At 71.0% G+C, this 57671-nt stretch carries 49 protein-coding genes and 3 tRNA genes (1 of these 52 only partly in view); 30 read left to right on the forward strand and 22 right to left on the reverse strand.

All coding sequences use genetic code 11. The features are described 5' to 3' along the window. A protein-coding gene (locus ABIA33_RS28130; protein WP_370085446.1) for an N-6 DNA methylase crosses the window boundary here: on the reverse strand, positions 1–1281 show its 5' portion. 834 nt of this gene lie to the left of the window's left edge; only the first 1281 of its 2115 coding nucleotides appear in the window; its start codon is at positions 1279–1281; its stop codon lies off the left edge, out of view. A 150-nt stretch (positions 1282–1431) separates the two neighbouring features. Here ABIA33_RS28130 and ABIA33_RS28135 point away from each other — a divergent pair, with 150 nt between their 5' ends. Both ABIA33_RS28135 and ABIA33_RS28140 read left to right on the forward strand, forming a co-directional pair. Then, the gene (locus ABIA33_RS28135; protein WP_370085447.1) at positions 1432–2187 is read left to right on the forward strand and encodes a hypothetical protein; all 756 of its coding nucleotides are present in this window, start codon (positions 1432–1434) and stop codon (positions 2185–2187) included. A 219-nt stretch (positions 2188–2406) separates the two neighbouring features. Next, a complete protein-coding gene (locus tag ABIA33_RS28140; protein ID WP_370085448.1) occupies positions 2407–3573 on the forward strand; it encodes a pyridoxal phosphate-dependent aminotransferase in 1167 nt (388 codons plus the stop codon). Positions 3574–3600: 27 nt separating this feature from the next. Here the strand turns inward: ABIA33_RS28140 and ABIA33_RS28145 are convergent, their stop codons facing one another. From ABIA33_RS28145 to ABIA33_RS28165, 5 genes are all read right to left on the reverse strand, one after another. Continuing rightward, positions 3601–4503 carry a hypothetical protein gene (locus ABIA33_RS28145; protein ID WP_370085449.1) on the reverse strand — a complete coding sequence of 301 codons (903 nt, stop codon included), beginning with the start codon at positions 4501–4503 and terminating at the stop codon, positions 3601–3603. After that, positions 4500–4778: a hypothetical protein gene (locus ABIA33_RS28150; RefSeq protein ID WP_370085450.1), complete on the reverse strand. Its 279-nt coding sequence runs from the start codon at positions 4776–4778 to the stop codon at positions 4500–4502. Before ABIA33_RS28150 ends, ABIA33_RS28145 begins: the two co-directional genes overlap by 4 nt. A 328-nt stretch (positions 4779–5106) precedes the next feature. Further along, the gene (locus ABIA33_RS28155) at positions 5107–6000 is read right to left on the reverse strand and encodes a hypothetical protein (protein WP_370085451.1); all 894 of its coding nucleotides are present in this window, start codon (positions 5998–6000) and stop codon (positions 5107–5109) included. A 134-nt stretch (positions 6001–6134) separates the two neighbouring features. Then, entirely contained in the window at positions 6135–7130 is a 996-nt protein-coding gene (locus tag ABIA33_RS28160; protein WP_370085452.1) for a hypothetical protein, read from the reverse strand. Beyond that, a complete protein-coding gene (locus ABIA33_RS28165) occupies positions 7127–10579 on the reverse strand; it encodes a DNA polymerase III subunit alpha (RefSeq protein WP_370085453.1) in 3453 nt (1150 codons plus the stop codon). The genes ABIA33_RS28160 and ABIA33_RS28165 overlap by 4 nt, the downstream gene beginning before the upstream one ends. A 641-nt stretch (positions 10580–11220) precedes the next feature. Between ABIA33_RS28165 and ABIA33_RS28170 the strand changes: the two genes are divergently transcribed. From ABIA33_RS28170 to pyrE, 5 genes are all read left to right on the forward strand, one after another. Next, positions 11221–11727 carry a DUF2617 family protein gene (locus tag ABIA33_RS28170; RefSeq protein ID WP_370085454.1) on the forward strand — a complete coding sequence of 169 codons (507 nt, stop codon included), beginning with the start codon at positions 11221–11223 and terminating at the stop codon, positions 11725–11727. Between the two features lie 140 nt (positions 11728–11867). Next, positions 11868–13700 carry a spermidine synthase gene (locus tag ABIA33_RS28175; RefSeq protein WP_370085455.1) on the forward strand — a complete coding sequence of 611 codons (1833 nt, stop codon included), beginning with the start codon at positions 11868–11870 and terminating at the stop codon, positions 13698–13700. 114 nt (positions 13701–13814) lie between these two features. After that, complete coding sequence (locus ABIA33_RS28180; RefSeq protein WP_370085456.1) at positions 13815–14822, forward strand: CoxG family protein; 1008 nt, start codon at positions 13815–13817, stop codon at positions 14820–14822. 100 nt (positions 14823–14922) lie between these two features. Continuing rightward, the gene (locus tag ABIA33_RS28185; RefSeq protein ID WP_370085457.1) at positions 14923–15786 is read left to right on the forward strand and encodes an aldose 1-epimerase; all 864 of its coding nucleotides are present in this window, start codon (positions 14923–14925) and stop codon (positions 15784–15786) included. A gap of 32 nt (positions 15787–15818) precedes the next feature. Continuing rightward, positions 15819–16355: an orotate phosphoribosyltransferase gene (gene pyrE, locus ABIA33_RS28190; RefSeq protein WP_370085458.1), complete on the forward strand. Its 537-nt coding sequence runs from the start codon at positions 15819–15821 to the stop codon at positions 16353–16355. 59 nt (positions 16356–16414) lie between these two features. On the opposite strand, the gene ABIA33_RS28195 is transcribed toward pyrE, so the two are convergent. Both ABIA33_RS28195 and ABIA33_RS28200 read right to left on the reverse strand, forming a co-directional pair. Further along, positions 16415–17134: a DedA family protein gene (locus ABIA33_RS28195; RefSeq protein ID WP_370085501.1), complete on the reverse strand. Its 720-nt coding sequence runs from the start codon at positions 17132–17134 to the stop codon at positions 16415–16417. Between the two features lie 31 nt (positions 17135–17165). Next, positions 17166–18209, reverse strand: coding sequence for a hypothetical protein (locus tag ABIA33_RS28200; RefSeq protein ID WP_370085459.1), 1044 nt, complete (start codon positions 18207–18209; stop codon positions 17166–17168). Positions 18210–18456: 247 nt separating this feature from the next. Here ABIA33_RS28200 and fbaA point away from each other — a divergent pair, with 247 nt between their 5' ends. After that, positions 18457–19479 carry a class II fructose-bisphosphate aldolase gene (gene fbaA / locus ABIA33_RS28205; RefSeq protein ID WP_370085460.1) on the forward strand — a complete coding sequence of 341 codons (1023 nt, stop codon included), beginning with the start codon at positions 18457–18459 and terminating at the stop codon, positions 19477–19479. A gap of 123 nt (positions 19480–19602) precedes the next feature. Here fbaA and ABIA33_RS28210 read toward each other — a convergent pair whose 3' ends face one another. Continuing rightward, positions 19603–20022, reverse strand: coding sequence for a DUF3151 domain-containing protein (locus ABIA33_RS28210; RefSeq protein ID WP_370085461.1), 420 nt, complete (start codon positions 20020–20022; stop codon positions 19603–19605). 250 nt (positions 20023–20272) lie between these two features. Between ABIA33_RS28210 and ABIA33_RS28215 the strand changes: the two genes are divergently transcribed. Then, on the forward strand, positions 20273–21481 hold the full coding sequence (locus ABIA33_RS28215) for a cytochrome P450 (RefSeq protein WP_370085462.1): 1209 nt from the start codon (positions 20273–20275) through the stop codon (positions 21479–21481). A gap of 7 nt (positions 21482–21488) precedes the next feature. Here the strand turns inward: ABIA33_RS28215 and ABIA33_RS28220 are convergent, their stop codons facing one another. After that, entirely contained in the window at positions 21489–22574 is a 1086-nt protein-coding gene (locus ABIA33_RS28220) for a diacylglycerol kinase family protein (protein ID WP_370085463.1), read from the reverse strand. 133 nt (positions 22575–22707) lie between these two features. Between ABIA33_RS28220 and ABIA33_RS28225 the strand changes: the two genes are divergently transcribed. The 6 genes from ABIA33_RS28225 to ABIA33_RS28250 all read left to right on the forward strand — a co-directional run bounded on the left by ABIA33_RS28225 (position 22708) and on the right by ABIA33_RS28250 (position 28367). Then, a complete protein-coding gene (locus tag ABIA33_RS28225; RefSeq protein WP_370085464.1) occupies positions 22708–23994 on the forward strand; it encodes an adenylosuccinate synthase in 1287 nt (428 codons plus the stop codon). A 171-nt stretch (positions 23995–24165) separates the two neighbouring features. Further along, positions 24166–24762 (forward strand): GNAT family N-acetyltransferase, encoded by a 597-nt coding sequence (locus ABIA33_RS28230; RefSeq protein WP_370085465.1) that lies wholly within the window; start codon positions 24166–24168, stop codon positions 24760–24762. A 4-nt stretch (positions 24763–24766) separates the two neighbouring features. After that, the gene (locus tag ABIA33_RS28235) at positions 24767–25231 is read left to right on the forward strand and encodes an N-acetyltransferase family protein (protein WP_370085466.1); all 465 of its coding nucleotides are present in this window, start codon (positions 24767–24769) and stop codon (positions 25229–25231) included. Positions 25232–25336: 105 nt separating this feature from the next. Continuing rightward, positions 25337–26698, forward strand: coding sequence for an aspartate aminotransferase family protein (locus tag ABIA33_RS28240; protein WP_370085467.1), 1362 nt, complete (start codon positions 25337–25339; stop codon positions 26696–26698). 138 nt (positions 26699–26836) lie between these two features. Next, positions 26837–27616, forward strand: coding sequence for a GntR family transcriptional regulator (locus ABIA33_RS28245; protein WP_370085468.1), 780 nt, complete (start codon positions 26837–26839; stop codon positions 27614–27616). 103 nt (positions 27617–27719) lie between these two features. Beyond that, positions 27720–28367 carry a hypothetical protein gene (locus ABIA33_RS28250; RefSeq protein WP_370085469.1) on the forward strand — a complete coding sequence of 216 codons (648 nt, stop codon included), beginning with the start codon at positions 27720–27722 and terminating at the stop codon, positions 28365–28367. Between the two features lie 136 nt (positions 28368–28503). On the opposite strand, the gene ABIA33_RS28255 is transcribed toward ABIA33_RS28250, so the two are convergent. After that, the gene (locus tag ABIA33_RS28255; RefSeq protein ID WP_370085470.1) at positions 28504–29301 is read right to left on the reverse strand and encodes an SLATT domain-containing protein; all 798 of its coding nucleotides are present in this window, start codon (positions 29299–29301) and stop codon (positions 28504–28506) included. Between the two features lie 356 nt (positions 29302–29657). On the opposite strand from ABIA33_RS28255, the gene purD reads away from it, so the two are divergent. From purD to ABIA33_RS28275, 4 genes are all read left to right on the forward strand, one after another. Then, on the forward strand, positions 29658–30899 hold the full coding sequence (purD, locus tag ABIA33_RS28260) for a phosphoribosylamine--glycine ligase (RefSeq protein ID WP_370085471.1): 1242 nt from the start codon (positions 29658–29660) through the stop codon (positions 30897–30899). 349 nt (positions 30900–31248) lie between these two features. After that, the gene (locus ABIA33_RS28265) at positions 31249–32904 is read left to right on the forward strand and encodes a hypothetical protein (RefSeq protein ID WP_370085472.1); all 1656 of its coding nucleotides are present in this window, start codon (positions 31249–31251) and stop codon (positions 32902–32904) included. A 251-nt stretch (positions 32905–33155) separates the two neighbouring features. After that, positions 33156–34694: a N,N-dimethylformamidase beta subunit family domain-containing protein gene (locus ABIA33_RS28270; RefSeq protein WP_370085473.1), complete on the forward strand. Its 1539-nt coding sequence runs from the start codon at positions 33156–33158 to the stop codon at positions 34692–34694. Between the two features lie 150 nt (positions 34695–34844). Continuing rightward, positions 34845–35768: a phosphoribosylaminoimidazolesuccinocarboxamide synthase gene (locus ABIA33_RS28275; RefSeq protein WP_370085474.1), complete on the forward strand. Its 924-nt coding sequence runs from the start codon at positions 34845–34847 to the stop codon at positions 35766–35768. 127 nt (positions 35769–35895) lie between these two features. Here ABIA33_RS28275 and ABIA33_RS28280 read toward each other — a convergent pair. The 3 genes from ABIA33_RS28280 to ABIA33_RS28290 all read right to left on the reverse strand — a co-directional run bounded on the left by ABIA33_RS28280 (position 35896) and on the right by ABIA33_RS28290 (position 36663). Next, positions 35896–35971: transfer RNA gene (locus ABIA33_RS28280), tRNA-Gly, on the reverse strand. 113 nt (positions 35972–36084) lie between these two features. Continuing rightward, a tRNA-Gly gene (locus tag ABIA33_RS28285) sits at positions 36085–36156 on the reverse strand. Positions 36157–36345: 189 nt separating this feature from the next. Next, on the reverse strand, positions 36346–36663 hold the full coding sequence (locus ABIA33_RS28290) for an Lsr2 family protein (protein ID WP_370085475.1): 318 nt from the start codon (positions 36661–36663) through the stop codon (positions 36346–36348). 503 nt (positions 36664–37166) lie between these two features. Between ABIA33_RS28290 and purS the strand changes: the two genes are divergently transcribed. The 4 genes from purS to ABIA33_RS28310 all read left to right on the forward strand — a co-directional run bounded on the left by purS (position 37167) and on the right by ABIA33_RS28310 (position 41458). Then, positions 37167–37418: a phosphoribosylformylglycinamidine synthase subunit PurS gene (purS, locus tag ABIA33_RS28295; RefSeq protein WP_370085476.1), complete on the forward strand. Its 252-nt coding sequence runs from the start codon at positions 37167–37169 to the stop codon at positions 37416–37418. Further along, positions 37415–38092, forward strand: coding sequence for a phosphoribosylformylglycinamidine synthase subunit PurQ (gene purQ, locus ABIA33_RS28300; protein ID WP_370085477.1), 678 nt, complete (start codon positions 37415–37417; stop codon positions 38090–38092). Before purS ends, purQ begins: the two co-directional genes overlap by 4 nt. Next, positions 38092–40371, forward strand: coding sequence for a phosphoribosylformylglycinamidine synthase subunit PurL (gene purL, locus ABIA33_RS28305; RefSeq protein WP_370085478.1), 2280 nt, complete (start codon positions 38092–38094; stop codon positions 40369–40371). The genes purQ and purL overlap by 1 nt, the downstream gene beginning before the upstream one ends. 208 nt (positions 40372–40579) lie before the next feature. Beyond that, positions 40580–41458, forward strand: a complete 879-nt coding sequence (locus ABIA33_RS28310; RefSeq protein WP_370085479.1) for an RNA polymerase sigma-70 factor — start codon at positions 40580–40582, stop codon at positions 41456–41458. On the opposite strand, the gene ABIA33_RS28315 is transcribed toward ABIA33_RS28310, so the two are convergent. Then, entirely contained in the window at positions 41445–42308 is an 864-nt protein-coding gene (locus tag ABIA33_RS28315; protein WP_370085502.1) for a DMT family transporter, read from the reverse strand. The two genes, ABIA33_RS28310 and ABIA33_RS28315, sit on opposite strands and share 14 nt — an antisense overlap. Before the next feature lie 141 nt (positions 42309–42449). On the opposite strand from ABIA33_RS28315, the gene ABIA33_RS28320 reads away from it, so the two are divergent. The 3 genes from ABIA33_RS28320 to purM all read left to right on the forward strand — a co-directional run bounded on the left by ABIA33_RS28320 (position 42450) and on the right by purM (position 46166). Further along, positions 42450–43301: a sterol carrier family protein gene (locus tag ABIA33_RS28320; protein WP_370085480.1), complete on the forward strand. Its 852-nt coding sequence runs from the start codon at positions 42450–42452 to the stop codon at positions 43299–43301. Positions 43302–43401: 100 nt separating this feature from the next. Beyond that, positions 43402–44985: an amidophosphoribosyltransferase gene (gene purF, locus ABIA33_RS28325; protein ID WP_370085481.1), complete on the forward strand. Its 1584-nt coding sequence runs from the start codon at positions 43402–43404 to the stop codon at positions 44983–44985. 89 nt (positions 44986–45074) lie between these two features. Then, on the forward strand, positions 45075–46166 hold the full coding sequence (purM, locus tag ABIA33_RS28330) for a phosphoribosylformylglycinamidine cyclo-ligase (RefSeq protein ID WP_370085482.1): 1092 nt from the start codon (positions 45075–45077) through the stop codon (positions 46164–46166). A gap of 181 nt (positions 46167–46347) precedes the next feature. Here purM and ABIA33_RS28335 read toward each other — a convergent pair whose 3' ends face one another. Both ABIA33_RS28335 and ABIA33_RS28340 read right to left on the reverse strand, forming a co-directional pair. Then, positions 46348–46599, reverse strand: coding sequence for a DUF3073 domain-containing protein (locus ABIA33_RS28335; RefSeq protein WP_370085483.1), 252 nt, complete (start codon positions 46597–46599; stop codon positions 46348–46350). A 355-nt stretch (positions 46600–46954) separates the two neighbouring features. Next, positions 46955–48088: a Glu/Leu/Phe/Val dehydrogenase dimerization domain-containing protein gene (locus tag ABIA33_RS28340; protein WP_370085484.1), complete on the reverse strand. Its 1134-nt coding sequence runs from the start codon at positions 48086–48088 to the stop codon at positions 46955–46957. Between the two features lie 165 nt (positions 48089–48253). On the opposite strand from ABIA33_RS28340, the gene ABIA33_RS28345 reads away from it, so the two are divergent. Together ABIA33_RS28345 and bldC are read left to right on the forward strand one after the other, a co-directional pair. Next, positions 48254–49168 (forward strand): hypothetical protein, encoded by a 915-nt coding sequence (locus ABIA33_RS28345; RefSeq protein ID WP_370085485.1) that lies wholly within the window; start codon positions 48254–48256, stop codon positions 49166–49168. A gap of 728 nt (positions 49169–49896) precedes the next feature. Beyond that, positions 49897–50103, forward strand: a complete 207-nt coding sequence (bldC, locus tag ABIA33_RS28350) for a developmental transcriptional regulator BldC (protein ID WP_003949541.1) — start codon at positions 49897–49899, stop codon at positions 50101–50103. A 402-nt stretch (positions 50104–50505) separates the two neighbouring features. Here the strand turns inward: bldC and ABIA33_RS28355 are convergent. From ABIA33_RS28355 to ABIA33_RS28370, 4 genes are all read right to left on the reverse strand, one after another. Continuing rightward, positions 50506–50579 (reverse strand) — tRNA-Asp (locus tag ABIA33_RS28355). Positions 50580–50723: 144 nt separating this feature from the next. After that, positions 50724–51455 carry a VIT family protein gene (locus ABIA33_RS28360; protein ID WP_370085487.1) on the reverse strand — a complete coding sequence of 244 codons (732 nt, stop codon included), beginning with the start codon at positions 51453–51455 and terminating at the stop codon, positions 50724–50726. 116 nt (positions 51456–51571) lie between these two features. Further along, positions 51572–52057, reverse strand: a complete 486-nt coding sequence (locus ABIA33_RS28365; RefSeq protein WP_370085488.1) for a hypothetical protein — start codon at positions 52055–52057, stop codon at positions 51572–51574. 323 nt (positions 52058–52380) lie between these two features. After that, positions 52381–52557 (reverse strand): hypothetical protein, encoded by a 177-nt coding sequence (locus tag ABIA33_RS28370; RefSeq protein WP_370085489.1) that lies wholly within the window; start codon positions 52555–52557, stop codon positions 52381–52383. Between the two features lie 266 nt (positions 52558–52823). Here ABIA33_RS28370 and thrS point away from each other — a divergent pair, with 266 nt between their 5' ends. Continuing rightward, positions 52824–54143 (forward strand): threonine--tRNA ligase, encoded by a 1320-nt coding sequence (gene thrS / locus ABIA33_RS28375; RefSeq protein WP_370085503.1) that lies wholly within the window; start codon positions 52824–52826, stop codon positions 54141–54143. Here thrS and ABIA33_RS28380 read toward each other — a convergent pair. Beyond that, positions 54130–54900, reverse strand: a complete 771-nt coding sequence (locus tag ABIA33_RS28380; protein ID WP_370085490.1) for a (2Fe-2S)-binding protein — start codon at positions 54898–54900, stop codon at positions 54130–54132. The two genes, thrS and ABIA33_RS28380, sit on opposite strands and share 14 nt — an antisense overlap. Positions 54901–55667: 767 nt before the next feature. Here ABIA33_RS28380 and ABIA33_RS28385 point away from each other — a divergent pair. Further along, positions 55668–57644: a putative Ig domain-containing protein gene (locus ABIA33_RS28385; protein ID WP_370085491.1), complete on the forward strand. Its 1977-nt coding sequence runs from the start codon at positions 55668–55670 to the stop codon at positions 57642–57644. Positions 57645–57671 lie beyond the last annotated feature (27 nt).

Consider the following 57671-nt stretch of genomic DNA (forward strand, 5'->3'; position numbering starts at 1 on the left):
GGCCCCGTCCTGGTCGAAGGCGCGCCACGCCTCGAGCACCGCCGTGCGGACGGCCTGCCACGGCAGCTTCTCGCCGCCGCCCAGGTCGCCCGCGTCCACCAGGAGGAGCTGCTGCGGCGGGGGCGAGCCTGCGCCGGGGCGGCGCAGCACCCACAGGTGCAGCGGGATGCCGAACGGCGGCGCCGCTCCGGCGGGCAGGGCGATCACTGCGCGCAGTGCCCCACGGCGCAGCAGGTCGGCCCGGATCCGGCGTCCGGAGCGGCGGGAGGCCGCGGCGGGCGGCATCAGCAGGACGACGCTGCCGCCTTCCCGCGCGTGTGCCAGCGCGTGCTGGACCCAGGCGAGTTCGGATTCGGTGCGCGGCGGGAACCCGTATTCCCAGCGGGCGTCGTAGGCGAGCTCGTCGTGGCCCCAGGCGCGTTCGTTGAACGGCGGGTGGCACAGCACCGCGTCCGCGCCGAGCCCGGGGAACGCGTCCGCGCGCAGGCTGTCGCCGACCCGGACCCGGACCGGCCCGTCCGTGTGCAGGGCGAGGCGCAGGGCGGTCAGCGCGGCGAGGTCCGGATCCAGCTCCTGGCCGGACACCGCCGCCGAGGGCCCGGCGGCGCGCAGCAGCCCACCGAAGCCGCACGCCGGGTCGAGCACCCTGCCTGCCGGGCCCGCGAGTTCGGCCATGAGTTCCGCTGGTTCGGCCGGCGTCAGCGTGTACTGGCGTGCACCTGACTCCATATGACGGCTCATCAGGAACTCGAACGCCTGGCGCGGGCCGAGGCCGCCGCCGAGTTCGGCGCCGCCGCGCAGCAGTGGCAGGCATGCTGACGCCTCGTCCGCCGTTGGAACCGGCACCGGGTGGTCGTCGCCCAGCCGTTCCCGCAGCACGTCGGCGAGCGCGTCGGGCAGACCGGACGCAAGGTTCTGATCGGTCGCGGAGGCCAGGCCCGCCCACACCGTCGGCCGGTCGCGGACCAGCAGCAGCACGGCTCCGATCCGGCGCAGCGCCGCGGCAGCTCCGGCCGGGTCCTGTTCGACCTGCTGCCAGACCCGTTCCCGCAGCGGGACACGGGTCAGTTTTCCCTGGTCGCGCAGCCATTGTTCGGTCTCGCCGAGGTCAAAGGTGGGGCTGGTGTCCGTGCCGCCGACAGGCTTGGGGAAGTCCGCGTGCCGGCGGCGCCAGTTGCTGACGGCGGCGCGCCCGACTCCCGCGAGCCGCGCAATCCCGCCCGCCGTGACCTCTGTCCTGTGCTCAGGTGTCCTGCGCTCCGGTGTCCTGCGCTCCGGCACTGTGCGGGCCCCTTCTGTGGCGGCTGGACGGCGAGAGGCTGATCATACACGCCGCTTCACGGATAGAATTTGTGTTGACGCGGTTCACAAGCAATGGTCTCATTGTCCTGCCGATCACAAGCACCAGCCCGGAAGGGGCACCTCCCCCGCATGTCTCAGCACCTTCACCGGACCCTCCTGGCGGCGGTCTGCGCCACCGCAGTCCTCGGCCTCGCCGCCTGCTCCTCCGCCACGCAGACATCCGCCGTGCCGGCCGCGTCCGGTGCGGCCTCGGACGCCCCGTCAGCGACCACCGCGACCACGCCTGCGGCCCAGGCCGACCCCAACGCCGGAGTGTCCACGGGGACGAAGCTCGCCTCCCTGCTGCTCCCCTCCGGGGCGGTCCCGAAGTCACTCAAGGCGGACCCGAGCGGGTCGCAGAACAGCGGCGACGTGTTCATCGAGCCCTCCACGGCCGCGGTCTCCACCGCGAAGGCGTGCGACGCCCTCGGAGCCACGAACTGGATCACCGCTGCGGGGATCGGCAGCGGCTCCTTCGCCGGGAACGACTTCACCGACAGCTACAGCAACATGTTCGCGCAGCAGATCGACGCCTTCCGGGGCAGCGACGCGCACACGGTCATAGCCCACCTGAAGCACGTCTTCGCGGAGTGCGCCACCTTCAAGCTCGTCCAGAGCGGTACGGCCTACACGGCGAAGCTCACGACGAAGAGCATTCCCGGACTGGGGGACGAGGCGGTGCAGGCGGTCATCACGTCGAAGTCCTTCAGCGGAGGGACCACGCTGGTCGCGGCCCGGGTCGGGAACCGGGTGGTGACGACCCTCTACAACGACCAGAACACCACCGGCTCCGAGGGTGTGACGCTGACCAGGCACCTGGTCAAGAACGTCGCGGCGGCGGGCTGAGCGGAACCGCTCGGATCGGGCGCCCCAGACCGGACACCGGCCGTCGGGGGACGGCACGGCGTCCCGCCCGGCGCTCCCCCTTGCGGCCTGGGGAGCGCCGGGCGCACCACGCCGGAGCCCCGCCCCGGGGCCGCTCCGGGCCGCCCCAGCGACGCGACCCGGGGCGCGAATCCTCTAGTCTGCGGTTCGGGACACCGCAGTCGAAGGAGACGTGGGCGCATGAGTGCGAGGCCGCTGCTGAACCGCCGTCTGGACGGGATGGGGACCACTATCTTCGCGGAGATGTCGGCGCTGGCCATCGCGACCGGGTCGATCAACCTCGGGCAGGGCTTCCCCGACACCGACGGACCAGCCGAGATCGCCGAGGCGGCGGTCCGCGCCATCCGCGCGGGGCACGGCAACCAGTACCCGCCGGGGCCCGGAATCCCCGAGCTGCGCGCCGCCGTCGCCGAACACCAGCAGCGCTTCTACGGCCTCGCCTACGACCCCGACCGCGAGGTCCTCGTCACCGCGGGCGCGACCGAGGCCATCGCCGCCTCCCTGCTCGCGCTGCTCGAACCCGGCGACGAGGTCATCGCGTTCGAGCCGTTCTACGACTCCTACGCCGCCTGCATCGCCATGGCGGGAGCCACCCGCGTCCCGCTCACGCTCCGCGCGCCCGACTTCCGGCCCGACCTGGACGCCCTGCGCGCCGCGATCACCCCGCGCACCCGGCTGCTGCTGCTCAACTCGCCCCACAACCCCACCGGCATGGTCCTCTCACCCGAGGAACTGGGCATCATCGCCGAACTCGCCTGCGAGCGCGACCTCCTGGTGGTCACCGACGAGGTCTACGAGCACCTGGTCTTCGACGGTGCCCACCACCCCATCGCCGCCCTGCCCGGCATGCGCGAGCGCACCGTCTCCATCTCCTCCGCAGGCAAGACCTTCTCCTTCACCGGCTGGAAGGTCGGCTGGGTGACCGCCTCCGCCGAGCTCGTCGCGGCCGTCCGCACCGCCAAGCAGTACCTGACCTACGTCAGCTCAGGCCCGTTCCAGTACGCCATCGCCGAGGCCCTGCGCCTGCCCGACAGCTACTTCACCACCCTGCGCACCGACCTGCTCCGCAAACGCGACCTGCTCGCCGACGGCCTGCGCGCCGCCGGGTTCGAGGTCTTCACCCCGCAGGGCACCTACTTCATCACCACCGACATCGCCCCCTTCGGCGAGAAGGACGGCTACGCCTTCTGCCGCGCCCTCCCCGAACGCTGCGGCGTCGTCGCCGTCCCCAACTCCGTCTTCTACGACGACCCCGACGCCGGCCGCACCCAGGTCCGCTTCACCTTCTGCAAGAGGGACGACGTACTCCAAGGTGCCAGCACACGGCTCCGACGCCTGGCGAACTGACCACCGGGGCAACTGTTCCCAGTAACTTCACAGCTCGGCCTGTTCCCAGGGCAGTGGATCCGGGATGCACCGCCACCACCAACCGCGAAGCGCGAGGTCCAGACGGGTCAACGAAAGGGCCTCACCCAGTGTTGCTCCCCCGTCCTCGAGAGTGCTGTCCCGGAACACGCCGTCGACCTTGCCCAGAGCCTCTCTGAGCATTTCCGCAGCCCCGTCATCAAGGCCGCTGATCGCGCTTTCGAGTTCGTCGCGGGTCTCCAGATCCTCGCGGTAGTAGTCGACGGGGTACCAACCGTCCGGGGGCCAGTTCGACTTCATACGCGCGGCCAGGGCTTCCCAGGCACCCAGGCGTGTCCGGACGTACCGCTCAATCTCCGGTACCGACTCTCTGCCGTCAGCAGGAACGGATTCACGCCGCGCCGACAGTCGCACGGCGAGCTCCGCAGCCACCGGAGTGGGCATACGGTGCTCCCGAATCACCTCGGGCTGCGACGCCACACGCAGCTGGGGGAGTCCGGATACCTCCCGGCTCACCGCGTCGATCGTGTAGACGAGGTCTTCCTCATCCGACTCATAGACACGCGCCCGAGCGCGCACGCCGTCGGGCGAGGCGATCCAATAGGCGCTCGGCGGGAAGGGCTGGGCGGGACAGAGCACGCTCTGACCGAGTCCTGCAGCCAGAACGGCAGCAAGGTCAATCTCCGACACCCGTCCTGACTCCCTGTCGGCGCCGGTGACCTCCAACGCCCAGGTGAGGTCACCGTGCACTTGCTCATATGTGCAACTCAGAACAGCATCCCAATTCCGGTCCTCATCGGCATTTGCGTCGGAGACCTCCACCTCTGCGGACGGTACGTCGAAGTACTGGGCCAACGTCGCTGCGAGACGATCCGGTTCCAACACATCGGTGAGAAAGAGGTTGTACATCATTTGAAGATCCGATTGAAGAGGGCCAGCGCGTTGGCGATGGACTGTGGGTCGTTGGCGAAGTGGGGCGCACGGGTGAAGGCCGGCACCCGAGCCGGGTCTCCCCCGGCTTTGATGAGCTCCTTCAAGGCCGAGTACGCGTTACGGCTGAGGTCTACTGGCTCGACGGCGACCTGCTCGCACTCAGCCCGCAGCCAGACGGACTCCACGTCGCTCTGCCCGGCCGCCCGACGGATCCCAAGGACATCCGCCGGGGATGCTCTGGGAGCAACTTTCATGGACGAAATCTCCCCTCCGCTCCTTGCCAGGGCAACTTTTCTCTTGGAAGTAGGCATGAGGGGCAAGTTTTGAACCATTAGTGCTGCTGCTGAGTACGCGGAGCTCAAGGAGTGGACCGAAGAAAAGGGGTGGATGAACACGGAGTGAGTGGCTTGGGTGACCGCCGCACCCGACCTGCTCGCCGCCGTCCGCACCGCCAAGCAGTACCTGGCATACGTCAGCTCGGGCCCGTTCCAGTAGGTCGTGGCCGAGGCCCTGCGCCTGCCCGACGCCTACTACACCGACCTCCGCCGACCTGCTGCGCAAGCGCGACTTGCCCGCGGCTGGTCAGCCCGCGTCGGCTGTCCGTAGACCTCCGATCGGGCGCATCGCGGCTCGCACCTTCGCCATGCCCCGGGCCGTGGTCGTCTCGCCACCGCCTACCCGCACGGGGGGCGTACCAAGCCCCGCGCAGGATCGGCAGATACCGGCCCGGGGCACTGGATCGCCACACGCGCCGCACTCGAACCACCTCGTAGTGGGTGCGACGGAAGGTTCGGGCACCGGGGGAAGCTTGCGGACCAGTCGGTCCCGCAACAGCCCGGCGGCCGAGTGCATTCGCGCCGGCAGGCCCGGCAGCAGGGCCTGGGACAGGTCCGCCTGCGAGCAGCCACGCTCCAACCAGGCGGCGACCAGGGGCGCGAGTTCGAGTGCCTCGACCGTCCCCAGCCGCAGGCGGGGTTCAGGACGGATCGCCCGGAACAGTACGGCGACGGCCTCGTTCACCGCCGTGCTGGTGGGACCGGGAGTAGCCCGGTCGCTGCGCGGCTGCCCGACGGTCTGCGATGCGGGGAGGGAGGGTTCTTGTCGGTAGTCCTTTACGGGGTGGCAGTCAGGGTCCCCGGATGCCACTGCACCGGAACCCGGACGGGTGAGATCTGGCGCGAGCTGCTGGGGCGTGTCCCACACGTGGGCCTCGCTGATGAACGTCCCATCCGGCTGGCGAACCTTGTCCACCCGGTAGTACCCGGCCTGGGTGAGTTCCCTCAACGCGCGGCTGACCGCCAGCCGTCCCTGCGGGCTGCGATCGGCCATCTGGCGGCCGTCCTCGCGCCAGCCGTCGGGACGCGTAAGGAGGTCCCCGAGCAGGCCACGGGCGGTGTAGGAGAGACGTCGGTCCTGCAGCAGGGCGTTGGGCAGCACGGTGAAGTGGCGTGCGTGGGCAGTACGATGAATCCGCATCGGGAGGTGTTGCTCCTTGTGTCGGACCCCGGGGTGTTGGCGCACCGCCGGGGTCACCTTTTCTGTTGTCGTTTGACCACGGAACGTAGCAGGAACCCACCCCTGACACGAAGTTGATCAGCTTCGGAGCGCGCTCACCCCCGTCCGTACTGTTCGGCGGGGGCGATGCTGACGTGGCCGTAGTGGAGCGCTGTTCGGTCGACGAGGGATTCCAGGCGGCGGGAGCGGTCGTCGTCGGGGTCGAGGCTGAGCTGGTGGGCGACGGTGTCGGCGGGGCGGAGGCCCGCCGTGCGGAGGGTGATCGTGCGTACTCGGGCGCGCTGCAGGCCGAGTTGCTCGTACAGCCGGTACCCGGCAGCGGTCAGGTCGGGGCTGTGCGCCGTCGGTTCGGCCAGCGCGCGGGTGCGGACCGTCGTCGTGCCGTCGGCGTAGCGGACCGTGAGGGTGAGCGACTGCGCGACCTGCCCTTCCACGCGGAGTCGGGCTCCCAGATCCCGCGTGGCCGCGAGCACGGCGCTGCGGTGCGAGATCGGGTCGGTCTCGTCGCGCTCGAACCGCCGCTCCGCGCTGACCGTGCGCAGCGGCAGGCCCGGTACCACCGGGTAGCGGTCGATCCCGTGCGCCCGCTCGTGGAGCAGTCGCCCGGCGTCGGCGCCGAGGATGCGCTGCAGGGTGCCCATCGAGGTGGCGGCGATCCGGCCGATGCTGGTCAGCCCGTATGTGCCGAGCGTCTTGGCGGTGACGGGTCCGATGTCGGGCAGCGCGATCGGGGACTTGTCGGCCAGGAACTCCGTGATGGCGTCCGGGTCGTCGGGCAGCAACCGCACGCCGCCGGGCATGCCGTCCCACGCTGTCATGCGGGCGAGCATGGGGTTCGGGGCGACGCCGATGGTGGAGTCGGAGCCGTACCGGCCCAGCACCCGCACGCGGATCAGTACAGCCAGATCCTCCACGCTGCGGTTGTGGTACCGCACCGCGCCGTCGAGGTCGAGCAGCGCGGCATCGGGCGGCAGGGCCTGAACGACCGGAGTGATCTCGTGAAGGACCGTCAGCAGCCGTGCGTAGGCGTCCTCGCCGAGCAGAAGCCCGGAGGCGGGGTGGAAGTGCACGTACAGCACCGTGGGAGTCATCCGGCGCTCCCGGGCGATGCGTGCCAGAGCCGACGGGCCGGAGCGGAGCGGTCACCCGCAGGCTGCAGATCGGCCCACGGATGCAGCTCGGCGCCGGTGGTCTCCCGCAGACGGCGCTCGACTGCCGGGCCGACACCCCGGCCGGCAGGCCGATCCGCGCCCTGAGCGGCCGCCTCCGCACCGGGGCTGTCGGCGAGCCGGGTTGCGACGGCGTCGAGGCCCTCGCTGCTCTGCCGCAGGTCGGCGAGTTCCTGGAGGTCCCAGGCGGCGGTGCCCACGATGCTGATGCCGCGTCCGCCGCGGCGCTGGAGGGTACCGCGGACCAGCAGCAGTCCGCTGTGGAAGACGGTGTGGGCCACGGCCTCGTGGCTGTCCTCGAAGAACGCCAGGTCGACCAGGCCGCTCCCGTCGTCGAGCGTGACGAAGATGACCCGGCGTCCGCTGGCGATCGGCGGCGTCTGGGTCGAGGCCCGGATGCCGGCGACGAGCACGCTGTCCCCCGCGGAAACGGACCGCAGCCGTCGGGCCGGGGTCGCGCCCACCTCCTCCAGCAGCCGGTGGTGATGCTCCATCAGATGCCGGGAGGTGTCCATACCGAGCACCTCCAGCTCAGCGCCGGTGCGTTCGCCCTCGGTCATCTCCGGAAGCCCCGCCCGGACGGCCGTCTCGCCGCCGGCGAGCGACAGCTGGCCGTCCACCGCCGTCGCGCGGTGCTGGTGGTGCAGTTCGGCTATCTGCAGCAGCAGGTCGCGGCGGGTCAGGTCGGCGGCGATCGCGTCCACCGCGCCGATCTGCACCAGGTGTTGGGCGACCGGCAGCGAGGGGCGGGTCCGCTGCCACCAGTCCGTGAGCGAGGAGTACGGCTGCCCGGCCTCGATCCGTCGCGCTTCGGCCGCGGTGATGCCCCGGACCCCGGACAGGGCGAGCCGCAGACCCCAGGTTCCCCGCTCCTGCTCGATCCGGTAGGCGGTTCCGGACCGGGAGACGTCCACCGGCAGGATCGGCACGCCGTGCCTGCGGGCATCCGCCAGGATCACCCGGCGCGGCCACATCCCCGGGTCGTGCTCCAGCAGTCCCGCGTAGAGCGCCGCCGGATGGTGGGCCTTCAACCAGGCGCTCTGCAGCGCGGGTACGGCGAAGGCGGCGGCGTGCGCGCGGGCGAAGCCGAACGCCCCGAACCCCTCCAGGATGCCCCAGACCTCGGCCAGCACCTCCGCCGCATAGCCGCGTGCCGTGGCCTCGCGGTGGAACCAGGCCTTGACCTTCGGCTGACGTTCGCTGGAGGCCAGCGCCCGTCGTGCTTCCTCGGCCAGCGCCCGGTCGCACCCCGTCATGGTCGCGATGATTCCGATGATCTGCTCGTGCCAGATCGTGACGCCGAAGGTGTCCCTGAGTGCCGGCTCCAGATCCTTGTGCGGATACCGCGGCGACCGGTTGCTGTGCCGGGCGGCGATGTACTGCTCCGGCATGCCCCCGGCGACGGGACCGGGCCGGAACAGGCTGATGTCGGCGACGATGTCGTTCACCGTGGTGGGCTGGAGCCGGGCCAGCAGGTCGCGCTGACCCGGCGATTCGAGCTGGTAGGTCCCCAGCGTGTCGGAGGCGCGGATCATGTCGAACACCGTCGGGTCGTCCAGGGGCACCTCGTCCAGGTCGACGGCCTCACCGGTGGCGCGGCTGATCTCCGCCGTGGCGTGGGCCATGGCCGACCACATCCGCACACCCAGCACATCCAGTTTCAGCAGCCCCATCTGTTCGACGTCCTCCTTGTCGAACTGGCTCATCGGGAATGCCTCGCCGGACGTGGGCACGACCGGGGTCCGGTCCAACAGGGTGGAGTCGGACAGCAGAACTCCGCAGGGGTGCATGGCCACCCCGCGCGGCAGGCCGTCGAGCCCCTCGGCCAACTCCCACAGCAGGCCGTAGTGCTGCGCCCGGGCGGCGAGCGGGCGCAGTTCCGGCAGCTCCTTCAGGGCGGCGCGGATGTCACCGGCGCGGATGTGAGGAAACGATTTTGCAATCTCGTCGACCTCGGCCGGGGCGATGCCGAGGGCCATCCCGGTGTCGCGCAGCGCGAAGCGGGCGCGGTAGGTCTCCGGCATCGCCACGGTCGCGATCCGCTCGGTACCGAAGCGTTCGATGATCGCCCGGTAGACGTCGAGGCGGCGGGCGCTCTCGGTGTCCAGGTCGATGTCGGGCAGGCTGCGGCGGCGCATCGACATGAACCGCTCGAAGACCAGGCTGTTGGTGATCGGGTCCACGTTCGAAATGTCCAGCGTGTAGTTGACCAGTGACCCGGCGCCGGAGCCCCGGGCCGCCACCCGGATGCCGAGCGCGCGTGCGTCGGCCACGACCGTGGCCACGGTCAGGAAGTACGGCGGGTAGCCGAGCTCTTCGATGACGCCGAGCTCCTCGCTCAGCCGGACCAGGGCGGCCGCCGAGCGGTCCAGGCCGCGGCGAACCAGGCCCGCCTCGCAGCGCTCGCGCAGGACGCGTGCGGCCGAGGTGGCACTGGCTCCGACGAGCTCGGGCTCGGGGAAGTGGACGCGGCCCATCCCCAGATCCCCGGCCGGGTCGATCCGGCAGCTCTGGGCGGTGTCCTCGGTCGCGGCGAGCAGCCGGGCGGCACCGCGCTCCTGTCCGGCCGCCCGGGCGATCCGCTCCGCGATTCCGGCCATGGCGGCAGGGTCCTTCAGCCAGCGTTCGCCGCTGTCGAGCTGTCGCCGGTCGATCGGCCGCAGCAGCCGGGCCGCGTCCAGCACATCCGCCGTGCGGTGCTGACCGGGGTCGGCGTAGCGGGTCGCGTTGGTCAGCACGGCCGGGATGCCGAGCCGGTCGGCCAGGCCGACCGTGTGGGCGGCCAGCCTCAGCGACCCTGGTCCGGTGCCGGGCAGGCCGTACGAGAGCGCCTCGAGGCGCAGCTGTGGCCCGAACAGGTCGCGCCACGGGAGCAGCTGCTGTTCGGCGAGGTCCGGGCGGCCCTGCGCGAGCATCCGGACGGGTTCGGAGACCGGTCCGAGCAGGGCGATCAGGCCCGGCCCGGCGTGCTCGCGCAGCGCAGGCCAGGACAGCACCGGTGCTCCGCCGCCGGTCGACGCGTGCGCGGCCGACACCAGGCGGCACAGCCGTGCCCAGCCGCCGCGGTCCTGGGCGAGCAGGACGATCCGCAGCGGCGGCTCGACGACGTACGCGCCGCCGCGCACCGGCGTACGGCGCCGCTCGACCGTGGCCGGCAGGATCGGGGCGACCGCGAGATCCACCCCGAACACCGGCCGCAGCCCGGCGTTCGAACACGCCATCGCGAAGCGGACGACACCGGCGACGGTGTCCCGGTCGGTCAGCGCGAGGGCGTCCATGCCGCGCTCGGCGGCGCGCTGGACCAGCGCGCCGGGATGGCTGGCCCCGTAGCGGACGGCATAGCCCGAGCAGGTGTGCAGATGCGTAAACACACCATGCACCTCCTGCTGCCCACTGAGCCCCCTCGCCCGGCCCGACCGTCGGACCCCACCCTCACCTTAGACCAAGTTTTCGAACATGTGATCGAGTCGATGGGTGTCGGTGGACTGAATGGGCGATATGACTGAAATTTTACTCTTGCGGCATTTGTGACTCCGGCAGGGCTCGGTGTGGAGGCATCAAGATCATCGCGGTTCAAGATCACCGCGGTTGGCGGTGTGTCGCCATCCCGGAGGGCTAACGCCGCCGAGCGACATTGACGGGTGGCTGTGCCGTGCGAGTGACCCTCGATGGAGTGAAGAACGAGTCTGGACAGTGCCTATGTGGATTGCCTAAGGCATGTGACACTCCGCCAAATCTTGTCCGAGTCGTGTCATGTGCGCGTCCCACTATCCCGCTGAGCTCGGTTTTCCCATGTCAGCGTGCAGGCCCGGCCACTACGACGGCCAGAGGGAGAAGCAATCCATCCCGGAATGATGGCAGGGCGATGAAGTTGGGTAAATGCTCTACGAACACGGAGTATTCGTGCTTCCCTTCCTGAGTCCCCCGAATGACCTGCCGCTGTGGGCGGCTGTGCCCACGGCGGCTGTTCCGATCCCGGTGCCCTCGAGTGACCCGAGTACGCGGAGCCAGAATGCTCACCACTCTCCATACCACCTACACCGACACCCGAGCCGGTGACCTCGCGTGGTGCCTGGGCAGCCAGGAGCTGCCCGCGCTCGCCGTGCTCGATCTGCGGATCGGGCCCGTCGACCTCCAGCTTCGCCTGCTCGGCGCGTCCCACCAGGTCGTGCTGGGGGCCGGGGCCGCCCGCTGTTCCGAGACGGTCGCCTGCCTGCCGGGGCGCCGGACCCCGCTCCCGGCCCGGGTCGCGGAACGCGTCCAGGGTTGGGAGTACGAATTCGCCGCACGTGTGGAAACGCTCCAGCCGCAGAGCTTCGCCGGACGGGCGCAGGAGTTGCTCGCGCTCGTCGAGAACCATCCGCACGGCCTGGCCGGAGTCTTCCCGGGTGATCCCACGGCGTTCACCGCAATGCTCGCCGGGGGCGACGAGCGGGAGATCTACTGGCGCACCTGGCACGCCTATCCGCAGGAAGGACGGCTGGTGTGCACCCGGTCCTCGCTGAAGGCACGGGAGTGAAGGGCCGACGGCTCCTGGCTGGGATTTCTCCAAATGCGTTCACCAAATACGTTCAATTGAGCGAAGCGTCAATCCAGCATCCTCTCCTATCACTCCTCCAGGGGAAGTGGGCGTACCTAGGCGTCGCCTAGCGTTTGTTCGTGATCAACCATTCCGCAGGACCTCCGCAACTCTCGGCCGTCGGCACCCGTGCCGCCCGGTTGCTGGTGCTGCTCGCGGCGTTCATCTGCGCTGCCTGCGGACTGGTGTACGAGCTGGAGTTGGTCGCGCTCGGCAGCTACCTGCTCGGCGACTCCGTCACCCAGGCGTCCGTGGTGCTGTCCGTGATGGTCTTCGCCATGGGCGTGGGCTCCTTGCTGGCCAAACGCTTCACCTGCCGCCCCGCCACCGCGTTCGCGCTGGTGGAGAGCGCCCTCGCGCTCGTCGGCGGGCTGTCCGTCCTCGCCCTCTACGGCTGCTTCGTCTGGATCGGCCACTACCGGGCCGCGCTGGTCGCCGTCGCCCTGGTCATCGGCACGCTCATCGGCGCGGAGATCCCGCTGCTGATGACCCTGATCCAGCGGATCCGCCGCCAGGAGGCGGGCCGCGCCGTCGCCGACCTCTTCGCCGCCGACTACGTCGGCGCGCTCGTCGGCGGGCTCGCCTTCCCGTTCCTGCTGCTCCCCGCGTTCGGACAGGCCACCGGGGCGCTGGTCACCGGCGGCGTCAACGCCGTCGCCGGGGCGGTCGTCGTGCTCTGGCTCTTCCCGAGGGAGCCCTCACGACGGGTCAGGGCCCTTCTGTGGAGCCTCTGCGGGATCGTGCTGATCCTGCTGTCCGTCGCCGCCGCGCTCACCGGGGCGTTCGAACGCGCGGCGAGGCACGCCATGTACGGGGCCCCGATCCGCTTCGTCGCCCAGAGCCGCTACCAGGAGATCGTCCTCACCGGGCCGGTCGGCGGACCGCCCCCGCCGCCACCCCCGCGACCGAGCCCGCCACCCCCGCGACCGAGCCCGCCGTCGCCGAGTCCGTCCGCACCGCCGGTTCCAGCCTCGGTTCCGCCCTCGGCTCCTGATTCGGGCGCTGCTTCGGGCCCGCCTTCCGATCCGGCTTCCGATCCGCCTTCCGATCCGCATTCGGCCCTGCCCGCCTGGCAGGCCGGTGCGGTGGGCGAGCGGGTGCCCCCGCCCCGTACCGCCGTCGACGGCTACCCGCCGCCTACCCTGCCCGCCACTGACGGTCCGTCATTTCCCGATCTCCGGCTGTACCTGGGCGGCAGGCTCGCCGTCTGCGGCGCCGACGAGGCCCGCTACCACGCAGCACTGGTCCAGCCTGCCCTCGCCGGGCCGCACGCCCGCGTGCTGGTCCTCGGCGGCGGGGACGGCCTCGCCGTGCACGAGGCACTGCGCCGGCCCGGCGTGCAGAGCGTCACCCTCGTCGAGCTCGACCCGGAGGTGCTGTACCTCGCCCGCACCGATCCGGTCCTGTCCCAGCTCAACCACCATGCCCTGGACGACCCCCGGGTCCAGGTGGTCACCGGCGACGCCTTCGGCTGGCTGCGCTCGGCGTCCCGGCGCGAAGCGCCCTACGACGTCGTCGTCGCGGATCTGCCCGACCCCGGCCTCGACACCGGACGCAAGCTCTACACCCAGGAGTTCTACGGCCTGGTCCGAGGGATGCTCACCCCGTCCGGAAGGCTCGCCGTCCACGCCGGCTCCGTCGCCACCCCGTCCTACTGGGAGGCGGACAGCACCCTGCGCTCCGCCGGGCTGCACACGGTCGACTACTCCGTGCCCGCCGACCGGTCCTGCAACGGGCCCGCCGACTGGGGCTTCATCCTCGCCTCCAGCGGACCACCGCTGCTGCTGCCGTCCGCCGCGCACCTGGCACCCGGCAGAATGGACGCCTCCGCGCTGCGGCTCGCCATCGCCCTCGCCGACGCCCGCCGTCCGGCCCGTGACCAGGAACCCTCGACGCTGCTCCACCCGCGTTGAGAACGCGTTGAGAACCCGTTGAGAACGCCTTGAGAAGCAGCCGACGGCCGGCTTCAAAGAACTCGCGGCATCATGCGCCCCTTCCGCGCCGCCCGGTCTGTAGGCTTCCAAGGCATGGAGCATGAGGTTCTGGTACCGCTGCCGCCGCACACCCTCCGACGGTCGCTGCGCCGCCCCGAACTGCTGGCCCGGTGCCTGCCGGGCTTCACCGCCGAGGACCAGGTCGACCAGGACGGGGAGCCCGTCCTCGCCGGGCGGTTGAAGCTGCGCGTCGGCGGCTCCTCCATCACCTACCGCGGTGAACTCCGGTTGGAGGATCGGGAAGCGGACGGCGGCGACGCCGCGTTCGCAGTCCGGGCGGAGCAGTCCGTGGGCAGCGGCGAGGTGTCGGGAACGGTGCGGATCGCCGTGCTCCCGGACGGCAGCGCGAGCGGCAGGTCGGCGGACGGCGGCGCGGACCGCGTCGACTCGGCCGAGGACCGCAGCCGCGTGGTGTTCCGCTGCGCGCTCGCCGCCAAGGGCCGGATAGAGGATCTGGACCCGCAGGCGGTGACGGTCGCCGTCCGCCGTCTGCTGGATCGTTTCTGTGCCGCCCTGGCGGAGGACCCGGCGGTGGCGGAGCCGGTCGCCGAGTTCCCCGACGAGGACCCACGGCTGTTCTCGGAGCTGGTCGACCTGGGCGAGCTCACCGACCTCTCCCGGCTGGCCGACTTCGACGTCCCCAACGACCTGGACGACCTCGACGACTTCGACGTCCCCGGCAGCCCCGACGACGCGGAGCTGTTCCTGATCGAGGAACCGGCCACCGCCCCGGGGGCGTTCAACGGCGCGGCCGCCCTCGACGAGCCCTGGGGGGACGCGCAGCCGAACCGCCGCAGCATCGTCGGCCGCTCCGCCGAGGAGGTCGACCACGCCCCGCCGCGCGGCCGCTACGGACCCGCGCTCCCGTCCCGCAGCGCCCGCTCCCGGGCCGCCGCCCGCTGGAGCGCACCGGAGCGCCGCATGGGCGAGCCGCCGACCGCCGAGGTCGAGCGCAACCGTGTGCCGTGGATGGTCGGCGGAGGCGTCGCCCTGCTCGGCGGAGCGGTGATCCTGGTCCGCGCCCTGCGCAGGCGTGGGTAACGACCTGGGAGGTCGTAACGTCGTTCCGGACAGGACGACTTACCCCCCGTTCAGACCCGCCCTTTGCCGGTCGGTCTGACCCACCGCGCCAGGAGGCCCTGTGTCACGCCCCGCTTCGACGTCCCCCGCCACGATCCGGCTCAGCGCCGGAGACGTCGATGTGACCGTCCTGCCGGAGGACGGCTGCCGTCTGGGCAGCCTCCGCGTCGGCGGCGTCGAGCTGCTGCGGACGGCGGACGACCCGGCCGCGCGGGCCGAGGGCGAGGGGGAGGGCGAAGGCGTGTTCGCCTATGGGTCCTTCCCGATGGTTCCCTACGCGGGCCGGGTCGACCACGGCCGCTGGAACAACGCGCAGGTGCGCCACCAGCTCCCGATCGACATGCCGCCGCACGCGATCCACGGCACCGGCGTCCGCAGCGCCTGGCGGCCCGCCGCCCCCGCCGGGGACAGCACCGCCGCCTTCTACTACGACCTGGTCGGCCCCTGGCCCTATGCCGGGCGGGTCACCCAGCTGTTCGAGCTGACCCCTGAGTCGCTGCGCACCACCCTCTCCGTGGAGACCCGCGCCGACTCCTTCCCGGCGCAGGCCGGTTGGCATCCGTGGTTCCGCAAGCAGCTCTCGGACGGCGGCGCTCCGGTCCGGCTGGACTTCGCTCCGGCCTGGCAGGAGGAGCGCGGCGCGGACCACCTCCCGACCGGCCGCCGGATCGACCCGCTGCCGGGTCTCCGCGACGACTGCTTCGGCATGCCGGACGGGGTCGCCGCGACCCTGGTCTGGGAGGGCGAACTGAGCCTGGAGATCACGTCCGACTGCCGCTGGCTGGTGGTCTTCGACGAGCAGCCCGACGCCATCTGCGTCGAGCCCCAGTCCGGCCCGCCGAACGGCCTCAACACCGCCCCGCGGCTGGTCACCCGGATCGAGCCGCTGGAGGTCGGCACGACCTGGACCTGGCGGCGTCCCTGACCGGCAGGGGCCGCCCGATACGCTGGGGCCTCATGAGCAACCACCGCGACGCGCTTCTCGACCAGATCAGGACCAAGGCCGTGGTCCACGGCAAGGTCACCCTGTCCTCGGGCCTGGAGTCCGACTACTACATCGACCTCCGCCGGATCACCCTGGACGGGCAGGCCGCGCCGCTCGTCGGCCAGGTGATGCTGGACCTGACCGCTGACCTGGACTTCGACGCGGTGGGCGGGCTCACTCTCGGCGCGGACCCGGTCGCCACGGCCATGCTGCACGCCTCCGCCGCGCGCGGAGCCCGCCTCGACGCGTTCGTCGTCCGCAAGGCCCAGAAGGCCCACGGGATGCAGCGCCGGATCGAGGGCACGGACGTGAAGGGCCGCCGGGTGCTGGTGGTCGAGGACACCTCGACCACCGGTGGTTCGCCGCTGACCGCCGTCGAGGCGGTGCGGGAGGCCGGCGGCGAGGTCGTCGCGGTCGCGGTGATCGTGGAGCGCGGCGCCGCCCCGACGATCGAGGCGCAGGGCCTGCCCTACCTGGCGGCGTACTCCCTGGCCGACCTCGACCTGTAGCGGCCGGCCGGCCCGGGGCAGGCTCGTCGGCGACCGTCGGCGACCGTCGGGGCCGGGCGTCAGCGCTTGCGGTGACGCCCGCCGACGGTGGCCTCGTCGCGCGGGGCCGCCGGCCCGGGCACGTCGCCCGCCGCGCCGGCGGCGGCCTTCCGGCGCCGGTCCCGGAGCACCTCCACCAGGATCGGCGACAGCGACAGCAGGATGATCAGTGCCATCGCCGGGATCAGGTACTTGTCGATGACCGGGGCCATCGACGCGCCGAACTGGTAACCGATCATCAGCATCGACTCGGTCCAGATCACACCGCCGACGACGTTCCACAGGAAGAACGTCCGCGCGGGCATCTCCAGCGTGCCGGCCACCGGGTTGAGGAAGGTCCGCACGACGGGGATGAAGCGGGCCATGACCACGGCCTTCGCCGGGCCGAACTTCAGGAAGTACTCCTCGGCCTTGTCGACGTGCTCCCTTCGGAACAGCCGGGACTTGGGCCGGTCGAAGAGCTTCCGTCCGGCCTTGGCCCCGAGCAGATGGCCCAGTTGCGCGCCCGCGACGGCGCAGACCGGCGCGCCGACGAGCAGCACCCCGATCGGCATCTGGGTGCCGAGGACCTTCAGGCCAGCACTGGACGCGGCCACGCCGCCGAGGATCAGCAGCGAGTCGCCCGGGAAGAAGAAGCCGACGAGCAGTCCGGTCTCGGCGAAGATGATCGCGAGCAGCCCGACCGTACCCAGTTGGGAGATCAGGGCTTTGGCGTCGAGGACGTTCAACGCGAGAGTCATGGTCGTCACCCGCGCAGAGTAGCCTGCGCGGCTAGCTCCGCACTGTGAAGGGCAGCCTCGTGGACGTCAGGGAGGCGTCTCCGCTCTGCACCGACAGGCCGGCGTCCGCCATGGACACCTTCCTCGGCGCGCTCGCGGCGACGCCGAGCCGCAGCCGGAAGACCGCTGTCGCGCCGGGTGCGAGCCGCAGTCCGGCGGCGGGGTGCGGGGCGGCACTGAGGCCGGGGTCGCAGGAGCCGGCGACGAGGGGCAGCCTGGTCCAGCCGCCGCCCGCGAGGTACTGCTCCAGGATCAGGTCGCGCGGGGTGAGCACCCGTCCGCCGCCGGTGCCGTAGGCGTAGAACAGGACGCTCACCGCCGGGTAGGCGCGGTCGGTGGTGTTCCTGACCGTCAGCGTCACCTCCTGGGCCGGTCCTCCGCGGAAGAGCGCGAGGGGGTGGGCGGGCCAGCCGGTGAGGGTGGCGTCGGGGCGGGTGACGGCGGCGGTGCGCGCGGGTGCGCGGTAGCGGTGGCCGTGGTCGTCGGCGTAGGAGGCCGCGACGGTGAGGCTGCCGGGCCGGTCGAGGTCCTGGAGCCGCAGCGCGACAGTCTGCGGCGTGGCCGAGCGGGTGTCGACGGGGAAGCTGAAGCTGCCGTGGGTGGGGAAGGCGGCGCTGCCGGAGGCGACCGCGAGGTCGAGCCAGCGGTGCGCCGCGGGGATGTACCGCTGGATCTCGACGGAGTCCGTGCTGAAGCCCTTGCTGGTCAGGTCGAGGCGGACGGTGCCGTGTCCGGCCGGCGCGCGCAGCGTCACCAAGGCCGCCGACCACAGGCCGATCGGCAGCTGCGCCGGCTGCGCGTAGGCGAGGGGCGGGGCGGGGGCGCCGCTGGGGGCAGCGGCGGCGGGCGCAGCGGCGGGGACGGGCTCTGCGGGGGGCTGCCGCAGGTCGGCGGAGGTCGCCCCGCAGACCGACTGCCCCGACGCCTGCTGCGGGCTGTTCGCGGCGTGTCCGGCCCCGGCAGCCAGGGTGAGGCTGAGCGCCGTTCCGGTGGCCAGCGCCATCCCCGTCCTGCCGAGCCGTCCTGTGCGTGCCATGGCGGTGCCCCGTCCCGTCGTTGTCCAGTCGCGAGTGCGCCGCCAGGTTCACATCCGTGCGGCTTATATACCGTTGTGAACCTTATGATCCTTTTGTGCTGATCTAGTCTGGCGCGGGCGGTTGCGGCGCGGGTGTCCCCCGCGCGGGTGAACCCGGTGGCGGGGGATGGGACAATGGCGCTGGTTGCCCGGCCCCTGGTCGGGGTCGCAGTATCCGTAGACGCATCACCGACAGGAGCGGATCCGTATGCCCATCGCAACTCCCGAGGTCTACAGCGAGATGCTGGACCGGGCGAAGGCAGGCAAGTTCGCCTACCCGGCCATCAATGTCACCTCGACGCAGACCCTGCACGCCGCACTGCGCGGCTTCGCCGAGGCCGAGAGCGACGGCATCATCCAGATCTCCACCGGCGGTGCGGAGTTCCTGGGCGGCCAGTACAACAAGGACATGGTGACCGGCGCGGTCGGCCTTGCCGAGTTCGCCCACATCGTGGCCGGCAAGTACGACATCACCGTCGCGCTGCACACCGACCACTGCCCCAAGGGCATGCTCGACGGCTACGTCCGCCCGCTGCTGGCGATCTCCGCCGAGCGTGTCGCCCGTGGCGAGAACCCGCTGTTCCAGTCGCACATGTGGGACGGCTCCGCCGAGACCCTCGGCGACAACCTGGCGATCGCGCAGGAGCTGCTGGCCCAGGCCGCCGCCGCGAAGATCATCCTTGAGGTCGAGATCACCCCGACCGGTGGTGAGGAGGACGGCGTCTCGCACGAGATCAACGACAACCTCTACACCACCGTCAACGACGCCGTCCGCACCGCCGAGGCCCTCGGCCTGGGCGAGAAGGGCCGCTACCTGCTGGCCGCGTCCTTCGGCAACGTGCACGGCGTCTACAAGCCGGGCAACGTCGTCCTCAAGCCGGAGCTGCTGCGCGAGCTGCAGGACGCAATCGGCAAGCAGTACGGCAGGACCGACCCGTTCGACTTCGTCTTCCACGGCGGCTCCGGCTCCAGCGCCGAGGAGATCGCCACCGCACTGGAGAACGGCGTCGTGAAGATGAACCTCGACACCGACACCCAGTACGCCTTCACCCGCCCGGTCGTGGACCACATGTTCCGCAACTACGACGGTGTGCTGAAGGTCGACGGCGAGGTCGGCAAGAAGAGCACCTACGACCCGCGCACCTGGGGCAAGCTGGCCGAGGCCGGGATGGCCGCCCGCGTGGTCGAGGCGACCCAGAGCCTGCGCTCGGCGGGCACCCGCCTCAAGTAGCAACTCCGTTACGACCCAGGGGCGTGGAACTGCGCTGCCAGACCTGCACCTTCGTGGAGGGTTGGTCGCGCAGTTCCTCGCGCCCCTGTTGTTGTCGCTCGCCTGCCTACGCTTCCCCCTGCGCTACTGCTTCAGCGCGGCGTAGCCCTCAGGGCTGCTGTCCTTCAGGAACTCCCAGCAGCGCGTGGACTCCTCGGTCTCGTTGATCGCGCCGGCGGCCCGGGCGAGCGCCGCCAGGCAGCGCAGGAAGCCGCGGTTGGCCCGGTGCTCCCACGGAATCGGTCCGTGACCCTTCCAGCCGCTGCGACGCAGCGCGTCGAGCCCGCGGTGGTAGCCGGTGCGGGCGTAGGCGTACGACTCGACCACGTGCCCCGCGTCATACGCGTCGTCGGCGAGCATGGCCCAGGCCAGCGAGAACGTCGGGAAGTCGGCTGCCACCTGCACGGGCGACGCGGACTCCTCCGCCAGCAGGCGGTAGGGCTGCTCGTCCTCGGGAAGCAGGGTCGGCTCCGGGCCGCCCAGCAGATTCTTGTGGATGCTCATGCCGTGAAGTCTGCCATCCGGAACCGTCGTGGGCCGATCACCGTGTTCCTCCACGAACATGACAGACCAATCCGGGGCGACCAACTGCACGTCGACGGCTGACCGTGCGAGCGGCCGTGCGACCGACCGTGCGAGCGGCCGTGCGAGCGGCCGTGCGACCGACCCTGCGAGCGGCCGTCGCCCGGCGCTGTCGCGTAGGGTGACCGCACCCTCCGTTCCACCTGCGAAGCAGAAGCAGGAGCAGCAGCGCATGAGCACCGTCTTCGACCCCTGGTCCGCCGCCTTCGTCGCGCACCCCTACGACGCCTACGCCGAACTGCGCGAGCAGGCTCCGGTGACGTACTTCGAGCCCAGCGGGCAGTGGCTGGTGTCGCGCTACGAGGACGTCAACGCGCTGCTGCGGGACCGCCGCCTCGGCCGCACCTATCTGCACCGCTACACCCACGAGGAGTTCGGCCGCACCGCGCCGCCGCCCGAGCAGGAGCCGTTCCACATCCTCAACGGAAACGGCCTGCTGGACCTGGAGGCCCCCGACCACACGCGGATCCGCCGCCTGGTCTCCAAGGCGTTCACCCCCCGCATGGTCGAGTCCCTCCGGCCGACCGTGCAGCGCCTCGCGGACGAGCTCGTCGGCGGCCTGGTCGCGGATGGCGGAGGGGACCTGGTGGCGCGGGTCGCCGAGCCGCTTCCGGTGGCGGTAATCGCTGAGATGCTCGGTATCCCCGCTGCCGACCAGCACCTGCTCAGGCCCTGGTCGGCCGATATCACCGGGATGTTCGAGCTCAATCCGAGCGAGGAGACCGCCCGTCGCGCGGTCCGCGCGAGCATCGAGTTCTCCGACTACCTGCGCGGGCAGATCGCCGAGCGGCGTGCCGAGCCCGGCGACGACCTGCTCAGCGCGCTCATCGGTGTCCTCGACGCCGGGGACCGGCTGAGCGAGCAGGAGATGATCTCCACCTGCGTGCTGCTGCTCAACGCGGGTCATGAGGCGACGGTCAACACCACCGGCAACGGCTGGTGGTCGCTGTTCCGCAACCCCGACCAGCTGGCCGCGCTGCGCGCTGCCCCGGAGGCGCTGCTGCCCACCGCCGTCGAGGAGTTGATGCGCTACGACACGCCTCTCCAGATGTTCGAGCGGTGGGTTCTGGAGGACGTCGAGATCGGCGGCACGCTGGTCCCGCGCGGCAGCGAGATCGCCCTCCTCTTCGGCTCCGCCAACCGTGACCCCGAGCGCTTCGCCGACCCGGACCGCCTGGACCTGGCGCGCGCCGACAACCCGCACCTCAGCTTCGGCGCGGGCATCCACTTCTGCCTGGGCGCGCCGCTGGCCCGGATCGAACTCGTCGAGTCCTTCGGTGCGCTGCTCCGGCGCGCGCCGGGCCTGCGGCTGGTGGAGGAGCCACGATGGAAGCCGGGCTACGTGATCCGGGGTCTGGAGCAGGTGCTGGTCGAGGTCTGACACGGCGTCAAGCCGCCGGCGGCACGGTCAGCCGCCAGGCGCCCGGCTCGACCGTCCAGGTCCGCTGCTCGACCGGTCCGCTGAGGTCGTCGTCGGCCTCGTAGGTGAACGGGCCGCCGGTCACGGTGATCCGGCGGGCGCGGACGCGCAGCGGTCCCTCCGCCGTCGTGAGCCCGCTGAGCAGGATCTCCATCAGGCCGTCCGCGGGCTGCGCCGGTCCGGGGGGCGCGCCCGCGTTCCAGACGGCCACCAGCCGGACCGGACGGTCCCAGTCGGCGAGAAGCTGCCCGTCGGCCTCCACCCGGAGCGGTTGCCCGGGTGCGTTCCGCGCCTGATGGTCGAGATGTCCTGAGTATCCGTAATATCTGGTCTGTCCGGTCCGAGCGGGTCGCAGTTGCGCCGCGACCGTGCGGGCGGTGCGGCCGAGTTGGGCACGCCAGTCCGGCGACCAGCCCGAGCGGGGGAGCGGCAGCTGGATGCCTCGCCCGGACGCAGCCCTGTTCGCCCTGAGCGAACGCCCTGCACCGTCGGGAGCCCCTGCCTGCGGGCCGGCCGAGCTCTCCTCCGTACGGTCGGCGGGGGTGCCCGCGCGCGGTGGTTCCGGGCCTGTTCCCCGGGGTCGTTCCGGGCCGCTCCGACCGGGCTCTCCACGCCCCGGAATCTGCAGTCCGCCGAGGACCACTCCACCGCTCTCGTCCACCAGCAGGTCGAGGCTGCGTTCGCCTCCGTTCACCACGGCCCTGGCTGCGTCCACGGGACGGCTCGCCGCGCCCAGTGACCTGGCCAGGGCCACTTTTTCGCCCTTTCCGACCGGGATGATCCCGACCGGTCCCGACCTCAGCGCCGCGTGCTTGTGCAACAGCTGCACCACCTGGTGCAGGGCGCGGTCATCACCGATCACAACCAGTCGCCTGCCACCCCTGCGCGAAAGCGTTCGCTCCAGCTCGGCGAGGCTCCCCGGCACCACCGCCTTCATCGCGAAGGCCGCCCCGAGAACGTCCCTGGCGACCCGCACGGATTCCCCGTCCAGGGCCAGGGCGGTGGGCGAGACCACCACCAGCAGCGCCTCTTCCGCCGATCGTGCAGCCGACACCGCGCTCCTTCCTCGGGTAATCTCTCGGTGTAAGAGCCCCTTGCGCTGTTGCGCCAGGGGCTTGGTCTATCCGGGGCCAGAACGGCGGCCTTCCCGCCGTCTGTTGTGCCCCGCCCGAAAGGGGTGTACGCCTGTGCCCGCACTCGTGCTGGTCGGCGCTCAGTGGGGCGACGAGGGCAAGGGGAAGGCCACCGACCTCCTCGGTGGCTCGGTCGACTACGTAGTCCGCTTCCAAGGCGGCAACAATGCCGGTCACACGGTGGTCGTAGGCGATCAGAAGTATGCACTGCACCTGCTGCCCTCGGGCATTCTCAGCCCTTCGTGCACACCGGTGATCGGCAACGGCGTGGTCATCGACCCGGCCGTGTTGTTCTCCGAGCTCGTGGGCCTGCAGCAGCGCGGCGTGGACACCTCGAAGCTGCTCGTCTCCGGCAACGCGCACCTGATCACCCCGTACCACCGGACCCTGGACAAGGTCTCCGAGCGGTTCCTGGGCAAGCGCAAGATCGGCACCACCGGGCGCGGCATCGGCCCGGCCTACGCCGACAAGATCAACCGTGTGGGCATCCGGGTCCAGGACCTCTTCGACGAGAGCATCCTGCGGCAGAAGATCGAGGCCGCGCTGCACGACAAGAACCAGATCCTGGTCAAGCTCTACAACCGCCGTGCGGTCCCGGCCGACCTGGTCGTCGAGGAGTACCTCGGCTACGCGGAGAAGCTGCGCCCGTTCGTCGCGGACACCGTCCTGGTGCTGAACAAGGCACTGGAGGAGAACAAGGTCGTGCTGATGGAGGGCGGCCAGGGCACCCTGCTGGACGTGGACCACGGCACGTACCCATTCGTCACCTCGTCCAATCCGACGGCGGGCGGCGCCTGCACCGGCTCCGGGATCGGTCCCACGAAGATCGACCGGGTCATCGGCATCCTCAAGGCCTACACCACCCGGGTCGGCTCGGGCCCGTTCCCGACCGAGCTGCTGGACGCCGACGGCGACGCGCTGCGCCGGATCGGCGGCGAGCGCGGTGTCACCACCGGCCGCGACCGCCGCTGCGGCTGGTTCGACGCCCCGATCGCCCGCTACGCGACCAGGGTCAACGGCCTCACCGACTTCTTCCTCACCAAGCTGGACGTGCTGACCGGCTGGGAGCAGATCCCGGTGTGCGTGGCGTACGAGATCGACGGCAAGCGGTTCGACGAACTGCCGTACTCGCAGACCGACTTCCACCATGCGAAGCCGATCTACGAGAACCTGCCGGGGTGGTCGGAGGACATCACCAAGGCGCAGACCTTCGAGGACCTGCCCAAGAACGCCCAGGCGTACGTGAAGGCGCTCGAGGACATGTCCGGCGCCCCGATCTCGGCGATCGGCGTCGGCCCCGGCCGGACCGAGACGATCCAGATCCGCTCGTTCCTGTCGTAGTTCCTGTCGTAGTTCCTGTCGTAGTTCCTGTCGCAGTTCCTGCCGGTCGGACGACCCAGGTACGGCCCCCGCCGCTCGCCCGGTGGGGGCCGTTCTGCTGTCCGCCTGACCGTATTTGCACTAGTACAGAATTACATTGCACTTAGTTCAAACTTTCCCTACAGTCTGATCATGCCTGCAAAGACACCTGAACCCGTGGTTCTCCAGGGCCGCCACGTCCGCCTGGAACCGCTCACCCTCGACCACATCCCCGAGCTCTTCGCCGCGGGCGGAGACGACGACGAGGTCTGGCGCTGGCTCACCGTCCCGACCCCGCGCACCGAGGACGAGCTCCGCGCGATCGCCGCCACGATCCTCGGCGCGGGGCCTGCCTTCCTCCCCTTCGCGGTGATCCACCTCGGCAGCGGCAAGGCCGTCGGCTGGACCACCTACCTCGAGATCGAGCCGGTCGACGAGCGGCTGGAGATCGGCTGGACCTGGTACGGACGCGCGTTCTGGCGCAGTCCCGTGAACACCGAGGCCAAGCTGCTGCTGCTCACGCACGCCTTCGAGGACCTCGGCATGGGCCGGGTGCAGTGGAAGACCGACCACCTGAACCAGCGGTCCCAGAACGCCATCGCCCGCCTCGGCGCCCGGTCGGAGGGTGTCCTCCGCAGGCACCGGCTGCGGCCGGACGGCAGTTGGCGCTCCAGCGTCTACTTCTCGATGCTGACCGACGAATGGCCGGCCGCGAAGGCCCGCCTGGCCGCACGACTCTCGGAGGGCTGAACCCATGTCAGAAACCCAGCCGGAGCTGACGATCACCCCGGTCCGCCCGGAGGATCACGCGCGCTGGCGCGAGCTCTTCGCGGGCTACGCCGCCTTCTACGAGGTGCCGCTGACCGGCGCCGACTACGACCGCGTGTGGTCCTGGATCCAGGACCCGGCCCGCGAGACCCGCTGCATTGTCGCCCGCTCCGCCGACGGCCTGCCGGTCGGCCTGGCCCACTACCGCGAGTTCGACGCGCCGCTGCGCGGCACCAGCGGCTACTTGGACGACCTCTTCGTCGACCCGGCGTACCGGGGCGGCGGCGCGGCCGACGCGCTGCTCGTCGAGCTGGGCCGGATCGCCGCCGAGGAGGGCTGGGCCGCCGTCCGCTGGACGACTGCGGAGAACAACTACCGGGCGCGCGCCGTCTACGACCGCCATGCCACCCGCACGGTGTTCCTGACCTACAGCATGGCGCCGCAGAGCTGAGGCCGACCGGGTACGAGGCCGCCCTGACACCATGTCGCCCTGCGGCTCCATCCATGGACAGGGTGTCGGTTTCAGTGGCCCGGCCTGCTCCGTACGCTCTGCAGCATGAGCATCTCTATCTCTGTCGACTCCGCAGCGGGGCAGGCCGTCAAGGCCGCCGACCGTGCCCACGTCTTCCACTCGTGGTCCGCGCAGGCCCTGATCGACCCCCTCGCCGTCGCAGGCGCTGAGGGCTCGTACTTCTGGGACTACGAGGGCAACCGTTTCCTCGATTTCTCCTCCCAGCTGGTGAACACCAACATCGGCCACCAGCACCCCAAGGTCGTCGCCGCGATCCAGGAGCAGGCCGCAAAGCTCTGCACCTTCGCCCCGGCCTTCGCGATCGACGTCCGCAGCGAGGCCGCGCGGCTGGTCGCCGAGCGCACCCCCGGCGACCTCGACAAGATCTTCTTCACCAACGGCGGCGCCGAGGCCAACGAGAACGCCATCCGCATGGCGCGCCTGCACACCGGCCGCCAGAAGGTCATGTCCACCTACCGCTCGTACCACGGCGCCACCGCCAATGCGATCGCGCTGACCGGCGACCCGCGCCGCTGGGCCAACGAGACGGGCGTGTCGGGCATCGTGCACTTCTGGGGCCCCTACGCCTACCGCTCCAACTTCCATGCCGAGAACGAGGCGCAGGAGTGCGAGCGCGCGCTCGCGCACCTGGAGGACACCATCGCGTTCGAGGGTCCGCAGACCGTCGCCGCGATCATCCTGGAGACCGTCGTCGGCACCGCAGGCATCCTCGTCCCGCCGGCCGGCTACCTCGCCGGGGTGCGCGAGATCTGCGACCGCTACGGCATCGTCTTCATCCTGGACGAGGTCATGGCGGGCTTCGGCCGGACCGGCGAGTGGTTCGCCGCCGACCACTGGGGCGTCACCCCGGACCTGCTCACTTTCGCCAAGGGCGTCAACTCCGGCTACGTCCCGCTCGGTGGCGTGGCCATCAGCGGTGCCATCGCCGACACCTTCGCCGAGCGTCCCTTCCCCGGTGGCCTGACCTACTCCGGACACCCCCTGGCCTGCGCCTCCGCCGTGGCGACGATCAACGCGATGGCCGAGGAGGGCATCGTGGAGAACGCCAGGAAGCTGGGCGAGGACGTGATCGGCCCCGGCCTGCGCGAGTTGGCCACCCGGCATCCGGTCATCGGCGAGGTCCGCGGTCTGGGCGTGTTCTGGGCGCTGGAGCTGGTCCGGGACCGCACCACCCGTGAGCCGCTGACCCCGTACAACGCGGCCGGCGCCGCCAACGCACCGATGGCCGAGCTCGCGGCGGCCTGCAAGAAGCGCGGCCTGTGGCCGTTCGTCAACATGAACCGGTTGCACGTCGTGCCGCCGTGCAACAGCAGCGAGGCGGAGGTCAAGGAGGGTCTGGCCATCCTCGACGAGGTGCTGACCCTCGCCGACGCCCACACGGTGTAACCCGGAGGTCTAGACCTCGCCGGTCCCGAATTCGTCCTCACCGACGGGTTCGGGACCGTAGTCTTGGGTGACTGTTACCTTTTGGACGATCGTCCCAGCTGGATGATCGTCACAGCACCCGACCGAGGAAGGGCCGGCATGCCGTACGACGCGCCCGCCTCCCCTCGCGCCCGGGTCCGCCGCAGCAGCCTGCGCGAGCAGGTCGCCGGCGCGTTGCGTGACGAGATGATGGCCGGTCGGCTCCCCGCCGGAACCCATTTCACCGTCAAGGAGATCGCCGACCTGTACGGGGTGTCGGCCACCCCGGTCCGCGAGGCACTGGTGAACCTCACCGCGCAGGACCTGCTCTGGATGGAGCACAACCGCGGCTTCACCGTCCCGCTGCTGGCCTGGGCGGACTTCGTCGAGATCGTCGAGGCCAGGGCCCTGGTCACGGACGGCATGTTCCGCCGCCTGAGCGGCCGGATGAGCACGATCGACTGGGACCGGGCGCCGTCGCTGCAGCGCCGCGCCGACGCCGCCGCCCGTGCCGCCCGCGCCGGGCAGCTGGACGTGCTGGTGGGCTGCGACCGCCGGTTCTGGGGCGAGCTGGCCGGGTTCATCAGCAACCGCAAGGTCACCGACTACCTGGACTGGCTCCGGATCCAGTACTGGATCTTCGCCGCTCCCTATCTCAGGGGCCGCGCGGACATCGCCGACTACTGCTGGTCCGGCCACCAGGAACTCACCGAGCGACTGCTCGCCCGGGACCGGCTCACCGTGCACCGGATGCTCATCGACTACAACCGGCAGTCCCTCAAGCAGATGTCCGTCCTCTGCGGCGAGGGCGCCGGCGACGACCTCCCGGGCTACGACGACCTGCCGGAGGTGCCCGGCCCCGGGGTCCCGGCCCCGCGTGAGGCCGACGCGACCTCCTGACCGCGGCCGCGCGGCGCGTTATCGTGCAGCAAGCTCCATCGAAAAGCTCCACAGAACGCCCAAACCGTCGCCGCAACCGGTGCGTCAGCACCCAGGAGTGCCCGTGGCCTGTGATATCTGGCTCGTCCCGCTCGTCGACGTACTCGTCCACAGCCCCGAGAACCCGTTCGCCGAAGAGCTCGACATCTACAACGCCTCGCTCGCCGCGCACGGCCTGCCCGAGGTGCCGGTGTACCACTACATGCCGGGGCTCAGCGGCGAGGTGGAACCCATCGCCGCCTTCGACTACGAGTCCCTCCACTTCCTGCGCCGTGCCTACCTGCTCCAGTTCACCAACCTCGACGTGACGCCGGTGGACGAGCTCGGCGGGGACTACGAACAGCTCCTGGAGATGTTCGAGGAGACCGCCGAGCAGTCCCACCTGGTCTGGCACTTTGACCACGCCGGGGCGTACGTGCCGGTCGACTTCAAGTACCCCGTCGTGGACGACGCGCTGCTGGCGACCGGCGGCCCGCTGGGCTCGCTGCACGGCCTGCTGCGTGAGCTCGAAGCCGTGGCACCGTGGATCGGCATCGACCACCAGTTGCCGCCCGTCCCGGTGCGGCCGGTCGCCCCCACCACGCTCGAAGGCCCCGCCTACCCGCCGCCGGACCACGCCGGGCCCTTCGCCCGCGAACGCCACGCCTGGACGGGGCTGCACGCCGCCGCCGTCCGCGCGCTCGGCCAGGGCTCGATGGTCGTCTTCGCCTGACCCCGCAACCGCACCGGGACAACTTCACCGGGACAACCGCACCGGGACAACCGCACAGGGCGCGGACGAGACCCGTCCGCGCCCTGAAACCCGTCACCCCTCGCCGGGGGACTCCCCTCACCCTCAGGGTTCCCGCTCACCTCAGCGGGGACTCCGGCGGGCGCTGCCGCGGCATCGTCGGACGGCCACCGCCCAGCACGGGCAGCACCCGCACCTGCGCCCCGGAACCCTCCGTGCGGCCGCCCCAGACGCCCGGCGCCTGTGTCGGCAGCTGGCTCATCGAGGCGCGGAACTCGAGCATCCACTCCGAGGTCTCCGTCCGGACCATGTCGGAGACGTCCTCGCAGAAGCGGCGCAGCACGCCGAGGCAGCGCTCGGCCGCCTCGCTCGCGGTTCCCTCGGTCGGGCCGAGCACCTCGCGCACGCACTCCGAGGCCCAGTCGAACTGGAACGCCTCCAGCCGCCGCTGCAGCGCCTGTCCGGTGCTGATGTCCCGCATCCAGCCGCTGGTCAGGCCGAACACCCGGTCCGCCGCCAGACACGCGGCGGCGAGCAGCAGCAACACGTACCCCCACCGGCCGGCGCCGTGCCAGACGCCGGTGAGGTCCACCAGTGGCAGCACTCCGCCGCCCACGGCCAGCAGCGCCGTCAGGACGCGCAGCAGCCGCGCACCCCGCCGCTTCCAGCGCCGGTCGCGCTGGTACCAGTCGATCGCCTCGACCGCGCGCTCCTCCGACCAGCGATAGAGCTCCTCGAGCCGCTCCGCCGGCTCGCCCCAGTCACCGAGCGGGAACTGCCGGATGCTCAGGTCGCTCCGTTTCGAGACCACCTGTCGCGACTTGGGAGACTGCGGCGACGGGACGGTCACCTGCTCGTCCACCCCGGGTTCGGTACCCCAGGGACTCTCTTCTGGCTGCATTTCGGGCTGGCTCACCGTGGGAACTCCCTGTCCTTCGGCCCATCGGGCCCGATCGTCCCAGGAGCCACTGACACAAGCATTGCCCTCAGCTCTCCATGGTCCGTACCGGCCGTGTGCCGGCAGCTTCCAAGCACCACTTCTTACCGCCAAATGGCTGACCATGGGGCCGTTCCACTTGGATTCAGGTCCGAAAGAGCCGCTAAATGCCCTGACGAGCACCCATGGCCCGGGCCGCACACTCTCACCCGTTCGGGTGGGTGGCCCGCAGGAGCGTACCTGACCGCCACCGCATTTGTACGGAACTGTCCGCCATCTCGACCTTCCTGAGGCCTCAGTCCGACCGCCGATCGCGAGGCACTAGGCTCAGTCCCGTGAACGTCCTCGTAATCGGCGGCGGAGCCCGCGAACACGCCCTGTGCCGCGCACTCTCCCTCGACCCCGATGTCACCGCGTTGCACTGCGCCCCCGGCAACGCCGGGATCGCCCAGGTCGCGCAGACCCACCCGGTGGACCAGCTCGACGGCGGAGCCGTCGCCGAGCTCGCCGTGGCGCTGGGCGCGGAGTTCGTCATCGTCGGTCCGGAGGCGCCTCTGGTCGCCGGTGTGGCCGACGCGGTGCGCGAACGCGGCATCCCGGTGTTCGGGCCGAGTGGCAGGGCCGCGCAGCTCGAGGGCTCCAAGGCGTTCGCCAAGGACGTCATGGCGGCCGCCGGGGTCCCCACCGCGCGCTCCTACGTCTGCACCACCGCGGACGAGGCGGCCACCGCCCTCGACGCGTTCGGCGCGCCGTACGTCGTCAAGGACGACGGCCTGGCCGCGGGCAAGGGCGTCGTCGTCACCGCCGACCTGCAGGCCGCCCTCGACCACGCCGCCTCGTGCGAGCGCGTGGTCATCGAGGAGTACCTGGACGGCCCGGAGGTCTCCCTCTTCGCGGTCACCGACGGCACCACCGTCGTCCCGCTCCAGCCCGCCCAGGACTTCAAGCGCGCCTACGACAACGACGAGGGCCCCAACACCGGTGGCATGGGCGCCTACTCGCCCCTGCCCTGGGCCGACCCCAAGCTCGTCGACGAGGTCATGGAGACCGTCCTCCAGCCCACCGTGGACGAGCTCCGCCGCCGTGGCACCCCCTTCTCCGGACTGCTCTACGCCGGTCTCGCCATCACCTCGCGCGGCGTCCGGGTGATCGAGTTCAACGCCCGGTTCGGCGACCCGGAGACCCAGGTGGTCCTGGCGCGTCTGAAGACCCCGCTGAACGGCCTGCTGCACGCCGCCGCCACCGGACGCCTGGCCGACTTCCCCACGTTGCGCTGGCGCGAGGGCGCGGCCGTCACCGTCGTCATCGCCGCGGAGGGCTACCCCGAGGCACCCCGCAGCGGCGACCCGATCACCGGCCTGGCCGAGGCCGAGGCCGCCGACGGCACCGCCTACGTGCTGCACGCCGGCACGGTCCTCGCGGACGACGGCGCCGTGCTCAGCGCCGGCGGCCGGGTCCTCTCCGTCACGGCCACCGGCAAGGACCTCCCGCAGGCCCGGGAGCGCGCCTACGCGGCCACCGCCCGGATCACCCTCGCCGGCTCGCACCACCGCACCGACATCGCCGCCGCCGTCTGACGGCGTTCCACCGGGCAACCCACTAGGACCAACGCGCCCCCTGCGCCGCAGCACTCCCGTGCCGAGGGCGAACAGTCCCAAGGACCCAATCCTTCGAGTGACGGGAACGTCATCCGGCTGACGTCCACCCGCATCCGGCCTTATGGTGCCCAGGACCGCGCCGCCTCCGCCCATCGGCAGGGCGCCCGCAGCGGGTACACCATGCGTCGAGGGGGGAGGCTGCGGTCCAGAGGGAATCACTGATCCGAGTGGTTCCGGACCCTTCCTGGAACACCAGGCCCGGGATACTCGTCGTCACTTTCACAGACGACCCGGGCTCAGTCGAGTCAGCGGCAGGGGGTGACCGAACATGGCCGGTGTCGAAGCAGCGCGCGGCCGCGCACAGGCTGTGCTGCACGTCCGCGGCATCGCCGTGGCCGTCACCGCGCTGCCGGCCGCCGTCGCGGCCGTGCTCGTCGCGGGCGGCGTCACCGGGCACCTCGGCGCGGCCGGGTCCGCCGACGCGGCGGACTGGGACGCGGCCCGCTGGGTGCTGTCCGTGATAGCCGTGGCGGTGCTGCTCTGCGCCCTCGGCTTCGCCCTCGCGGTGCTCCGGGCCAGGCCCCCGCAGACCCCGGCGGTGTACCTCTCCGAGCAGGAGGCGCCGGAGCTCTACCGGCTGGTCCGCGACCTCGCCGAGCGCATGGAGGTCCCCGCGCCGGCCCGGATCGCGCTCACTCCCGACTGCGACAGCTGGCTCGAGGACCCGCTTCCCGGCACCGCCGCCGCGCCCGCCCCCGCCTCTGCGCCGCCTGCCGCCGACCCGGCCGCCGACACCCTGGGCCGGGAGGCCGCCGCGCCGCCCGCGCCCACCCTGGTCATCGGCTCGCCCTTCCTGTGGTGGATGCGGGTCGCCGAGCTCCGGGCGCTGCTCGCCCCCGTCGTCGCCGGCACGGCCTGCTCCGCAGACCCGGACATCGCCGCCGCCCGACGCTTCGTCAGGGGTCTGGACGCGACCCTGGGCCTCGCGGTCGACCGCGGGAGCGCCCCGCCCTGGCACCGTCCCGCGCTGTCACTGCTCGGCCGCACCTCGGCGCTGCTGCTCCGCCGCTGCCGCGGTCACGCCGCCGAGATGGAGCGGGCCGTCGCGGCCTGGGCCTCCGAACAGGCCAAACAGGTCGACTACGGGCTGCGGATCGCGGCCCAGGAGCAGGTCGGTCTCGCCTACGCGGGCTGGGACCGGCTGCTGACCCGGGTCGCGCTCCCCGCTTGGCGGATAGGCCGCTGGCCCGGTCGCCTGGACGCGGGCGTGGTCGCCGCCCTGACCGAGCTGTCCCGCCGCGACCGGCTCGCCGAGGGCTTCGAGACCCGTCTCGGCGAGCGCCCCGCCTGCGACCTGCTGGAGGAGCCGGGCCGTGTGGACGAGGCGGTGTCCCTGCTCGCTGCCCGGCTGTTCCACGGAGGCCCGGCCGCCGGAGGCGATGGCGGACCCGAGTCGGACCTGGACAGCGCCACGGCCCACTGGTCGCCGGTCGACTGGCTGGACTATCCCCGGGCCGTGGTCGAACGGGTCTGGCGGACCCAGGCCGACGAGCTGATCGCCGTCCTCGACAGCGCCACGCCCCCCGAGCGCGAGCGCGTCGGCGAGCCGGCCCTCGCCCGCCTGCTGGCGCGCCTCCGCGACGGAGCCGCCGAGGAGCTGGCTGCCGCGCTCACCAGCCGTCGACTCACCGACCCCACAGCCGAACTCGTCCAGCCCGCCGTGCAGTTGCAGCCCCCCAGGACCGGCCGCGACCTGCTCGGCGAGCATCTCGTGGCACTGGTCTGCCGCACCGCGGTCGAGAGCGGCGCGGCAGAGGCCGGTCTCGACTGGCTGGACGGCCCGGTCCTGCTCGTCGACGGCGTGCGCCGGGCGGACCTGACAGCGCCCGTGGCCCTTGCCGTCGACCACGGCGACGACCGGCCACTGCGCGCCTGGTTGGACGAGATCGGCATCCGGGTGGAGAAGCCCGTGGGGCTGCCCTGACCGGAGGGGCCGACCGCGACCCCGATCCGGGCACGCCTACCACTGCTGTGACGGGCCGTCAGCACGTACGATGAGTGCACGTGTGGTGAGCCGACGGCTGCTCTCCGTGACAGTCGGTCATGATGAGGGAGCGTCAGCCCACCTCACTCAAAACAACAGTCACAGCACCAACACGTCACAGCATCACCGGTCCACGCCGCCGCACCCCGCGACAGCGGCGGGCGAGCAGGAAGCAGCCAGGGGAGGGGAGCGTGAGCGCGGAGCAGAGCCGCCGCTGGGAGTCAGGGGCGCTCGCACACGGAGCCACCGATCCGTTCGGACAGGGCCCCCTGCCGTGGCTGCGCGGCGCGGACCAGTACTTCGACGACAGCGGCCTGATGGTCCCCTGGTACGTCGACCTGGGCCAGGCGCAGGGCCAGCTCCCCAGAGCCCGGCAGCCACCCGAGGCCGAGCAACGCCCCGCCCTCGGCCGCCCGCGCACCTCCGACGACGTGCGCGGCCAGATCAAGGGCTTCGCCGCCGCGGCCACCGACCCCGGCGGCTCCCTGGATCTGCGGGTCAGTGTCACCGCCGCGCAGGAGTTCACCGTCGACGTCTACCGGATCGGCCACTACGGCGGCGCGGGGGCGCGGCACGTCGCCGCCAGCCCGCGGGTGTCCGGACTGATCCAGCCCGCCCCCCTGGTGGCCGGCCGCACGGTTTCCTGCCACCACTGGTGGATGTCCTGGCGGCTGCAGATCCCCCCGCACTGGAGCCCCGGCGCCTATGTCGCGGTCCTCACCACCGCCGACCACCGGAACCGCAGCCACATCCCCTTCACGGTCCGCGCGAACAAGCCTGCGGACCTGTTGCTGCTGCTCCCCGATGTGACCTGGCAGGCCTACAACCTCTACCCGGAGGACGGCAGGACCGGCGCCAGCCTCTACCACGCGTGGAACGAGAAGGGCGAGCTGCTCGGCGAGCATGAGGCAGCCACCACGGTCTCGTTCGACCGCCCCTACGCGGGAGCGGGTCTGCCGCTGCACGTCGGCCACGCCTACGACTTCATCCGCTGGGCCGAGCGCTACGGCTACGACCTCGCCTACGCCAACGCCACCGACCTGCATGCGGGCCGGGTCGATCCGTGCCGCTACCGCGGACTGGTCTTCCCCGGCCATGACGAGTACTGGTCAGCGCCGATGCGCCAGGCCGTGGAGGACGGCCGTGACGGCGGCACCTCCCTGGTCTTCCTCAGCGCCAACAGCATGTACTGGCAGGTCGAGCTGGACCCCGGCGTCAACGGCGAGCCCGACCGGCTACTGACCTGCCGCAAGCGCCAGCGGCACGCCGACGCCTCCGGCGGCGCCGCACCCTCCGTGCTGTGGCGCGATCTCGGCTCCCCGGAACAGCATCTGATGGGCATTCAGTACGCCGGACGGGTGCCGGAGCCGGTCCCGATGGTGGTCCGCAACACGGACCACTGGCTCTGGGAGGGCACCGGGCTGCAGGACGGGGACGAGCTGCCCGGCCTGGTGGCGGGGGAGTCCGACCGCTACTTCCCCCGGGTCGCCCTGCCGGCCCACATCGAGCGGACGCTGCTCGCGCACTCCCCCTACGTCGACGCGAAGGGCGCGCCCCGGCATCAGGAGACCTCGCTGTACCGCGCGCCCAGCGGTGCGTACGTGTTCGCGAGCGGGACCTTCGCCTGGTCCCCGGCACTGGACCGCCCGGGGCACACCGACGAACGGGTCCAGCGCGCCACCGCGAATCTGCTGGATCGTATCTGCAAGGTCCACTACCAGGTCCACTGACCGGCCGTACTGACCGGATGTGCGGGGAAGGTGCTGTGAAAGACTCGGTTCGGCCACCCCCCATCCCGAGCGCTGCAGTCACTCTCCCGTCGCCCACCACCACCCTTGTTTCGAGGCGCTTTCGCGCCATCCACGTCGTAGGGACACATCTTGAGCGGATTCGTCGAGAAGCCCGAGCCGGTGCAGGTGCCCGGCCTGATCCATCTGCACACCGGCAAGGTTCGCGATCTCTATCGCAATGACGCGGGTCAGCTGGTGATGGTCGCCAGCGACCGGACCTCCGCCTTCGACTGGGTGCTGCCCAGCGAGATCCCCGACAAGGGCCGCATTCTCACCCAGCTGTCGCTGTGGTGGTTCGACCGCCTCGCGGACCTGGTGCCCAGCCACGTCATCTCGACCGAGGTCCCGGACGGGGCGCCCGCCGACTGGGCGGGCCGCACCCTGATCTGCCGCAACCTGGAGATGCTCCCGGTGGAGTGCGTCGCCCGCGGCTACCTCACCGGCTCCGGCCTGGAGGAGTACGTCCAGCACCGAACCGTCTGCGGCATCGCCCTTCCGGAGGGCCTGGTGGACGGCTCGGAGCTGCCCGCCCCGATCTTCACCCCGGCGCTCAAGGCCGAGGTCGGCGAGCACGACGAGAACGTCCCCTACGAGGAGGTCGCCCGCCGGGTCGGCGCGGAGACCGCGACACAGCTGCGGCAGACCACCCTCGCCGTGTACGGGCGCGCCCGCGACATCGCCCGCGACCGGGGGATCATCCTGGCCGACACCAAGTTCGAGTTCGGCTTCGCCGCGGACCCGGCGGAGAGGTCGGACGAGCAGCAGCTGGTGATCGGCGACGAGGTGCTGACCCCCGACTCCTCGCGCTTCTGGCCGGCGGACGAATGGGAGCCGGGCCGCACCCAGCGCTCCTTCGACAAGCAGTTCATCCGCGACTGGCTCGCCGGCCCGGAGTCGGGTTGGGACCGCCACTCGGAGGAGCCGCCGCCGCCGCTCCCCGACGACATCATCGCCCGCAGCCGGGCCAAGTACGTGGAGGCGTACGAGCGCCTCACCGGTCAGACCTGGGCCTGACTCCGGATCCGATCCGCTGCCGCCACGGCAACCTGGCGGCAGCGGATCGGCGGTGCCGACGTCGGCACCCGGCGTCCGTGTGAGCAAACAACAAAGGGCGCACTCTGATGAGTGCGCCCTTCACAACTGGAGCGGACGACGGGATTCGAACCCGCGACCCTCACCTTGGCAAGGTGATGCTCTACCAACTGAGCCACGTCCGCATGGTGTTCGCCTTCGCTTTCCTTCGGCCTACCGGCCTCCGGTCCGTTCTGGCGAGCTCTACTCTACCTGATCCCATGGGCGGCTTGCGCCAGCCCTTCGGACCGTCGAGTTGAGCAGGTGACAGGGATTGCACACTGCGCCTCTCCCCTGGAAGGGGAGCGCTCTACTACTGAGCTACACCTGCGAGCCCACCCCGTTGACCTGGCCGTTAGGCTTCCGTCTCCGGCGTGTTCCGCTGAAGAGAACACTAGCCCATCCATCGGGCGGTGATCTACGAGGTTGGGCGATTTGGGGGTTACTTAGCCGAAAGTCCGCTTTGTCCCACGGCGATGCGACAGCAATGCGCCGTGTCGACCGAGCGGCCGACCGACCGTCAGCTCGCCTCGGCGAACGCCTCGTACACGTGCTTGGGCAGCCGGCCCCGCGCCGGAAGGTCGATGCCCCGCGACTGCGCCCAGGCACGCACGGTCGCCGGGTCCGGCGCGACCTCGGTGCGACGGAGCGCCTTGCCGCCACGACTCTGCTTGCGGCCGGCCGCCACATACGGGGCGAGCGCGTTGCGCAGCTTTTCGGCGTTTCGGGCAGACAGGTCGATCTCGTACGACTTCCCGTCGACGGCGAAGTGGACGGTTTCCTCGGCCGCCCCTCCGTCGATGTCGTCAGAGAGAGTTACCACTACGCGCTGAGCCATGGATGCCAATCCTCTTGGGTTTTGCCTGAGCCGGAGCACGGGCGAGAACCCGCAGGTCGGAGGTACGTTTTTGAGGTCCACGAGGGCGTGGACGCCGCTGCCGACCGGGCGCGGGCCAAGGGCTGCGACCGGTGAGCCCATTCTGCCCCTAAACTGCGTCAAAATCGAAGAGGCAAGTTTTTCGAGTCGATATTCCGTGTCGGTTCGAGACCTCTGCGATACCTGATCGAAACCTCTGGACGCCCGGGCGGCCCGGCTGGTAATGCGCGCAGGAATGTGGCGAAAGAGGCAATTTCCGGCGCGCGAGGCCGCCGGTTTATGCCCCTACCGGGCAGTAACTATTTGTGTGAACCTCCGCACGCCACCCCTGTTCTACGCGCGTCACCCTGGTTGACCATCCAAGGAACCTGCGGTCCCCCGGTAGAGTGAGAGGGGCGTCACCGGACTCCCCCTCGGGACCGGGGCGCCCCCGCCCCCCGCACCAGACATCACCGGGAGTACCCGTGGCACGCGTCGTTGTCGACGTCATGCTCAAGCCGGAGATCCTCGACCCCCAGGGCCAGGCGGTGCAGCGCGCGCTGCCGCGCCTCGGCTTCGCCGGGATCGCGGACGTCCGCCAGGGCAAGCGCTTCGAGCTGGAGCTGGAGGGGCCGGTCGACGAGGCCGCCCTCGCCCGCATCCGCGAGGCCGCCGAGACCTTCCTCGCCAACACCGTCATCGAGGACTTCACCGTGAGGGTGGAGGCCGAGAAGTGACCGCACGCATCGGCGTCGTCACCTTCCCCGGCTCGCTCGACGACCGCGACGCGCAGCGCGCCGTCCGTCTGGCCGGCGCCGAGCCGGTCGCCCTCTGGCACCGCGACAAGGACCTGCACCAGGTCGACGCCGTCGTGCTGCCCGGAGGCTTCTCCTACGGCGACTACCTGCGCTGCGGAGCGATCTCCCGCTTCTCCCCGGTGATGGACACCATCATCGAGCAGGCCAAGGCGGGCCTGCCGGTGCTCGGGATCTGCAACGGCTTCCAGGTGCTCTGCGAGTCGCACCTGCTGCCCGGAGCGCTCACCCGCAACGACAGCCTGCACTTCGTCTGCCGCGACCAGAAGCTGCGCATCGAGAACGCGCAGACTGCCTGGACCAGCTCCTACGAGCAGGGCCAGGAGATCACCGTCCCGCTGAAGAACGGCGAGGGCCGCTTCGTCGCCGACGAGCGCACCCTCGACGCGCTGGAGGCGGAGGGCCGCGTCGTGGCCCGCTACCTGGACGTCAACCCCAACGGCTCGTACCGGGACATCGCCGGCATCAGCAACGCCGCGGGGAACGTCGTCGGCCTGATGCCGCACCCCGAGCACGCGGTCGAGCCGCTGACCGGGCCCGGCACCGAGGGCCTGGCCTTCTTCACCTCGATCCTCAAGCAGCTGGTGAGCGCCTGATGTCGATCAAGAACCTCGACACCGTCAAGCACGCGACCGGTACTCCCGACGTCGAGCAGCCCTGGGTCGAACTGGGTCTCAAGGCTGACGAGTACGCGCGTATCCGCGAGATCCTCGGCCGCCGTCCCACCGGTGCCGAGCTGGCCATGTACTCGGTCATGTGGTCGGAGCACTGCTCGTACAAATCGAGCAAGGTCCACCTCAAGCAGTTCGGCGAGAAGAAGCCGGCTGTCGGAACGCCGGGGACGGACGCCATGCTCGTCGGCATCGGCGAGAACGCCGGCGTCGTCGACGTCGGCCAGGGCTACGCGGTCACCTTCAAGATCGAGTCGCACAACCACCCCTCGTACATCGAGCCCTACCAGGGTGCGGCCACCGGCATCGGCGGCATCGTCCGCGACATCCTCGCCATGGGCGCCCGGCCCGTCGCCGTGATGGACCCGCTGCGCTTCGGCGCCCCGGACCACCCCGACACCCGGCGGGTGCTGCCCGGGATCGTCGCGGGCATCGGCGGCTACGGCAACTGCCTGGGCCTGCCCAACATCGGCGGCGAGGTCGTCTTCGACTCGTGCTACCAGGGCAACCCGCTGGTCAACGCGCTGTGCGTGGGCGTGATGAAGCACGAGGACATCCATCTCGCGCAAGCGTCCGGCGCCGGCAACAAGGTCATCCTCTACGGTGCCCGCACCGGCGGCGACGGCATCGGCGGCGTGTCCGTCCTGGCGTCCGAAACCTTTGCTGACGGCGGCCCGACCAAGCGCCCCGCAGTGCAGGTCGGCGACCCCTTCCAGGAGAAGCTGCTGATCGAGTGCACCCTGGAGATCTTCAAGGAGAAGCTGGTCCTGGGCATCCAGGACCTCGGCGGAGCCGGCCTCTCCTGCGCCACCAGCGAGCTGGCGAGCGCCGGTTCCGGCGGTATGCACATCGAGCTGGACACCGTCCCGCTGCGCGACGCGACCCTCTCGCCCGAGGAAATCCTCATGAGCGAGTCGCAGGAGCGCATGTGCGCCATCGTCGAGCCCGGCAAGGTCGACCGCTTCCTGGAGATCTGCGAGAAGTGGGACGTCATCGCCACCGTCATCGGTGAAGTGACCGATGGTGAGCGGCTGGAGATCTTCTGGCACGGCGAGCAGATCGTGGACGTGCCGCCGCGCAGCGTCGCCCACGACGGCCCGACCTACCAGCGCCCCTTCGCCCGCCCCTCCTGGCAGGACGCGCTGCAGGCCGACGCGCCCACCGCTGAGCGGCTCAAGCGCCCGGCGAGCGGTGACGAACTGCGGGCCGCCGTACTGCAGTTGGTCGGTTCGCCGAACCAGGCCGACAAGTCCTGGATCACCTCGCAGTACGACCGCTACGTGCTCGGCAACACAGTGCTGGCCACCCCTGAGGACTCCGGCATGGTCCGCATCGACGAGGACACCAACCTCGGTGTCGCCATCGCCACGGACGGCAACGGCCGCTTCGCGAAGCTCGACCCCTACACCGGCGCGCAGCTCGCTCTGGCCGAGGCCTACCGCAACGTCGCCGCGACCGGCGCCAAGCCGCTCGCGGTCTCCGACTGCCTCAACTTCGGTTCCCCCGAGGACCCGGACGTGATGTGGCAGTTCGCCGAGGCCACTCGCGGTCTCGCCGACGCCTGCCAGATCCTGGGCACCCCGGTGACCGGTGGCAACGTCTCCCTCTACAACCAGACCGGCGATGTCGCCATCCACCCGACGCCGGTCGTCGCGGTCCTCGGCGTCATCGACGACGTGAACCGGCGCACGCCGATCGGGTTCGCGGAGGAGGGCCAGCTGGTCTACCTCCTCGGCGACACGGCGGACGAGCTCGGCGGCTCGGCCTGGAGCCAGGTCGCGCACGACCACCTGGGCGGTCTGCCGCCGAAGCTGGACCTGGAGCGGGAGCGGCTGCTCGGCGAGATCCTGATCGCTGCCTCCCGCGACGGCATGATCGACGCGGCGCACGACCTCTCCGACGGCGGCCTGATCCAGGCGGTGACCGAGAGCTCGCTGCGCGGCGGGCAGGGCGTCCGGCTGGTGGTCCCCGCGGACCTCGACCCGTTCGTGTTCCTGTTCAGCGAGTCGGCGGGCCGCGCCATCGTCTCCGTCCCGCGCAGCGAGGAGTTGCGCTTCACCGAGATGTGCGGCGTCCGGGGCCTCCCCGCCACCCGCATCGGCGTGGTGGACGGCGACACCGTCGAGGTCCAGGGCCAGTTCACGCTGTCCCTGGCCGAGCTCCGCGACGCCCACACCGGCGTCATCGAGTCGCTCCTCGGCTGAGCCCGCTCAGCCCTGCGGCGCCACCCAGCGCCGCTGTTCCGCTGCCCCCGCCGACCACGTGGCCGCCGGGGGCAGCGGCGTTCACAGCCGGGCGGATCCCGTCTGACGGGTTGTCAGTACCGATGGACGGCGACACCGCCGGTAACCGAGAACCGCCTCACCCGGGACCGCTGCGAGATCCCTGCTTGTGTGCGATAACTTCCAGGACGTGACCGACGACGCAGCCGCTGACGCCCTCGCGCTCTTCCAGGAGCACCGGTCCGTGCTGTTCGGCATCTCCTACCGAATGCTGGGCAGCGCCGCCGACGCCGAGGACATCCTTCAGGACGCCTGGCTGACCTGGAGCAAGGTGGAGCTGGCGACGGTCGCCGAGCCCCGTGCCTACCTGGCCCGCACGGTCACCAACCTGTCGCTCAACCGGCTGCGTTCGGCCGCCGTGCAACGGGAGTCCTATGTCGGACCGTGGCTGCCGGAGCCGCTGGTGACCGGGCCCGACGCCAGCGGCGAGGTCGAGCAGGCCGAGGCGATCTCCCTGGCCATGCTGGTCGTGCTGGAGTCCCTCTCCCCGCTCGAACGTGCGGTGTTCATCCTCAAGGAGGTCTTCGGCTTTCCCTTCGCCGAGATCGCCGGGATGCTCGACCGCACCGAGGCGTCCGTACGCCAGGTCGGCCACCGCGCCCGGTCGCAGGTCCAGGCCCGCCGTCCCCGGTACGAGGCCCCGGCCGGGGTGCGCCGGCAGGTCACCGACGAATTCCTGGCGGCCTGCGTCGGCGGCGACCTCAACCGGATGATGGAGATGCTCGCCCCCGACGTCACGGTGTGGAGCGACGGTGGCGGCAAGATCCGCGCGGCACTGCGGCCCATCGTCGGCGCAGACAAGGCAGCCCGCTGGATTCTCGGCGTCCTGGCGACACCGCTGCCCGACCTGGCCGTCCACTCGGTGGACGTCAACGGCCAGCCGGGCCTGCTGGTCACCTCCGGCCGCGTGCCCGACAGCGTGTTCGTCCTGGAGCTGGACGAGACCGGCATCACCGGCCTGCGCCTCGTCCGCAACCCCGACAAGCTCCGGCAGGTCACCGCGCCCTGAGGCGGCGCAGGCGTGAGACCGCGACGCCCGCCAGGCACAGCGCGCCGCCGAGCAGGGCCAGTCCGGAGGGGACCTCGCCGAGCATCAGCCAGCCCAGCAGGATCGAGATCGGCGGCACCAGGTACGTGGTCACGCCCAGCCGCCCGGCGCTGGTGCGGGCCAGCGCGTACGCCCAGGTGGTGAACGCCACGGCGGTGGGCAGCGCACCGAGGTAGACCGCCCAGGCCAGCGCGGAGGCATGGGCGTGCGCCGTCTCGTGGACCAGCGCCGGGGCGAAGGGCAGGCAGGCGACCGCGCCGACGGTGCAGGCCAGCCAGGTGACCTGGAGCGCCGACACCCGTACCAGCAATGGCTTCTGGATCACCACCGCACTGGCGTACGCCAGTGCCGCGACAAAGCAGAGCAGCGCGGCCCAACCCACCGAGCCGCCGCCCCTGGACGAGGACAGGCCGATCACGAGCAGGCCGCCGAAGGACAGCGCCATCCCCAGCAGCAGCGCCCGCGGGAAGCCCTCCCGCAGCACCACCCCGGCGATCAGCGCGATCAGGATCGGACCCACGCCGACCAGCATCGCCGCCGTCCCCGCGTCCACCAGCCGCTCGGCGGCGTTCAGCCCCACGTTGTAGATGCCGAACCACAGCACCCCGCAGGCGAAGATGCCCGGCAGGTCCCGCCGCGCCGGGAACGGCTCGCGCCGGACGCCGACCATCACACCCAGCACCAGGCTGCCGACCAGCAGTCGCGCCAGCGCCAGCGGCCCGGGCTGGAACGCGTGCCCGGCGGCCCGGATGCCGACGAACGCCGACGCCCACAGCACCACCGTCACCCCGGCCGCGACCGAGGCCAGCAAGGTCGTCTGCGAGGTCGCGCCGGCGGAGCCGGGAGCGGCTGGGGTATCGGTCGGCGCGGCGGCTCGTTCAGTGGTCACCCCAGCAGCGTCGCCGCCGGAAAGCCCTGGCCACAAGCGCTTATCGTGCCTACTCTCGCTGACATGCCGCCAGCAGCCCGCCGTCCCCGCGCCCGCAGCTACGATCCGGCGCGGACCCGCGCCGCGCTCGCCGCGCAGGCGGAGGTACTGCGCACGGCCGTCCACCGCCTGTGTGCGAACGCAGACGCCGAGGCGCTGCTCGCCGCGCCGACCCGGCTGGGAGCATGGCGGATCCGCGAGCTGGTCGCCCACCTGGGCAGCGTCTTCGACTCCGTGTCGCAGAACCTCGGTCTGCCGGCCGAGGGCGAGCTGCTGTCACCTACCGGCTGGGTGTCCGCCACTCGCACCGCCGCCCCTGCCATCGCGACCTACGCCCAGCAGCAGGCCGAGCAGGCGTTCGGCGGCACGCCGGCCCAGGTGGCGGCGGCCCTGGACACCGCCGTCGACCGGACCCTGAAGATCCTCGCCGAGGCCGGCGACTACGCCCCCGAGCTGCGCATCCCGAACCGCTTCGGGCCGATGCTGTTCACCGACTACCTGGTCACCCGCCTGGTCGAGACCGTCGTGCACGGCGACGACCTCGCCGCCGCCCTGGGAATCGAGGCATTCCCGCACGAGCGTCAGGCCCTCGCGGCGACCACCCGCCTGCTCGCCGACGCGCTCGCCGAGCAGGCCCCCGGCGGCGCCGTCGAGCTGCGCATCCCTCCGTTCGCCGTGGTCCAGTGCGTGGCCGGGCCACGGCACACCCGGGGCACGCCGCCCAACGTCGTCGAGACCGCGCCGCTGCCCTGGATCCGGCTGGCGACCGGCCGGACCAGCTGGGCGCAGGCCACCGGCCAGGACGGGGAAGTGGCGGAACTCACGGCCAGCGGCGAGCGCAGCGATCTTTCGTCGCTACTCCCCGTGATGGGCTGAGCCGTTTCGGCGCGGGTCTACGCGCGTCCGCTGCGTGGTCTGTGACCAGCGGTTGTCCCCCGTTCGGCTGGTTGCCTCCGGCTGCCCTAGACTTGGTCTCGTGCCACGCGGTGACGGACGACTCAGCCATGACCTCCTTCCCGGCGAGAAGGGCCCCCAGGACGCCTGCGGTGTCTTCGGTGTCTGGGCCCCCGGTGAAGAGGTCGCCAAGCTCACCTATTTCGGGCTGTACGCCCTGCAGCACCGCGGACAGGAGTCCGCGGGCATCGCAGTGAGCAACGGCTCCCAGATCCTGGTCTACAAGGACATGGGCCTGGTCTCGCAGGTCTTCGACGAGACATCCCTCGGCTCGCTGCTCGGCCACATCGCCGTCGGCCACGCGAGGTACTCCACCACCGGGTCCTCCACCTGGGAGAACGCCCAGCCGACCTTCCGGGCCACCGCGCAGGGCTCCATCGCGCTCGGCCACAACGGCAACCTGGTGAACACCGCCGAGCTGGCCGAGATGGTCGCCGAGCTGCCCGGTGACCAGCACGTCTCCCGCTCCGGGCGGTCCGCGGTCACCAACGACACCGACCTGGTGACGGCGCTGCTCGCCGGCTATCCGGACCTGTCGATAGAGGAGACCGCGCGGAAGATCCTGCCCAAGGTCAAGGGCGCGTTCTCGCTGGTCTTCATGGACGAGCAGACCCTCTACGCGGCCCGCGACCCGCAGGGCATCCGCCCGCTGGTCCTCGGCCGACTGGAGCGCGGCTGGGTCATCGCCTCGGAGACCGCCGCCCTGGACATCGTCGGCGCGTCCTTCATCCGCGAGGTCGAGCCCGGCGAGCTGATCGCCGTGGACGAGAACGGCCTGCGGACCTCGCGTTTCGCCGAGTCGAAGCCCAAGGGCTGCGTCTTCGAGTACGTGTACCTGGCCCGCCCCGACACCACCATCGCCGGGCGGAACGTCCACCTGTCGCGGGTGGAGATGGGCCGCCGCCTCGCCAAGGAGGCCCCCGCCGACGCCGACCTGGTGATAGCGACTCCGGAGTCCGGCACCCCGGCCGCCATCGGCTACGCCGAGGCCAGCGGCATCCCCTACGGTTCGGGCCTGGTGAAGAACGCCTACGTCGGGCGCACCTTCATCCAGCCCAACCAGACCATCCGGCAGCTGGGCATCCGGCTCAAGCTCAACCCGCTGAAGGACGTCATTCGGGGCAAGCGCCTGGTTGTCGTGGACGACTCGATCGTGCGCGGCAACACCCAGCGCGCCCTGGTCCGGATGCTGCGCGAGGCCGGAGCGGCCGAGGTCCACATCCGGATCTCCTCGCCGCCGATCAAGTGGCCCTGCTTCTTCGGCATCGACTTCGCGACGCGTGCCGAACTGATAGCGAACGGCCTGACGGTGGAGGAGATCGGAGCCTCGCTGGGCGCCGACTCGCTCGCCTTCATCTCCACCGAGGGCATGGTCGAGGCCACCGACCAGCCCAAGGAGCGGCTGTGCTGTGCCTGCTTCGACGGTGAGTACCCGATGGAGCTGCCCGACCCGCAGCTGCTCGGCAAGCACTTGCTGGAGGCGGAGATCGCCTCGGCCGGGCAGCCCCCGGCGGTACGCGGAGGCGGCAAGAACCGCTCCGACGCCGACGGTGTGCAGTCCCTGCTCGGCGGTATCGGCGCCGCCGACGCCCTGCGCCGCCCCTGAGCCGTCGCCGAGGCGTCGCTGCGGCGTCACGGCGGCCTCACCGAGCCGAGCCGTCCCAGAGTCACCACACCTTTGAAAGGGCCGTTCTCGTGAGCGACCAGACCACCCCCGGTACGACGGCCGGCGCCACCTACGCCGCCGCAGGCGTCTCCATCGAGGCCGGAGACCTCGCCGTCGAGCTGATGAAGCAGTGGGTCGGCAAGGCCACCCGTCCGGAGGTGGTCGGCGGCCTCGGCGGCTTCGCCGGGTTGTTCGACGCCAGCGCGCTCAAGCGCTACCAGCGGCCCCTGCTGGCCTCCGCTACGGACGGCGTGGGCACCAAGGTCGCGCTCGCCGCGGCCATGGACAAGCACGACACCATCGGCCACGACCTGGTCGGCATGGTCGTCGACGACCTGGTCGTCTGCGGCGCGGAGCCGCTGTTCATGACCGACTACATCTGCGTCGGCAAGGTCCACCCGGAGCGGGTCGCGCAGATCGTCAAGGGCATCGCCGAGGGCTGCGTCCTGGCCGGCTGCGCGCTGGTCGGCGGCGAGACCGCCGAGCACCCCGGGCTGCTCGGCCCGGACGAGTACGACGTGGCGGGCGCGGGCACCGGCGTGGTCGAGGCCGACGCGCTGCTCGGCGCGGAGCGGGTCAGGGCCGGCGACGTGGTCATCGCCATGGCCGCCTCCGGTCTGCACTCCAACGGCTACTCACTGGTCCGGCACGTGCTGCTGAACCAGGCCGGCTGGAAGCTCGACCGGCCGGTCGAGGAGTTTGGCCGGACCCTCGGTGAGGAACTGCTGGAGCCGACCAGGATCTACTCCCTGGACTGCCTGGCACTGGCCCGCGCCACCGAGATCCACGCCTTCTCCCACGTCACCGGTGGCGGCCTCGCGGCGAACCTGGCCCGGGTCATCCCGGACGGGCTGCACGCCCGCCTGGACCGCGGCACCTGGACCCCGCTGCCGGTCTTCCAGACGGTGGCCCAGGTCGGTCGCATGGAGACGCTGGAGATCGAGAAGACCCTGAACATGGGCATCGGCATGGTCGCCGTGGTCCCGCCGGAGTCCGTCGATGCCGTGCTGGCCGTCCTGGAGGACCGCGAAGTCGAGGCCTGGCTGCTCGGCGACATCGTCGAGCGCGGCGGCGAGTGGGGCGGCAGCGGCGGCGCGGCCCTGTACGGCAGCTACGCGTAGCGATGGCGGCGGGGTGCGGCCGGGTGACGGCCGCTCCCCGGCGTCTTGCGACCGGGCGTGTCCCGACCGGACCTCATCGGGCCGGACCTCCTCGGGAGGCGAGGACTTCGTCGGGAGACGCCGAAGGGCCGACCCGGGTGCTCCCGGTATCGGCTCTTCGGCTCGACGTAAAGGCAAGAGGTCAGGCGTGTTTACGGGCGTGGCCCGCAGCCTCGTTCTCTTCTTCGTCATCCTCGCCGTTGTACAGCTGTGCGTACGAGGCGTACGGATCGTCGTCGTCCTCGTCGTCATCGAGCGGCTCCGGATTGACCGGTTCCCTCGGTGACGATGCGCCCAGCTCGTTGGCCAGGCGTGACGGGTCGAAACCGCCGCCGTTGTACTTCAGCTGGCGGGCGACCTTTGTCTGCTTGGCCTTGGCCCGGCCGCGCCCCATGGCTCGACCCCCTCAACGACGGGGCTCATGGCCCCGAGTCTTGACACGCGTTCATGATGAGGAACGACCCCTCGCCGGAGTGAGAGGGTCGGTCCTTAGAGCAATAACGGTACCTGCTTCCAGCGCCGTACGGTACGCCGCCCGTACGACATGCTGCATCCGGATCCCGGTTGTGACCATATCGATGCAGGTCACATGGGTAATGGGTGGCTTTCGCAGGAGTCGTCCCGGAGCGCCGGAAGGGGCCGCTCCGGGACGATTGTCCCCCGTCCGGGCAGCGGATATGCCCCGGATGGGTCCATGAGGTGAGAACGACGTTCCTGTTAGCCGGTCCGGTCAGCGGGCGTGCGGCCGGTCAGCCGCGCCGGCTACCCGGGATCAGGATCGAGCGCAGCCGGCCGACGTCGGCCATCCGGCGCTCGGCGAGCCGGTCGGCCGCGACGGCCGGAGGCACGCCGTCCGCCTGGGCCCGGGCGAAGATCTCCAGCGTGGTGTCGAAGATCTTCGCGGCCTTGGCCTTGGCCCGCTCGAAGACGAAGCCGCCGATCTCGTCCGCCACCTGGATCACGCCACCGGCGTTCACCACGTAGTCGGGCGCGTAGAGGACGCCCCGGTCGGCAAGGTCCTTCTCGACGCCGGGGTGGGCCAGCTGGTTGTTGGCCGCGCCGCAGACGACGGCGGCGGTGAGCACCGGAACGGTGGCGTCGTTGAGGGCGCCACCGAGCGCGCAGGGGGCGTAGACGTCCAGGTTCGCCCGGATGAGGGCCTCGGCGTCGGCGACCACCTCCACGCCCGGGTGAGCGGCGCGCACACGGTTGACGGCCTCCTCGCGGACGTCCGTCACGACGACCTGCGCGCCCTCCTCCACCAGGTGCTGGACCAGGTAGTGGCCGACCTTGCCGATGCCGGCGACGCCGACCCGACGGCCCGCCAGCGAGGGGTCGCCCCAGCGGTGCTGAGCGGAGGCGCGCATAGCCTGGAACACACCGAAGGCGGTCAGCACGGAGGAGTCCCCGGCACCGCCGTGCTCGGGCGAGCGACCGGTGACGTAGTCGCACTCGCGGGCGACGACGTCCATGTCGGCCACATAGGTGCCGACGTCGCAGGCGGTGACGTAGCGGCCGCCCAGGGACTGCACGAAGCGTCCGTAGGCACGCAGCAGGGCCTCGGTCTTGATCTTCGCGGGATCCCCGATGATCACGGCCTTGCCGCCGCCGAGGTCCAGTCCGGCCAGGGCGTTCTTGTAGGACATGCCGCGCGCCAGGTTCAGCGCGTCCTGCACGGCCTCCTCCTCGGAGGCGTACGCGTGGAACCGGGTGCCGCCGAGGGCGGGGCCCAGGGCGGTCGAGTGGATGGCGATGACGGCCTTCAGGCCGCTGTCGCGATCGTGGCACAGGACGACCTGCTCGTGGCTGTCGCCGGGGGCCGCGTCGGACTCCGAAGCGAAGATCCGGTGCAGTACGCCGGAACGTTCACTGACATCGGTCACGGTGGTGACTCCATTGTCATTGTCGAATTGCGTCCGCTGCTGTGGTGCGGACGTGGTACCTGAAGCCTAGGACTCCGTGCGGCGGCGCCGGAAGCGGGCTCCGGATCGGGCTGTCCGGTGCGGAGCCCGCGCTTCCGGGCCGCACGGGGCGGGCGCCGTGCGACGATGCGAGACGTGCCTACGTTGCGGACCTCGGTGCGACCTCCCTACGCCGCCTACTTGCGTGTGTACGAGCCGCTGGCTGCCTTCCGGGAGCCCGAGCGGTCGTACTGGCAGGGCTATGCCGCCGCGCGGCGCGGGCCCGACGGGCTGGCTGGGGCCACGGCGCTGGAGGAGGCCCAGCGGCGGTTGGCGGACTTGATCGCGGTGCCGCCGATGGCCGTCCCCGAGCAGGAGAGCCGGGACGCCTTCGTGCACGAGGCGGACGGGGTGACCTACCTCTGCCCGTGGCGGACCAGGCTGCGCAGCTGGCTGGCCCTGGAGGGGCTCCAGGAGCTGCTGCCGCGCCCTCTGCTGGACGCCGTGGTGCCGCCGCTGGTGCGGGAGCAGGCGGAGGCGGACTGGGAGCGCTGGCGGGCGCAGAACCCGGACGGGCGGCCGTGGATCCTCACCAGCACCTGGAACGTGCCGGTGCGCTGGTTCCTGCTGTTCGGGGCGGAGGAACGGGAGTTCGCACCCGGACAGCTGGAGCAAGGGGTCGCACCGGAGCAGTCGGGGGGCGCGAAGCGCCGTACCGCGCCGGTGCTGCGCTACCGGACGCCGATGGCGCAGGCCCGGCGCCGGGTCGCTCGCGGCTATCGCGTGCTCAGGGAGAGCCTGGACGAGGGGCCGCTGGTGGCCGGCGTCGAGGAAGTCGGCCGCTGGCTGGAGGAGTTCCACCCGCGCTCGATGGTGGAGTTGGACTACGGCGGCCTGGTGCACGCCATCCCCCAGGAGGGGCTGGCGGACGATCACTCGGTGCAGGAGGTCGCGGAGGGGATCGCGGCGCTGCGCGACGGGGACGGCGTGCGGGCTGGGCGCTCGTACCGGGCCGTCACGGAGCGCTGGCACCGGGTCCAGGAACTGCAGTACGCGAACTGAGGTCGCCTCCGACCCGGCGGTCTCCGACGGCTGGTTCGGCCGGTCGGCCCCGGTGCATCAAGGGCGTACCCGGCGGGGTCAGGCGGGGGTCAGGCGGGCGCCTGGGATGCCTGTGGCAGCCGTTGGCGGCGCCTGTGGTGGTGCCGTGGAGATCTGGTGGAGACCCTGTGGTGATCTGCTGGCGGACTTCCGCCACGACAGTTCACGCCAAGGCTGGACCAGACCAGTGTCAGAGCCGCATGGCATCCTTCCCTCATACGTCGCACGAGGGCTTATCTCCCGCCCACATAGGACCAAAGTCCTGGATCGGGTCAATACCCCACGAACGTGACGTGACTCACCGTTGACGCGAAGTACTCTCAGGGTGTCAAAATAGGACAACCAGCCTCACCGTAGGTCGTTGCGCCCGCATCCGCGGGGATCTACGGAGGATCGAGAGACTTCGCGGGGGGAGCGGGGGGTCTGGGCATGCCATGACCGATCGTCACTCTGGGGTGACTGTCCGCTATGGCATGGTCCATGGCCATCCGTCGAGCTTGAACCCGCAGGGGTCAATTCCGACGGTTTGGCCGTTGGAGCTGGACGGATGGTGTAGTTGTAGTGCCGAGGACAAGCCGTTCGTCCTATTACCGACTTGGTCGGCATGCGCCATTTCGGGCATCGCAGACCAAGGTGCAGAATTTGAAGGAAAGAACCGCGTTGGTTCGGTTCTCCCGAGGAGGCCGCTCATGACCGCTCGTACCCCTGATGCCGAACCGCTGCTGACGCCGGCTGAGGTTGCCACCATGTTCCGCGTTGACCCGAAGACGGTCACTCGCTGGGCCAAGGCTGGCAAGCTCACGTCGATCCGTACGCTCGGTGGGCACCGTCGTTACCGCGAGGCCGAGGTGCGTGCCCTGCTCGCAGGCATTCCTCAGCAGCGCAGCGAAGCCTGAAACGCTTCGCGAACTGAGCCTTTCCCTCCGTTTCCTGCGTCGGTAGTCCCCAGCGACGGGCACTTCCGATCGGCACGCAGTATTCGAGGATCTTGAAAAGCATGAAGCCGCACCGAACTCCGCCGGGTTCGGTGCGGCTTCATGTGTATGTCGACTCTCGGTCAGGCAAGGCTCATCTCGGCCATTGTCGAGTCGCTGGGCGGAGGCAGGGAATGGTGTGCAATTTTACATATAAAATGAACAGCCTCGCGAGACTGGGCAATATGAGGCTGTCTCGAGAAAATATAAGTGACCCCCGTCACAGTTGTGGCGGCGGAGCAGCGAGGGGCCCAAGCGAGGGGCCCAGCAGACCGGTGCAAACAGATCAGCCCCGAATCCACTGGGATTCGGGGCTGATCGACGCGACCTCGACGGGACTTGAACCCGCGACCTCCACCTTGACAGGGTGGCGAGCTAACCAACTGCTCCACGAGGCCATATCGCGTGATCGTGCTTCGCGACTCTCAGACTGTACTCCATTCCGGGGGGCCGGGTCGAACCGCCGTCCGGCCCCACCTGCCGACAGTGCGCAGGTGAGCGCGGTCGCCGGCGGCGAGGTCGGTCGGCTGCGGTGCGCTGGTTCAGGAGCTCGCGCCCAGGAGGGTACCGGCGAGGTAGGTGACCGCCATCGCGATCGCGCCTCCGGCGACGTTGCGCACTACGGCGGGCCGCGCCGGTGCGCGGCCGAGGCGGGCGCTGCCCCACCCGCAGAGCGTCAGCGCCAACAGGACGGACACCACGGTGACGTACAGCCGCACCGAGGCCGGCAGCAGCACCATGGCGAGCAGCGGCAGCAGCGCGCCGACTGTGAAGGAGAGGAAGCTCGCCAGGGCGGCGTGCCAGGGGTTGCTGAGTCCCTCGGGGTCGATGCCGAGTTCGGTCTCGGCGTGCGCGGCGAGGGCGTCGCGGGCGGTGAGCTGCACGGCGACCTCCCGGGCGAGCTCGGGAGTGAGGCCCTTCTGCTCGTAGAGTCCGGCGAGCTCGGCGAGTTCGGCGTCCGGCGTGTGCGCCAACTCACTCCGCTCCAGGTCGAGTGCGGCCCGCTCGGAGTCGCGCTGGGTGCTGACGGACACATACTCACCCGCGGCCATGGACAGCGATCCCGCGAGCAGTCCGGCCAGCCCGGCGGTGAGCAGCGCCTGCGCCGAGCCACTCGCCCCCGCGACGCCGACGACGAGTCCGGCAGTGGACACCACCCCGTCGTTCGCCCCGAGCACCCCCGCACGGAGCCAGTTCAGCCTGCTGCTCAGGTCGTCGTGGTGGGGTTCACCGGGCCCGGGCCCGGGCCCCGCGGTGCTCTCGTCACTGGTCACCACAGGAGTCTGCCCCGGAATGCGCGGTCCGCTACGGCGACGCGACCGCCCGTTCGAGCCGCGCGGGGAAGGCGCCCGAGCCCGGTCGCTCCCCAGGTCGTCAGCGCGAGGGTGGGTCAGTTCCAGGCGGCGGTGTCGGTCCGGGGAGGCAGCTCAGGGGTGAAGGCTTCCAGCGAGGCACGCCGGAACCGGCGGCGCGCCGTCCGCAGGCCGAGTGCCGCCTCGGACAGTCTGGGAGCGAGGGCGCCGAGAGCGCTGCCGAGCAGCGCGGAGCCGATCAGCAGGCCGAGGCGAACCGCGTCGGGACTGCCGTCCCAGCTCACTACGCCCCGGTGGTGCACGACGAAGCCGTCCAGGAACAACCAGAAGACGAGCCCCACCACACCGCCGGCCGCCGGGCGGACGCGGAGGCCCAGGGCCAGGGCGCAGGCGCACAGCGGGACCAGCGCCGAGGCGGGGGTGCGGGCCGCGCCGACCGCTGTGACCAGCAGCGTGCTCACGGTCGCGACACCGGTCGCGGCGACCAGGGCCATCGGCGCGCCGAGGCGGCGCCGCGGCCGGGGCGGAGCCTGACGCGGGGGGAGGACAAGCAGCTCATTCATGGGGGCACCTCCGGATCGCGATCCCGTAGGCCGTAGGGGCACCCGCTCGACCGAGCGGAGACGGGGTCCGGACGGGGTCCCGACATTGAAACGGGCAGCCGTCATGGAAACGACCCGGAAGGCAGCGCATTGACGCGTCCTTGACGGCGACCCGCCGGATCCTGATGTGCTGTTGACGGGTCGGCCCTGGATGACCGGACGGCCCTGTGCCGAGGGCGAGGTCAACCGGTACGCGCCGGCGCAGGTAGCCATGCGCGCGGGCGGACATGCGCGAGGTGCGCGCCCGCCAGGGGCACGCACCTCGGTCACCACGTCGCGACGAGTCAGTTGTGGCCGAACCGCTTCTGCCGTCCCTTGTGTGCCATGGCCATGGGGCTGTCCTGCGGCTGCATGTGCTCGGCCGGCAGCTCCATCGACGGGTTCTTGGCCTGGTCCGCGCCGTGCTCAGCCACGCCGCGCGGCTTCTGCTTCTTGCGATCGTGGTTCTTGACCTTGGTCATGATCGTGCCTCCTGCGAAATCCTTGGACGCATAGACGTCACACCCGCTCGGTTGGCGAGCGCTCACAACACAGTCTCAGGCAGTGAGTTGGGCCGCATTTCGTAGCGTCACCGAGAGTCATACCGGCCGGTCAGCCGACCCGTCCGGATGGGTCCGCCCGCGCGGTGGCGGTCGAAAACCGAGCGCGTCGGCGTCGGTGCGTCTGCTACCTTCGCCGGCATGAAGCGCGCTGCCATGACGACGACGCCGGAGAGTGTCCCGGCGCGCTGACTGCATTCCTAGTCCGAAGCCCCGGGGCGAGTGGCCCCGGGGCTTCGCCGTGTGGTCACTCGCCCGACGTCCGCGAGGAGACCGCCATGCATGACCACCGCAAGCTCGGCCGCGAGCTGGGCCTGTTCGACACCGACCCGTTGATGGGTGCCGGGCTTCCGTACTGGCTGCCTGACGGCGCCGTGGTCCGGCACACCCTGGAGGAGTACATCCGCGGCGCCGAGCGCCGGGCCGGCTACCAGCACGTGTACTCGCCCGTGCTCGGCAAGCGGGAGTTGTACGAGATCTCCGGGCACTGGTCCCACTACAGCGAGGACATGTTCCCGCCGATGGATCTCGGCGGAGAGCAGGTGGTGCTGCGGCCGAGCCTGTGCCCCCACCACGCGCTGATCTACCGTTCCCGGGCCCACAGCTATCGGGAACTACCGCTGCGGATGGCCGAGTTGGGGGGCATGTACCGCTCCGAGCTGTCGGGGGTGCTCGGCGGACTGACCCGAGTACGGGCGATCCAGCTGAACGACGCGCACATCTTCTGCACCGTGGACCAGGCCGCCGACGAGGCGCGGGCGGCCCTGGAGTTGATCCGCCAGGCGTACGACGCCCTCGGCATCCGCTCGGCCCGCTACCGGCTCTCGCTGCCGGGGCCGGGCGGCAAGTACGTCGCCGCCCCGGAGATGTGGCGAAGGGCCACCGGCCTGCTGGCCGACGTCCTCGACCGTTCCGGAGTGGCGTACGAGGCGGTCGAGGGTGAAGCCGCGTTCTACGGTCCCAAGATCGACGTACAGATCGCCGACGGCGCGGGCCGGGAGGCCACCCTGTCCACCGTGCAGATCGACTTCCACCAGCCCGAACGGTTCGATCTGCACTACATCGGCCCGGACGGCGCCAAACACCGGCCGGTCATGGTCCATCGCAGCATCATCGGCAGCGTGGAGCGGGCCGTCGCGCACCTCATCGAGCTGCATGGCGGCGCCTTCCCCGCCTGGCTCGCCCCCACCCAGCTGGTGGTCCTCCCGGTCTCCGACGACGAGCTGCCCCAGGCTGCCGGGCTGGTGCGGCGGTGCATCGACCAGGGGCTGCGGGCTCAGCTCGCCGGGCCGGAGGGCGGCACCCTGGGCGCTCGCGTCCGAGCCGCCCGGCTCGTGCCCTACCAGGCGGTGATCGGCGCGAAGGAGGCCGCAGACGAGCAGGTCGCCCTGCGTCTCCGGGACGGCCGACGCCTGGACGCCCGGCCCGCCGCCGAGGTGCTGGCCCGCATCGGCGCGCTGGTCGACGCACGGAGCACTGAGCTGTGGGACAACGCTAGCGGTACCTAACGAGGACGCAGTCCCCGCACAGAGCGCCTGAGGCTCCCGGCGACGCTCGGTAGATCAGGCAGCAGCTGCGGCGCCGGAACCGCGTGGTGCCCGCGACCCGGGTGTGGGCGTCCCGCAGCTGGGGCTGCGCCAGCAGCAGCGCGGTCAGGACGCGGGTCCGCTGGGCGTGGGCGGGGGAGGCGGCGGCGAGTGCCGTCGCCGCTCCGTTGACCGCGGAGGCGACGTTGCCCCACAGGACGCGCGGGGAGACCGAGAGCAGCCGGGTGGCCTCGACCAGCGCGCCAACCGGTCCGCCGAGCAGACGGCCGGGGGCGCCGGAGGCGAACGCCTCGTCGGCCAGGGACAGCGGGAACGCGCCGCCGAGGACGGGCTGCCAGCGGAGGGCGTGCAGGTCCAGTCCGGGCCAACTGCCGTGCAGCACGGCGAGGGCGAGGGCCGGCGAGACCAGACGCGCGGTCAGGCCCAGGTGGGTCACGGACGCGGCGACGCGCAGCTCGACCGCGTCGGGCGACCGTCCGCCGGCTGCCGCCAGGTACGCGCGGACCGCGAGCACACGGTCCATCAGCGCCGCAGGGTCCTCGACCAGTTCGCTCATCGGCCGCCAGGGCGGACCCGCGACGGCCGTAGCTCGGTGCGTTCGGACGGCGAAGAACGGCCCGAGCGCCGCGACCTGTGCCAACGTCTCGGGTCCGGGGACGTCCGGCGGCTCGTCGGCGGGCTGGAGGTCGGGCTGGGGGTCACGCTCTGGGTGGCTCACCGCCGGGAGCGTATGGACCCGCTCGGGGCTCCGTCAATCGCCGCACGACGGTGGCGGGCGGCCGGAGGCACCGGGTGCGAATGCGCTTGTCGGCCGCCGAGCCGCGTCGCTCTGTCATCCTGGCCGCCTTCAGCGCCAGAGCGGGGGGAGCCGGGGAGTGGAGCCAGCGACTGTCGTGCACAGAGCTTCCGGCGAGTCACCCGAGGGCCGGAGAACTCCGGAATCTTTCCGGATGCCGTTGCTGACGGCAAAACAGGACGACGGATCGGGGCCAATGATGACCCCAGGAATTTCCCGCGGGGCTCAACGACGAGCAGATCCTCGCCCTCCCGAACACCCCCCGTGAGGGGTGAGAATTACCCCCGATCGGTGGTCTGCCCGCGACAACCCCTCTAACCTGCTGGCTTTACGTCACGGAAACACCGGACGGCAATCAAGCTGTGACTGGACTGTTGACCGCTGTTCACCAACTCTGCTTTGCTTCACCGCAGCCGGGAGCACACCCCACACAGTGGTGACAGTCACTCAGTTATCGCTGTCAGCTCCGTGATCAGCACCATATCTCCACGTCAGTGCGGAGAGCACCACCTCCGCAGGCAGTTCTCCAGATGCTCGGTCAATTCCGACGCGCGGATATCGCGGAACGGAGAGAATCGGCCGGAACCAGAGGACAACCAGGGGTGTGCCATCGGTTCCCTGTCCAGGCACGTGGTCCCCCGCCGCCGACCGGCGCACGGGTGACCGGTATGAGAGAGGAACCCTTAACCATGGGTACCCCCCACGCCCACGGCCGCGCGAAACGAGTCGCGCTTACCGGCCTCACCTCGCTCTCGATAGCCGCCGGTGCTCTGCTTGCCGCGACCGCTCCCGCCGGAGCCCTTGTCGCGCAGAACGGTTCGAGTACGGCTGTGCATGTGAAGCATCTTTGCGCGGCGCCGAAGCACGTCCACGCGATGTCCTGCCTCGCCCTGGCTCGGACCGATGTCAGCCAGCCCCACGCGCTGGTCGTCAACGCGGTCTCGCCGATGGCCACGCCCTCCGGGTACGGGCCCGGCGACCTGCGCAGCGCCTACAACCTGCCCGCGAACGGCGGCGCCGGCGCGACGATCGCGATCGTGGACGCCCTGGACGACCCCAACGCGGAGTCGGACCTGGCCGCCTACCGCAGCCAGTACGGGCTGCCGGCCTGCACCACCGCCAACGGCTGCTTCAGCAAGGTCGACCAGAACGGCGGCACCAGCTACCCGACCGCCGACTCGGGTTGGGCCGGGGAGATCTCCCTGGACCTGGACATGGTCTCCGCGGTCGCGCCCAACGCGCACATCCTGCTGGTCGAGGCCACCTCGGCGAACATGAGCGACCTGGGCACCTCGGTCAACACCGCCGTCAGCCTGGGCGCCAAGTACGTGTCCAACAGCTACGGCGGCGCCGAGGACTCCACCGACACCAGCTCGGACAGCAGCTACTTCAACCACCCGGGCGTCGCCATCACCGTCTCCGCCGGTGACAGTGCCTACGGGGCCCAGTACCCGGCCGGATCGAAGTACGTGACCTCGGTCGGCGGCACCGCGCTCAGCAAGGCGTCGAACGCCCGCGGCTGGAGCGAGAGCGTCTGGTCGACGAGCAGCACCGAGGGCACCGGCTCCGGCTGCTCGGCGTACGATGCCAAGCCCAGCTGGCAGACCGACAGCGGCTGCTCCAAGCGCACCATCTCCGATGTCTCCGCCGTTGCCGACCCCGCCACCGGCGTGGCCGTCTACGACAGCTACCAGGCGACCGGCTGGCAGGTCTACGGCGGCACCAGTGCCTCCTCGCCGATCATCGCCGGCGTCTATGCCGATGCGGGCACCCCCGGCAGCGGCGACTACCCCGCCAAGTACCCCTACCTGCACACCTCGTCGCTGAACGACGTCACCAGCGGCAGCAACGGCAGCTGCTCACCCGCCTACCTGTGCACCGCCGGGGTCGGCTACGACGGCCCCACCGGCCTGGGCACCCCCAACGGCCTGGCCGCGTTCACCGCCGGCAGCAGCACCGGTAACACGGTCACCGTGACCAACCCGGGCAGCCAGAGCAGCACCGTCGGCACCGCGGTCTCGCTGCAGGTCAGCGCCTCCGACTCGGCCAGCTCCACGCTGACCTACTCGGCCACCGGCCTCCCGGCGGGCCTGTCGATCAACTCCTCCACCGGCCTGATCACCGGCACCCCGACCACCGCCGGCACCGCCTCGGTCAGCGTCACCGCCAAGGACACCACCGGAGCCTCCGGCAGCACCACCTTCAGCTGGACCGTCTCCACCACCGTCACCGGCGGCATCACCAACGGCGGCTTCGAGACCGGCACCCTCTCCGGCTGGACCACCACCGGCATCACCGCCGCCAGCACCTCCGCCGCCAACAACGGCAGCTACGGCGCCATGCTCGGCTCCACCAACCCCAGCACCACCTCCTCGATCGCCCAGACCTTCACCGCCCCCACCGGCAGCAGCAAGCTCTCCTTCGCCTACAACGTGACCTGCCCGGACACCGTCACCTACGACTGGGCCACCGCCACCCTCAAGGACAACACCACCGGCACCACCACCACCGTCCTGGCCAAGACCTGCGTCTCCTCCTCCGGCTGGACCACCAAGACCGCCACCGTCACCGCAGGCCACTCCTACACCCTCACCCTGACCAACAAGGACGACAACTACGCCGGCGACCCCACCTACACCTACTACGACGACGTCACCGTCTCCTGACCCAACCCACCCTCCACAACCGACCCC

It is taken from the genome of Streptacidiphilus sp. MAP12-16, from assembly GCF_041262165.1.
Classification (GTDB): Bacteria; Actinomycetota; Actinomycetes; order Streptomycetales; family Streptomycetaceae; genus Streptacidiphilus.

Excerpts from the sequence above, each read along its gene's own strand:
- ABIA33_RS28210 (WP_370085461.1), bottom strand. The coding sequence starts at position 20,022 with ATGAGCATCCACAAGAATCTGCTGGGCGGCCCGGAGCCGACCCTGCTT.
- ABIA33_RS28370 (WP_370085489.1), bottom strand. The coding sequence starts at position 52,557 with ATGACCAAGGTCAAGAACCACGATCGCAAGAAGCAGAAGCCGCGCGGC.
- ABIA33_RS28215 (WP_370085462.1), top strand. The coding sequence starts at position 20,273 with ATGAGCACCGTCTTCGACCCCTGGTCCGCCGCCTTCGTCGCGCACCCC.
- ABIA33_RS28200 (WP_370085459.1), bottom strand. The coding sequence starts at position 18,209 with ATGGCACGCACAGGACGGCTCGGCAGGACGGGGATGGCGCTGGCCACC.
- ABIA33_RS28140 (WP_370085448.1), top strand. The coding sequence starts at position 2,407 with ATGAGTGCGAGGCCGCTGCTGAACCGCCGTCTGGACGGGATGGGGACC.
- ABIA33_RS28265 (WP_370085472.1), top strand. The coding sequence starts at position 31,249 with ATGGCCGGTGTCGAAGCAGCGCGCGGCCGCGCACAGGCTGTGCTGCAC.
- ABIA33_RS28145 (WP_370085449.1), bottom strand. The coding sequence starts at position 4,503 with ATGATGTACAACCTCTTTCTCACCGATGTGTTGGAACCGGATCGTCTC.
- ABIA33_RS28170 (WP_370085454.1), top strand. The coding sequence starts at position 11,221 with ATGCTCACCACTCTCCATACCACCTACACCGACACCCGAGCCGGTGAC.
- ABIA33_RS28150 (WP_370085450.1), bottom strand. The coding sequence starts at position 4,778 with ATGAAAGTTGCTCCCAGAGCATCCCCGGCGGATGTCCTTGGGATCCGT.
- fbaA (WP_370085460.1), top strand. The coding sequence starts at position 18,457 with ATGCCCATCGCAACTCCCGAGGTCTACAGCGAGATGCTGGACCGGGCG.
- ABIA33_RS28290 (WP_370085475.1), bottom strand. The coding sequence starts at position 36,663 with ATGGCTCAGCGCGTAGTGGTAACTCTCTCTGACGACATCGACGGAGGG.
- purL (WP_370085478.1), top strand. The coding sequence starts at position 38,092 with ATGTCGATCAAGAACCTCGACACCGTCAAGCACGCGACCGGTACTCCC.
- ABIA33_RS28195 (WP_370085501.1), bottom strand. The coding sequence starts at position 17,134 with ATGACTCTCGCGTTGAACGTCCTCGACGCCAAAGCCCTGATCTCCCAA.
- ABIA33_RS28160 (WP_370085452.1), bottom strand. The coding sequence starts at position 7,130 with ATGACTCCCACGGTGCTGTACGTGCACTTCCACCCCGCCTCCGGGCTT.
- ABIA33_RS28180 (WP_370085456.1), top strand. The coding sequence starts at position 13,815 with ATGGAGCATGAGGTTCTGGTACCGCTGCCGCCGCACACCCTCCGACGG.
- ABIA33_RS28335 (WP_370085483.1), bottom strand. The coding sequence starts at position 46,599 with ATGGGGCGCGGCCGGGCCAAGGCCAAGCAGACAAAGGTCGCCCGCCAG.
- pyrE (WP_370085458.1), top strand. The coding sequence starts at position 15,819 with ATGAGCAACCACCGCGACGCGCTTCTCGACCAGATCAGGACCAAGGCC.
- ABIA33_RS28345 (WP_370085485.1), top strand. The coding sequence starts at position 48,254 with ATGCGAGACGTGCCTACGTTGCGGACCTCGGTGCGACCTCCCTACGCC.
- ABIA33_RS28235 (WP_370085466.1), top strand. The coding sequence starts at position 24,767 with ATGTCAGAAACCCAGCCGGAGCTGACGATCACCCCGGTCCGCCCGGAG.
- ABIA33_RS28230 (WP_370085465.1), top strand. The coding sequence starts at position 24,166 with ATGCCTGCAAAGACACCTGAACCCGTGGTTCTCCAGGGCCGCCACGTC.
- ABIA33_RS28245 (WP_370085468.1), top strand. The coding sequence starts at position 26,837 with ATGCCGTACGACGCGCCCGCCTCCCCTCGCGCCCGGGTCCGCCGCAGC.
- ABIA33_RS28240 (WP_370085467.1), top strand. The coding sequence starts at position 25,337 with ATGAGCATCTCTATCTCTGTCGACTCCGCAGCGGGGCAGGCCGTCAAG.
- bldC (WP_003949541.1), top strand. The coding sequence starts at position 49,897 with ATGACCGCTCGTACCCCTGATGCCGAACCGCTGCTGACGCCGGCTGAG.
- ABIA33_RS28155 (WP_370085451.1), bottom strand. The coding sequence starts at position 6,000 with ATGCGGATTCATCGTACTGCCCACGCACGCCACTTCACCGTGCTGCCC.
- ABIA33_RS28385 (WP_370085491.1), top strand. The coding sequence starts at position 55,668 with ATGGGTACCCCCCACGCCCACGGCCGCGCGAAACGAGTCGCGCTTACC.
- ABIA33_RS28135 (WP_370085447.1), top strand. The coding sequence starts at position 1,432 with ATGTCTCAGCACCTTCACCGGACCCTCCTGGCGGCGGTCTGCGCCACC.
- ABIA33_RS28365 (WP_370085488.1), bottom strand. The coding sequence starts at position 52,057 with ATGAATGAGCTGCTTGTCCTCCCCCCGCGTCAGGCTCCGCCCCGGCCG.
- ABIA33_RS28320 (WP_370085480.1), top strand. The coding sequence starts at position 42,450 with ATGCCGCCAGCAGCCCGCCGTCCCCGCGCCCGCAGCTACGATCCGGCG.